We start from the raw sequence: 57,671 nt of genomic DNA, 5'->3' as shown, positions 1-57,671 counted from the left end.
CAGACGAGCATCGTAGCGAGCATCGGCAGTGGTCGCGCCGCCAGCCGCACCGACTTCACGCGTGCTGTTGATCTGTTGCCACGCATAGGCCAACCCGCCGCGGACTTGCAGCGCATCCCATTGCGTCGCTGCGTACACACCCACGTGGGTGGCATGTACGTGCGCATCATCACCGCGTTCCGCCGTGCGCGTGGATTCCACGCCGGTACCCGCGAAAGCACCGAGTCTCGCCTGGCCACCCACGGGAATGTCGGCGCCGACCAGCAAGCCGCTGCTGTCCACATTCGAGCGTGCGGCATTGCCATCGCCGTCGATCTGCCCGACGTGGCCCCATGCGGAAGTCCAGGCCGTGACGTCGCCGCGCGTTGCCGATCGCGCGCCGGCATCAGTTTCATCCTGGCCCTGCAGATGGCGATTGACGGCATCGCGCACGTAATAGCTGTCGTCCAGCAAGGCGGCCCGCGTGCTCGCGTGCAGTTCGCCGGACAGCGGGTCGTAGCTGGCGGGTACCTGGGCGGCATCCATGCTCATCAAGGTGTCGTAGATTGCGTGGCCGTAACCCATGCGTTCGATACCAGTGGCCACTGCGCGCTGGTTGCGTGTGGTGGCGAAGTTGGTCAGCGCGACATCGTTGCGCTCGAGGAACAGGTTCACCGCATTGGCGCTGTAGCTCAGCATCGGCGTCAGGAAGGCAAGATTGCTGCTGATGCCATCGAACTGGCCGCTCACTCCCTGATTGGCGGTGAGCAAGGTGTAATGGGTACCGGGGCCCCAATGGCCAGCCTGCGCCAGTACGGCGACGTTGCCACCCAGAATGGTTGCTTTGCCGTTCACTGCGATCTGGTCGCTGCTGCCATCCGGTCGCACTTCGAGCTGATAGCTGGAGCCTTTCTCGAACACGGCATTGCCCGCTACGTGCAGCGTGCCGATGGAGTTTCCAGGCGCAATGGCGCCGGCAAGGTCAAGGCTGCCGATGGTGCCCATGCCACGCAATGCAGCGTCTGCATTCACCAACACCATGCCATCCAGCGTCGCACCCACATGAGCATCGTCGCCGACCACCAGCGTGCTTCCGCTCACCGCGGTGTTGCCGCTAAACGGATTGGTGCCATTGACGACCAGCGTCCCGCCACCCAGCAGATTGAGCTGACCGTTGCCGGAGAGCGAGCCGTTGAACACGCCGTTGCTTTGGGTGAATGCCAGCGTAGCGTTATCGATGATGCTGCCCTGCAGGCTCTGCGTATTGCCCTGCAGTGTGCCGGCACTGATGGTGGTGCCACCGGTGTAAGTGTTGGTGCCGCTCAGCGCCAGTATGCCGGCGCCCTGCTGCACGACACGACCGCTGCCGGAAATCGCATTACCGAAAGTCGCATTGTCGCTGCGATTGAAAACCAGTGCGCCGTTGTCGGTCACGTTACCCGAGATGGAGCCGGTGGCGCCGCCATTGCCGAGTTGAAGCGTGCCCGCATTGATCGTGGTGCCGCCGGTGTAGGTATTGGTACCGGAGATGATCAGCGTACCGGTGCCGGTCTTGGTCAGCGCACCGCCACCGGTGATCGCGCTAGACACGGTGAGGTTCGCATCGGTCTGCAAGGTGCCATTGCCTGCAAGGTTCATCGCGCGCGCCGTCGTGAACGCCGCAGTATTCTCCAGTGTGCCGCCGTTGAGGGTCATGCCGCCCGACGTTGCACCGAGGTTGGCGTCACTGGTCACAGACACGGTGCCGCCATTGATCGTGGTACCGCCGGTGTACGTGTTATTGCCAGCCAGCACCAAGGTGCCCGCATCGGTCTTGGTCAGCCCTGCACTGCCGGTCAGTACGTTATTGATCGTTGCAGTCATGCCGGCCCCGGCACCGCTACCGTCGCCCACGCGAATCACCGGCGTGCCGGCATGGCTGCTCACCAACTGCAATGCGCCGCCACTCATCACATAGCCGTTTGCCGCGAACTGCATTCCGTTGGCTTGCACCGCACCTGCGCCGTCATCCACCGTCACCGTGCCCGCGGTGCCGCCGAACACAGCGAAACCCGGCTGCGGCTGCAACATAAAGTTCAGCGCGCTGCCGGTTGCGTCGGTCCATTGCGGCGAAGTGTTGGACCAGGTCCCGCTGCCGCCGCCCATCCGCGTGGAGGACGCCAGACCGTTGGCATTCCAGAAGTTCAGCGTGAGGCCGGTGATATCGATCAGGTTGATCTGCTTCTGCGCCGTCAGGGTTTGCAATTGCAAGGTCTGGCCGGCTGGCGTGGTGCCCAGCGTCAGGCCACCGTTCGTTTCACTTAGCGCGCCGCCGTAGGTGAGCACGCTATACAAACCCGGCCCCATGCCGCCGACGTCGCTGACGTTGAGCGTGGCGCCGTTGAGCGAGAGGTTGCCGCCCACGTGCACGCTGTCGCCGGTACCGGTCGTCTGGAAATTCGCACCCGGCGTGCCGAAGTCGTAGTTCAGCACGCTGCCTTGTGCCAGGTTGAGATCGCCATTAATGGTGAGCGTGCCGATGGAATGGCCTGGCGCCAGATACCCGCCATTCAACACATTGACGCTACCGCCGATGGTGCCGTGACCGCGCAGTGTCGCGCCGCTGTCCACCGTGACGTTGCCGCCCAGCGTTGCACCGTTGCCGGCCGCGCTGCCAACGACCAGCGTGCCGTTCGCCACCGTCGTGCTGCCGTTGAAGGCACTGCTGTTGCCATCGAACATCAGCGCTCCGCTGCCGCTGTAGCTCAACGAACCGTTGCCGCCGATCGATCCGGAAAACACGCTCGCACTGTTATCCGTGATGTTGAGCGCGGTGCCGCTGAGCTGGAGCGCGCCGGCGCCGTTGAGCGATGCGATCTGCTGCGATGCGTTGGCGAAATCGACTTCGGCGCCGCTGGCAATGACCACTGCGCCCGTGCCGAGGCTGCCGGTGGAGGCCACCGACAATCTCCCGCCATTCACCCAGGTGCCGCCGGTATAGGCGTTGGTCTGGTTCAAGGTCAGGGTGCCGGTGCCTTCCTGGATCAGCGCGCCACTGCCGTTGATCGACCATCCTGGATTGGCCTGGTCGGAGTGATTCCACGCCAGCGTGCCATTGTCGTTCATGCCACCGAACGGACCGCCGAACGGGGACAGATTGATGGCATCGGACGTACCGCCGCTACCGACCTGCAACGTCGCGCCGCGGTTGATCGTCATGCCCATGATGTTGCTGGAAGCACCATTGTCGAGCAGCGTGCCGCTGCCGGCCACGGTGAGGAAGCCTTCTCCGTAGAAGCCTTGTTGAAGATTCAACGTTGCGCCGGAGCCGACCGAAATGGTTCCGCCGCCATTGACTCCCACCTGGGCGCCGATCGCCGTGCTCGCGGCCACGTCGAGTTCGCCGTTGACGGAGAAGGTGGACGTCGGGGCGGCGTTGATCGCGCCGTTCACCGCCAGCACCGCCCTGTGGGACACGCTCAGTTCGGTGGCCCCATTGATGTTGAGGTCGCCGACCGACACGCTGGCCGCGTTTCTGCCATCGCCGATCTGCACGATGCCATTGTCGGCGGTAAGGGTTCCCACCGATTGCGTGCCGCCGCTGCCACTGAGCAGGACCAAGCCGTTCGAGCTCGCCGGATCGGCGTTGATCACCAACTGTCCGCTGCCCGAGATCGCACCGGTGAGCGCGACTTGGTTGCTGGCGAAGTTCATCGGATTGCCGCCGTCGGCGTTGAGTGTGCCGCCGTTGCTGCCGACCACGATGTTGCCGACGTAAGCCGCCGCACTGCTATTGGTGAAATTGAGCGTGCCGCCGTTGAACGTCACGGATGGACCAAGCTCGGCGCCGTTGGTCGATGACACCGACAGCACGCCTGAATTGAGCACCCAGCCTGCCCCGCTGCTGTTGGTGCCGGTCACTGTCCAGGTGGACGAACCGGTCTTTTGCAACGTGCCGAACCCGATGTACTGGGTGCCGCTGAGCGTTCCGGACTGCGTCGAAACCACGTTGGTGAGGTCAAAGCTGCCGCTCGCTGTACCGCCCAGCGCCAACGTATCGCCACCGGCGCTGACGGCATTGCCGTTCAAGGTGGAACCCGCTTGCAGCGCCAAGGTATTGCCGCCGCCGGTGAAATTCACGGCAGCCGCCTGCGCGCCGGCTCCGCTATTTCCGAATCCACCCGAAATGGTGCCGGCGTTGATGATGGTCGAAAGGCCCGACGCAGCGACACCCGCGCCTCCTGCTCCTGCCACACCACCCACGCCACTACCGGCGGCACCGCCATTACCACCATTGCCGCCGGTGATGGCGCCGGTATTCATCACGGTCATCGCCGATCCCGCAACGCCGGCGCCGCCCGTACCGCCGTTGCCGCCGGTTGCCCCGCCTGGGCCACCTGCTGCGCCGCCATTACCACCATTGCCGCCGGTGATGGTGGCCTGGCTCGTCAACGTGAAACCGGAGCCGCCAACGCCATCGCCACCCGTACCGCCGAGCCCACCGACTCCACCGATGGCTCCCACCGCACCTGCGCCGCCGCTCGATCCGCCGTTGCCACCGTTGCCGCCCGTGGCGCTGGTACCGGATTGCACGGTGAGGTTGAAACCGCTGCCAGCCAGTCCGTCGCCGCCAGAGCCACCGCCACCGCCTGATGCCGTCGAGTTGCCACTGCTGGCGCTGCCGCCCGCACCACCCGCACCGCCGACGTATGAATCGGCGATTGAGACGGGCGAGGACGATGCCGTCCCAAGGTAAGCACCGGCATAACCGCCGCCACCACCACCTCCTCCGCCGCCACCGGCGCCGCCAGTACCACCCGCACCGCCGGCTGCCCAACCTTGGTAAGCGGCGCCACCGGCACCACCGGCATACAGGGTGTAAGGGGTATACGAACCGCCACCGCCGCCGCCACCGCTGCCGGCGGTACCTTGGCCGCCGCCGTTATACATATCTCCGCCGGAAGCCCCCGCCGCGGGCGAAGTTCCGCCTTGCGCTGCCGCATTACCGCCGGAGCCACCGACGCCCCAGTTGCCTGGCGGCTCATTGCGCGCGGTGCCCGCCGAACCGACAAGCCCAGCCGCGCCGGTGAACGTCGTCGCCCATGCCGCGCCCGGCATACCGGTCGTCATTGCAAACGCCGCCGCGATCGCGATCGCGATGCGCGCCGGTCGGTGCACACGGCCACTGCTCGCGTGACGGGCGTCACCACCAGCCTGCGTGCTGCAACCCAATTCCGAGACGACCTGCGGTATGCCAAGATTGCGATTGAAAACGATTCGATAGACGCGGTTCATTGGATTTCCCTGTTTTTGCGGCGCGGATTGTCAAAGCAGGGCGTCACAGAGGCGTCACAGGGATTAAGAAGGAAGGCGGGGAACAGGGGCCCCGCGGATATGCAAGAGACAAAGCCTCAGGCACGGATGTGGGTATTGGGCGGATGGCGAATGGAGATCGACGGCGTGCCGGCCGGCGGTCCTTCCTATCGCAAAGGACGGGGGCTGCTGGCCTACCTCGCCCTGGAAAACGGCTGGCACACTCGGGAAAAGCTCGGCGAGCTGTTCACGGCCAGATCGGCGGGTTACCTGCGTCAGCTCGTTTCGAACCTGCGGTCCAGCCTGGAACAGGCCGGCCATGCGACTGCCTTGATCGCCGAGCGCAATCTGCTACGGCTCAATCCGCACTACAGCCTATGGCTGGACACCGAAGTGTTCCTGTCGGCGGCCAACGAACGGGCTGTGCCGCACGACTCGGGATACGAATCGGCCATTGCGCGCATGGAGCACGGTGCCGCGCTGTATCAAGGCGAGTTCCTCGACGGCTTGTCCCTCCCTGATAGTCCTGAGTTCGAGGAATGGCTGGAGGTTCGGCGCCAGCACATGCTGCAGCAGGCGCTGGCGCTGCTGGACCGGTTGCGCCACCACTCCGAGACGGCAGGCCAGCTCGATCGGGCGCTGATGCACGCCCGGCGCATCCTGGCATTGGATGCCTGGAACGAATCCGCCCATCGCCATGTCATGCGACTGCTGGCGCTGAGCGGCCGCACCGCAGCGGCGCTAGCCCATTACGAGACCTGCCGCTGGACGTTGGAGCGGGAATTGGGGCTGACGCCGGAACCCGAGACGCAGCACCTGCACGCATTGATACAAAGCGGATCGCTCGCCGCGCTGACAGCTCCCGCCCACGAACTGCCAGTCAAGGCCATTGCAGAGCGACGGCTGGTAACGATCCTGTGCTGCGAATTGGAGGTTCCCGGCGAAGAAGATGTCGATGCCATCGCAGATGCATTGGCGCAACCTCGCTTGCGCTGCCAGGCCATGTTGGCGTCAGGGTCAGGCCATCGGGTGATGTCGCACGGCAATCGTCTACTCGCCTATTTCGGGCTACCGCTTGCGCGAGAGAACGCCGCACTGGCAGCAGTGCACACCGCTTTATCCATCTGCCGCCAGATCGAAGGTTCGGTCGCGGCGCGGATCGGCATTCATACCGGCATCGTCATCACGCACGCGCAGTCCGATGAACCCGACGCAGCCGGCATCGCTTCCGGTCACGCGATAAGGCTGACGGAGAAGGCTCTGCCCGGGCAGGTGGTCGTCAGCGAACCCACCCAGCACTTGGTGCGCGGCTACTTTCATCTTCAATCGCAAGGATCACTAGGCCGCGCGGACACCGAAAAGTCGATGGCGGTATTCCGCATAGAAGGAGAAACCGGCGCCGACAATCGCCTGGATTCGGCAATCAGCCTCAGTCCCTTGGTAGGCCGCGAAGCGGAATTGGCGACGCTGTTGGGCCTGTGGCAAGAAGCCAGGCAAGGCCATCGTTCCAACCTGCTGATCCGTGGCGATGCGGGTATCGGCAAGTCGCGCCTGGTACGCAGCCTGCGCGATCAATTGGCCGATGAATCTTTGGCCATCTTCGAGCTGCGCTGCCTGCCCGAGTTCAGCAGCACACCCTTCCATCCCCTGCTGGCGCTGTTCACGACGCTCGCAGGTTTCGTCGAAGCCGATACACTGGAGCAAAAGCGCGACAAGATGGCGGATGCCCTTCGCACGTTCCCGACGATGCACAACGCTGTGCCGGTGCGCGAAGCGTTATCGCTGCTGACCGACGTGCTGCATCTGGGCGAAGGTGATGCCGGCTGCGAACTCACCCTGACCCCACTCAAGCAACGCGAGAAGACGTTCCAACTGCTGCTTGCCTTGCTGGAGACACTGGGGAACGGCAAACCAGCGCTGCTGATCGTGGAAGATTTGCACTGGTGCGACCCCTCCACGCTCGACGTACTGGCTTCGCATGTTCTGCAGCCCACCGCCGCCCCCATGCTGACGTTGCTGACCAGCCGACCGGACTGCGAATGGCAGCACGCCAGGGCGACGCTTGACTTGCCGCCCTTGTCGAACGCACAAGCGATGGATCTCGTGCGCCGGCTCGAAGCCGATTTGCCGTCCAAGACCATCGAGCAGATCGTGGCGTGGTCCGACGGCATCCCCCTTTACGTGGAAGAAATGGCGCGCATGAATGCGCAAGCGGAAGCGCATGCGCAGGCCCCTCATGCATCGCTGACCTTGCAGGAATTGCTCGCGGCTCGCCTGGATAGCAAAGGCCCTGACGCCAAGGCCACAGCCCAGCTGGCCGCTACCTTGGGGCGGGATTTCAGCCTGAATCTGCTGCAATGGCTGTCTCCGCTCAAAGGCCCAAGCCTGCAGCATGCATTGAATGCGTTACAGCACGCCGGACTGATCCTGGCCACGGGCAACGGCACGTATCAGTTCAAGCATGCACTGATCCAGGATGCCGCCTATCAGTCGCTGACACGTAACGGCCGAGTAGCCAATCACAAGCGCATTGCCCAGGGGCTTCGCGCAGGGTTTTCCGCGTTGGTGGAAAATCAACCCGAAATTCTTGCGCAGCACCTTGCACTGGCGGGGGAAGCGGCCGAAGCGATCGAGTTGTGGCTCAAGGCCGGGCGCTGGGCCGCGCGCCGCTCGGCCGACCGCGAAGCTGCACATCATTTCGAGGCCGGTCTGGCGTTGCTTCCGCAATTGCGCAGCGAGCGCGAACGCGCGCGGCTGGAGCTTGCGTTGCAGGTCGGTCTCGGTAGCGTTTATGTAGCCATGCAGGGTTACGGTTCGCAGGAGGCGAAACAGGTGTTCACGCGAGCCGTGGCACTGATCCGCGACGTCGAGGACGATGCGACAACCTTCCCGGTGATATTTGGCCTGTGGCAAGGCGGCATTACCGATCGCGTCACCTCGGCGCCAGTGGAACTGGCCGAACGGCTGGAGCGCATCGCACGTGCGTCGGGCGATCCATTCCATCAGGTGATCGCGGACTACGCATACGGCAACAACCTGTTCTGGCTGGGGCGCCATGACGATGCAGCCCGTCATCTGGAGCGTGCGATTGCGGCGCCGAGTAGCGTGCAGGGCGAGCAGCTTGTCGCCTGGTACGGCGAAGACTGCCGCAACTTCAGCCGCTGCTTCCTGGCCTGGACCCTCTGCTTTCGAGGGCGGCCCGACGAGGCCCGCAGGCAGATGGGGCAAGCCGTGGCCGATGCCCGCCAGCTTGGTCACGCGCACTCGCTTGCGTTCGCACTGACGTTCGCCGCTCAACTGCAACGTCACATCGGCGATGCCGACGAAGCCGAACTCCTTCTGCTGGAATCGGTGCAACTGGCCAATGAGCATGGTATGGCGTTATGGTCCGCCGTCGCGACCGGCACGCTGGGCTGGGCACGCGCCGTACGCGGTGACGAGCAGGCCCTGGACGATATTCGCGGCAGCATTCAGGCTGCGATGATTGCCATGCCGTTGGTGGTGGTCACCTTCCGCTCCTTCTTGACCGACGCCCTGCTCCGCCTCGGTCACTTCACCGAAGCGCTAGCCTGCATCGAAGAAACGATCGCCCGCGCCGAAGCGTACGAAGACCTCCACATGCTGCCGGAATTCCTGCGCCAGCAAGCTGCCTGCATCATGGCGCTGGATACCGCGCGCGAAGACGATGCAAAAGCGTTACTGGTTCGCGCGCTGAAGTTGGCACAACAGCAAAATGCCCTGATCCTCGAACTGCGCGTGGCTGCCGATCTGGCCCTATTGCCATGTGAACGGAATGATGTGTCGCTGGAGTTGCTTCAACGCGTCTACGACCGCTGCCGTGAAGGTTTCGATACGCCGGATGTCATGCGCGTTGCCGGCTTGCTGAAAGTACTGAAGGGCGGCAATGCCAAATCAGCAGCGAATACGGAAGCCGATCGAGGGCTCCGCGACAAGGTGGCGTAGCGACGAACTTTTTATAGTGAGGCATGGAAACAAGAGGTCAGAGACTGAGGTATCTCCACGTTTCACACTGGTAAAACAAGCTCTTGGAGTAGATCGGCCTCTGGATATCGCAGCCGCCGGATGAGTTCTCGTACGCTAGGGAACGGCCACGACATGACAAGGGCTTCTCGTCCTAGCCGCATCACTGAGTACAGTCGCCGCTCGCTTGGCCGCGGCGACAGCCACTGCTGAAGGCCGATCGATTCGCATGCGGTGCCGACAATCCATGCGGCGAGGGCAGCCATAGCGCTGAGCAGAAGAAGGATCTCGATTCGGTGTCCTTTGCGCGTGAGGCTGTCTCCGAAGGCTTCACCGTAACGATACGATGCAACGCTTGCGAACGTAACGCGTGCATCGAACTGAGTGCGTCGTGCAGGCGGCTTTGCAAAACTTCGGTGGCACGCATGGCGGGCGCTTCCTTTTGGCTTAGTCGCCTTGCGAAGCATCTCGTCATGCGTGCGCCTTCTATACGAATTGCCTGAAATTCCTGGCAACTTTGCAGCGGAAACGTGGGGATACCTCAGTCTCTGACCCCTTTATCCTTCTGCATCAGTGATTGGCTACCAGACCTCTCATCGCGGCCCGGATGGAGGCGTGAACGGCAACGCGCGGCGTCACTTCACCGCGACCGCCGCCATCCCCGTCACCAGCGCCATCGGCCGCTGCTCCGCATCGGCAAAGCTCCCTACCTCAAGGTCGCGCAGAGTGATTTCAAAGTTGCGCCCGGCGATACCGACCTTAATCGTGGGAGGGGTGTAGAGCGTGAACGATCTTCCGCGCAGATAATCGGACGCCACCTTGCCGGTGGCCACACCGAACGCCAGCATCACGTCGGGGTACACCTCGCCGTCGGCGCTCCAATCGAACACAATGGCGTCGATCGATTCCACCACAACGTCGATCGTTTTATCGTCCTTGACGGTAAGGCGGGCGCTGCAATTGACGTAGCCGTCACTCCAGACCCGCGGGCTGAAGTCGTGGCGGATTTCGAAGACACCGTCGCCGCGCAGATCGATGCGCAACTGGCACTGGTTGCCGGATGACGGAAAGATGGTGAAGCGCGGATTACCGAGGTGGATCCGATAATAGACGAGCAAGTTGAAGCTGCGACCGGGATCCTTATACGTCCACGAGTCGTAGACGTCGATGCCTGCCAGCACTTCGCCCAGCACCGTATCCAGCGTCGACGTACCGATTCCCGTCAGCGCCCTGCCAAACGGCCATGCGGTGGGACGGGGTGCAATGGTCGCATGAGGCGCCTTGGCGAAGGCTGCCGTCACGCAGGGAGGCTGCACGGTCACCACCGGCGCGCTGAACTGATTGCCCGGCAGTCCGATCACGGGTATGCGCAAGGGAGCAAAAATCTGCAGATTGAAGTGCGCGATCAACCAGGGCACGAGCAGCTCGTTGAGGCGTGCCTCGGCCTCCGGATGCCGTTCCACCCGCAGCAAGCCTTGCCGCAGTTCCAGGGTCATCATATAGACCGGCGGCGACCCATAGGTATGGAAACGGACTCTCGCCAGCATCTCCAGGGAAGCCGTGGCTGTCCACGCCCCACCCGCCCCTTCGACCGTAAGCTCGATGCCGTCGAACGCCACCATGAAAGCCGCCAGGGATGAAGGATCCGCTGGGTCGACGGGGATATCGGAAGACGGGACGCGGACCATGGGAGCGTAGGCCAAATCGAAGGCGATCCTGCCGATGTCGGTCGACTGGAACGTCAACTCGCCCTTGAAAAGGTCGGGGTAACAACTGCGATAGATGGCGCGCAGGATGTCGCTAGGGGCAACGGCGTCGGTGCCGCCGATGAGATCGCAGCCGAGTTTCCTTGGCTGCCACAACTCGTTCGCCGCCGCGCGCGACCAGGGATGGACGATCAAGGCGTTACCCTGATCGGCATAAGGCGGGTCGCCGCGCATGTTGAGCTTGAGTTCGAGCTCGGTCTTCGAACGGATCGCGTTCCACGCGCCCGGGACAGTGTCGTCGAGCCAGACGCAGCGGTCGTTCGTATCGATTTCCGACACGTGCTTGAGCACCGCCTCCGGGCCCGGGCCGCGCGCGATGCACATGCTCGGCCGCGCCCGATTGATCAGCGCATACCCCTCCGCACCCCGTACCGGGCGGCGGTCCCACGTTTGCAGATCGCTGCCGTCCAGCGCCGAGACCGCCACACCCGTGCTGCGGGGCGATGCCGAGGCCGTGATCGCCAGCGGCTTGCCGTTGCGTGAGGCCGCCTTGGACGCCAGCGCCCCGAAGTCCGGCCTGCGTGGCATGATCCTGATCGCCAGACCGCCGATATGGCGCCCCTGTCCGCGCAGGCCGCAATACTCGCCGTTGGCCAGCCACCCGATGTCGCCGCCGCCGCTGATGTTCGCCATGTAGAGCACGTCGTAGTCGGCCAGACATTCGCCGCTCAGCTCGATGCGGAAACCTTCGAGCGCCCGGCCTTGTCCGCGGGTACCGACGAACATGCCGTCCGTCACCCAGCCGGTATCGCCCTGCCCGCGGATATCCGCCCGATAGCGCAGGCCCAGGCCGCGCGTCCATGGCTCCAGCGTGATGGCGAAACCTTCTAGGCGCAGGCCGGTGCCGCGCGTCCCGACGTACTCGCCGGGTCCCGCATGCACGTCCCCCACATTCTGGATGTGAGCAAGCACATCGAAGCGCACCGTCATCCTTGCCGTCCCCCTGATTGCCATCGTTAGCGTAGCCGCGCCAGGCGGTTGCTCGAACTTCCCGATTCCGTGTTGCCGTTCGCTAGGCCTGTTGCTAGGTGCCCGCGAACCGCCGAAAGCGGTAAATGAACTCCCAGATCCGAGCCTCCACATCACGAAAGGTAGCTTCCCTGGTCATCCGCATATTATGAAAGCCATCGGCTCGCTGGAATTGACCGGCCCTGATTTCGCTACTCGCGTATTCGGATAGGTGCGGAAGAGGTTCAGGATAGAACAGAAGGTAGCCACCATTCGCGACACGGTGATCGCCAGCACGGTGACATACGAGGCAGATAGTCTCTACCCCATCACCTGTGTATTCCATTTCCACCAATCGCCTAAAATTGAATTCATAGAAGGTGCGGTCTATCGCTGGTCGCAAAAGGTTGTCACGGTAATATGGCCAAGTGACTATTTCTTGGTGTGAGGATTCGGCTATCAGCTGACTCTCCGTAGGGCGGTTCGCTCGGAATTGCATGATGAGGTCTTGGATATACTGATCATCGTTATCTGCCATGGCGTTTCTCCTATGTTGTCAGCGCTGCAGGCGGTGGCGAGGGCTAGAGAAATAAGTGGTCATAGACATTTGTCCACCTTATTTTTTCAAAAAAAATATCTCTTAACCATTATTTCTATACCTGAAACTGAGCCATGGCGTCCGCGGCCCAATTTGTACAAGTCGCTGCGCACGAACTTACCCGTCGCCGATATGCCAGCTCATCAAATTGAGGACAGCGCTATCTACTACCAGGTCATGTCCGATCAATTCAAGGACGATTCGGGGAATGAGTCGCTTCACCACGATTTCGCGGGGAAGATCCACCGCGCAATAGTTGTCCGGACCGAACTGCAGTTCTCGCATACTTTGGATTTTGAGGTGCTCGATAAGCTCACTCAACTCCGCACTGGCGAGGTAAATCGGCGCACTAAGCTTGGGTTTGGCGGTGCGCCACACATCGATCTTGTGACCCATCGGTTGGTAGGGGCGTATGGAAGCCTCCTCCATTAATTCAGTCATGGCCGCCTGCCAATCCGCAACCGTGCTCAGGTAATGGCTCCACCAGCGATGCACTTCGGGCGACGCGAGGATGTCCAAACATTGTTTTAGGATATCTGCTCGCTCCTGCCTCGCCTTCTCGTACCTGGGGCGCCACAACGGATCGGCGGGTTCGGTTTTCAGAATGGTCGGCTGGAGGCGCACGACGAACTCGACCCTTCGCCCGTCGATGGCGTGAATCGCACAGCGTGTGGCTAAGTTCTGCAGATCGGCGACATCGTTGCTAAAGACATTGTTGTCGCCGAGCTCAATCACCTCGCGAGCCGAGCCATCGGCCTCGTCTACCGGGTTCTCGTGGACGTGGCCGCTCGCTGGACGCTCGGCGATGTCTCTCAGTGCACGCTGTTCGGCCGAATCCTTCCATTGGATCAACGCCTCGGCCGTGTATCGTTGCGCATCGTTATCGACGAGTTTGTGGCAGTTCTGACAAAGCCATATGGCGTTGTTGATTCCGCGTCGCTCTTTCGCGCTCATGTGGGCATGGAAGCGAGGGCCGCCTTGCGCAGCCGCATGAATGTGGGCGGCCACGCCGATGGTTACAGACTTCCGACTGTCGAGCTGAGGCCCGCTGGTTGCGGCCCGGCAAGCGGGGTTCGAACAGCGCTCGCCAGCTCGCTTGCGGAGATCACCGATGACGGTACGGTCGAAGTTGTCGCGCATGTTGCCTTCCAGGTGGAGTTCGACACGCGCTTCCGAGCGGTCGAGCGATTGTGGGCGCTTTAGTAAATAAGGGGTCTAGCAAATAAGGGCTCAGAGACATTTGTTGCACCTTATTTTTTCCAAGAAAATATCTCTGCCCCCTTATTGTCAATCCCCTTTATTGACCACAACCACGCACTTCACGCCGCCGCAGCGATAACGATATACATCGAGCACAAGACCGCTCGCAGGGGGCGACGGTCACTGCCACCCTGCCCGAACGGGCACGCGCTGAACCGGCGAGTTCTTCGTCCAGCCGGGCCCCAATGCGCGCAGCGGGAACCTACATGGGCCAACCTTCTAAGGCTAGCGAACGCCATCTGCTGCAGTTCGATGCCACCTCTTCGCTCCAGCGCGACCACACGCTCACCTACTACGCAGGCCTTACTCCGCACCGCGTCCACGCCCACACCAAGGCCACGCGCGCCGATGCCCGCGTCGGCAATCCGCTGCTGCAGCGGATGCCCGATGCTCGCCTGAGCCACTATCTCGAGGTGGACCTGCCAACCGACTCGATCATGGTCACCTACCTGGCGCGCGCCACAGAGGTCGGCGGCGCACCCACCGAGGACTTCCTCTCGCTGGCCGTGCACGTGCCGCGCGAAGGCCGGCGCCACCTGCGCGAAAACCGACTGCTGCGTGGCGTGCCGCAGGAACTGCATCCCAAGCTCGCCTGGCTGCTGGAAGACGACGAAGTAAGGCAAGGACTGGGCTCTCTGCTGCGCAGCGACGCGGCGCTGCTCGAAACCGAACTGCTACACAATCTGATCGACCCGTTTGAAACCGCCTCCACGTTGCTGTTTCAGCACCCTTCGCTGATCAACCTCAACACGGAACACGGCGGCGCCATTCCCGCCCTGATCCTGCGCGATTGCGTCGGCCGCGCGTTGCGTAAGCGCAGCCGCCTGCCCGACGAAATCCGCCGCCTCGGCGAGCAATGGTCACGCCGCGTGCCCATGCTTGACGCGGACGGCAAGGTGGTGACGGATGCCGAGGGCACGATATTCACTATCGAAGTGCACGAGGGTGTGCGCCGTCACATGGGCGCCCCGATGGGCCTGGCGCTGAAGTACTCGCAGCAGATGGAGGAACTGCAAGGCCAGACATGGCGCATGCAGTACGGCCAGACCGTGGAGGAACACCGCCCCGTGCGCGCGACGCAGCAGGGCAAGCGCCCTCTGCTGCAGGCCGACCAGACGCGCTGGACCCTGAAGGCGCTGAGCACCATGAACGGCGTGAGCACCGGCGCCGTCAGTTTCGATCCGCCTCGCGAAGGCGGCCTGGAGATCAACGAGGGCTGGTCGTCGAGCGATCCCACGCCCATGTCCAAAGACATGGTCGGCGCGCTGATCGAAGGCCGCATGTTTGTCTGTGTGGAGACGGCGGACGACGCCAATGCCTGGAAAGCGGGCTTCGCCGCGCAGCCGCCCAAGCAGGAAGGGGAAACCGTGTTCGAGGCCGCCTACCGCAGCGGCAGCGCGGGCGCGGACGCCTTCAAGGTGGACTTGCGGCTCGACGAGCTCCAGGTGGACTTGTACCTCCACGTGCGCATGCATTCGGCCTGTAAAAAGGTACTCAGAACCGCCCATCTGTACGTGCGCGAGCCCAATGGCGTGGAACGGAGGGTGTGGAGCGCCGCGCCGACCACCAAGGGCAAGTACGGCCAGCTGCGCGTGGACATGAAGAACGATTGGTTGCGCCACCTGGTCGCCTACGCCGAGTTCTTCGACGCCGCCGGTCGCGTGATCAAGCCCGAAAACTTCCCTGGGAACCTGCCGTCCCCGCTAGTGCCGTATTTCGACCATCACGACACCAAGCGTTACATCGATCTGATCAACCCTGTGACCACCGTCTTCGGCGTGCCGATCCCGGCCGATACGCAGACGCTAGAGATCGACGTCCCCGAATCGGCTTCGTCGGTCAAGCTCTACTGGGGCGGATTGGGTACCGGCGAGTTCGACGAAACGGTATGCGTGCTGGGAATCCTCTGCACGGCGGTGCTTGAGATGGTCCTGCCCATCTACCTGCTGGTCAAGGGCACCTCAGAGAAGAACACCGGCATCATCAACTACTTGATGAAGGATCCGAGGGTCCGCGCGGGGATCTATTCTCTCGGTATCGGCCTCACCGCCGGCTATGCGTTCGGCGGTTCGCAAGACCCCGCCAAGGCCATCGGTAGGGTGGCCGCGATGGTGCTGCCCAAGCTGGCGAAGCTGGAGGCCAAGAAATTCTCCCTCTACCTCGCGCAGAAGGCCGGCGAAGCCGTGGCCAAGCGCGCCGTGCCGCTGATCAACCTGGCCTTCCTCGCGCTGGATACCACCATCACGCTGATGCAGCTGGCGCAGACCACGGCTGCCGTACTGCAGTCTCCCTTCTACTACACCACCGAACTCACCCGCACCTTCGACCTGCGCGGCCGTGTGCTGCCGGATCCGGCGTTCAACAAGTTTCCCGACCACCACGACCGGATGGTCGTGCGCGTACTCTACGACTCAGGCAATACCTTGCCGGTGCAGGAGATTCGCCTGCCGGGCGAAACGCTGTCCAAGCCACTACCGTTCGAGTTCAACGGCATCGCCGCCGGCGGTCGCGTGAAAGTAATGGTGTTCTTCTACGCCGCCAACGGCTGGCAGTCGGCGATGGGCGCCTCGGGCTGGGTGGATGCCAAGGGTGCGCAAGGCAGCTCAGTGCTGGAGCTGGACGTGGTGGTGAAGAACGCACTCATTCCGCTATCGCGCCAGTCGGTCTACCAGCACCGGCAATCGATCGTGTTCGAAGGCGGACGCCATCGCTGGAAGCAGCGCCCCGCCCCCACCGCCACTATCACCACGGCGCCGACAGACGACGGCCACCGCCTGTTGTCGATGGGCGGCATCACCGTGGCGCAGCGCCCGGGCATGCTTGGCTACTCCTGGCAGGCCAACGGCTTGAACAGGCCGCGCGACCGCCCAGGACCGCCCACCGACGGCGCGATGCACACGATGCAGAACCTCTCGCTGCTGGAAGATCCCGAGGCCTCCTACGCCAGCTCTCCACTGGGCTTCTCCCTGCCCTGCGGCGTGGCCTACGACCTCGGCTCAGCGGAGGACGGCAGCGGAGCCAGCTTCTATCTCGATCCCAGCGGCGGCGACTACGACGACATCGGCAATCCCGCCGGCGGCTATCACCTGCGCCGCATCGCGCTGTCGCTGCATGAGAAGCCGCGCTTCGAACCGGGCAACGGGGAGAGCTGGGGCCGATTCTCCGCACCGGTGGACCGTTTCGTGGTGCACCCGCAGGGTTACGCGGCCGGCGTCAGCGCCGACACGTCCAAACTCTACTTGCTGAAGCTGGCCGCTCCGAAAAAAAACAAGGAGGCCACCGTCGCCAGTCCCTACAGCGGCGAAGGCGAACGTGTGGGCCTGCTGCTGCAGCCATGCGCGATCGCCGTGGCGCTGGATGGGCGACTGCTGGTACTGGAGCAAGGCAACAAACGCATCCAGAGCTTCGACATTTCCGGCAACCCCGTGCCGTACTTCAAACCCAAGGACCAGACGGAGAAGTCCGCGGTACTCCCGCTGCGCCAGACGGGCGCGACGGGCACTACCTATCTGGACCTATCGGTGGAGGCCAAGGGCTATCTGTTCGTACTGGCCTACGACGGTAACGGCAGCCAGCCGGAGCACTACCGCATCGATATCTACGAACCGGACGGCAGCTTCCTGGTCAGCACGCCGCGCGTGGCCGCGGCGCGCATCGCGGTAGACCTGGCGCGCAGCCTCTACACGCTCAACTGGGAAACCCTGAGCGGTCCGGATCGCCGCACCGAACCGTCACTCAGCATGTGGCTACCACCGCCGCCGACGACGCTCAGCAAAAGGAAAAAGTGATGTTTATTTTCGAAGGCAAGTTCAGCGTGTTCCTCGCCGACGTGCACCTGCGCTTCATGTTCCATGTGGACAAAGACGCCAAGCGGTTGCGGATTCAGGTGGATGAGCGCGAACCGGACACCCGATCCTTCGAAGAATGGGCCACCTTCTTCAAGAGCATCGTTCCCATCCCCTTCCCGGCCCCGCGTGGACTGCTGTCGGCGCTGGCCGGAGCGCAGGACGAGCTAGAGCCGGAGCGGGTCGCCCTGCTGGCGCAGCTGGCGGGCGTCAAGCTGCAGCAGCGCGACAGGTATTACACGGACACAGTTGCGCCCGGCGTGTCGGACATCCGCGAGTCCAAGCGTTGCGAGAAGGCCGACTTCGGCCCCCAGGGCAGGACGGTGATCGATCTCAGCAACACCGATTTCACGGGCGTGCACTTCATCGACACCAATTTCTCCAAGGCCATCCTGACCGGCGTCGACTTCACGGATTGCACCTTCGAGCGCTGCACCTTCGGCTCCAGGCAGCTGCCCTCCGCGCGCATGATAAGAGCCAATTTCACCAAGCAAAGCCTGGTGGACATGGACCTGAGTGGCATCAAGCTGGAGGGCGCCAAGCTCAACGGTGCCAACATCCGGGGTTGCAACCTGTCGGGCGCCTCGCTCAAGCAAGCCAGCATCGACCGGGCCTGGCTCTCCGGCTTGAACCTGACGTATGCCGAGCTCGACGGCATGGAAGGCACAGCAACTGTTTTCCATGATTGCAATTTCGCCTTCGCCACCTTGAAGAACGCGAAGCTGACACGGCCGGCATTCGGCGGCTCGCAGCTCGTCAGCATCAACGCCCAGAACGCAAGCCTCGTCAACGCGCGCTTCGCAGCGCTGACCTTGGAAGAAATATTCCAGGTCATCGACCTGCAGTCGAGCGCGAACGGTGGACCCTACGAGCCGGCGACCATTCACCTGGCCGATTTCAGCGGGGCCACGCTCACGGATGCACGCTTCGACGGCGTGCGCATCTCGGAGAGCACGTTCGCGGCCGCGAAGTTGGGCAAAGCCATCTTCGGGGGAACGGCGCTGAGGCTCGTGTCGTTCAAGGACACCGAACTGGCCGGCGCGGATTTCAGCGCCAGGGAAGCCGAATACGAGAAGGGCCAGCGAATGCGCGAACCGGTGCCGGTGGCCAGCTTCGAGCAAGTGGACTTCGACAACGCCAACCTGCAGGGCACCAACTTCCGCAACGCGGTGCTGGCCGGCAAGGTGAGGCATGCGCGCACACCCCGTCGGGACACCTCCAAGAAAGAGCGCATGCACCTGGCCGGCGCAAAGTTCACCTCCAGCCTATTGGGCACCGACTGGTCTTATGTCGATGCCAGCGGTGCGACCATTGCGCTGGACCGGCCAGGCGATGGCACTTTCAAGAACTTCAAAGCCAAGGAAGCGATCCTGCCCATCGTGGATTTCGCGGGCCTAGCGCTGATCGACGCCGATTTCGAATCTGCGGATCTACGCAGCATGCGCTTCGGCAATTGCAATCTGGAGAACGCTAAGTTCGGCAGGGCGATCCTCGAAGCCGCGGATTTCACCGGCGCCCATCTGCAAAGCGCGAATTTCGCCAATGCCATACTGATGAACGCGAACTTCTCCCACGCGTGGATGTGGGACGCCACATTCAATGGCGCCGTGCTCACGGAGGCCAATTTTTCGTCCGCCATGTTGGCCGAGGTGGATTTCAAGGGCATCAGCGACGGCAAGCTGAGCAATGTGAACTTCTCGGGCGCATGCCTGGTGTCGGCGACGTTCACCAACATCAAGGCGCCCCGCTCCGGCAATAAGCAGACGAACTTCTCCTCGGCCTGTCTGGCCGGCGCCGATTTCGTCGGGGCGTCCTTGATGGACGTCGTACTGACTAGAGCGCAGCTTTCCTCCAAGAAAGGAAGCATCGAGGCCGTGCACCGCCTGTACCCCGACGGCAAAACGTTCGACTACGACCCGACCAAACTCGACGCCCGCAGCACTGGGCCTCAAACCACCTGCCCTGATGGCAGGGGCGGCACGTGCACTACGGAACAACTGCACGCCATTCCAGTACTGGCGCGATGGCCGTCCAGCTCTACTTGAAGGTCTATGGGAGGCGGACATTTATCCATGAATGACGATCTCTTGGATCAAAGGGCGTGCGGGAAGTGACACGGGATGGCTTCCATCAGCGACTGGCAACGGCAATAGGGGCGGCGCTTCAGGCCAAAAGAAAATGGCCCTTTGGCAATTGAGCCCGAAAACGCGCACGCTCATTGAATACAGCAATGGCTATGAATACGGCCCCTGAAAGGAGGCATGGTCATAGCGCACCTTCTGATCTTCCCGAGCTTCACTGAGGCGCAGCTACACAACAGCTACACGGCACCTACACAACACCTCGACTCTCCATCGCGTACTTTGGGCCTCCTATCGGTGACCTATAAGCCAATCTTGCGCCGCATTTTCTGTATTGAAATATAAATACACTTCCGTGGTCGCGATTCTGCTGACCATGATCCAGTTTGCATATCCACTCACCTCATAAGCAACATCGCTATCCAGCAGCGCTCTTCGCGAAATTCAAGTGTTTCCGCTGTCAAATCCAACATGGGGGATTTTTCATGCTGACGCCGACGACCGTTCCGCAAGGTGGCTTCAATCAAGAATATCGGCAACAAACGAATGTTCCTGGCGGATATATTTATAGCCATACAGGCGATAACTACGACGCCTACATGAATTCGATCTACCCACTGCTGCCAGAGCGGGTGGCATTTTCGGACCACGACCTGCCCAGCGATCTCCAAAAGGATAGTCCAGGCACGAACTCGGTGCCCCAGACGGCGATCATTTTCCCCTATCCAGGTGTACCACCCACCGAGATGCCGTGGCGTTTTACCTTGTTGGCCGGGAAACATACGGTCGATTGCATGCTGATCGCCCGCATTATCTTCGTAAAACCGATCACGCAAGCGCAAGGTTCATCGCAGACGACAACCGCCTGGTCCAAGGGGCTGATCGAGCGGCACACCGAAACCACCCTGCTTGCCGGTGAGGGTACGACGCTCACTGAACTGGTCGGGGATGACGGCGACCGTTATGCGTTAGTCGCTTCCTTCCCCTCAAATGAAGGCGCAGAACTACCGCCTCCTCCTCCCGGTTATCACTACGAGACCCGACCGTTGACCGAGAACTTCACTCTGGTGTGCCATCAACTCGCCCACATCCTGATTGCCAGTGGCTATAACTTCCAGCGTTACGAGCGCGGCAACGTCGCCGATTGAGAAGCATTGCGCATGGCGCCAGTTGCGCATGAAGCGCGTTGGAATTCCCCTCCACGAGAACGCTCATTGCGCCTTCGCCGCTGAAAATGCAAGTGCAAGTGCGAGTGCAGGAAATTGCGATTACGCCGACCAGCTGATTTTCAACAACTTCAACCCTTACGGCGATTCGAATTTTAGTTGACCTATTGGAGTGAAAATACCCTCCGTGAGCCGTCTGGCGGCAGAAACCCGTAATTCCCGTGCCCGATTCCATCGCGAGCATACCGGGATTCTTTCTTTGACGGTAAGTAGACAAAGAGCACGATATGTTCGTCGGCGCGTCACCAGTTTGTGTTGTTGGTTAGTCGTATTCAACGTTGGTTGCATGCACCCCACCAGATTGGAGATCAGCACATGTCAAAAGCGCCTTTCGGCATTCTCATCGAAGCCAAGCTGAAGCCCGGCACGACGATCGCGGCCCGCGACGCGGTAACCAAGATCGTCAAGGCCATCAAGGGACAAGCTTCCGCCAGCAAGTATTGGGGCTATTCCACTGGAACCGGACAGGCGGAGCACTTCATCGTGTTCTGTCCGTTCCAGAAGTTTGCTGATCTCGACCGTCCGACTACTGGAGAGATCGCGGCCAAGAGCAAAATGAATGAAGATATCGACAAGCTGCTCACCTCACTGGAGAGCAACCTGGAGTCGGTACACCGCTCGATTGTCGAGTATGTCCCGGACCTCAGCAATCCGCCCACAAAGGATGCTGCAGCCCCCGGCCCCAACGTTTATCACGTCAAAGCCAAGCTGAAGCCCGGCCACACGCTTAAGGCCGGTCAGATCGCAGCGAAGATCGCTGAAGCCCATCGTAAAGCGCCGAACGGCGTCAAGTATTGGGGTTATACGACGGCGCAAGGAACGGGGGATACCTATCACGCATTCATTCCGTTTGATAAATACGCCGAACTTGACGGCTGGCCCACCACCGGTGAGGTGCTGGCGAAGACGAGCGGAGCTTCGGCAGATGCGTTGCTCACCGAAATCGACGGCATGATCGAATCCTCAGAGCGTTCGATTCTTTCCTACGTGCCCGGACTGAGCGACCCCGCGTAAAGCGGTAACGCGGGGTCCGCGGTGCAATCGCGGATCCTGCGCGCGACATTGTGAAAACAACGTGGAGTCTGCTTGCAACGGCAGGCTCCACTTTATGTGCGCGTTCCTCTCTTTCGCCTGTTCACCTCACCGATGCGATTATGGATTGCCCCATTTTCGATTCCATCACCGGATTGCGTCACTGGGCCGCTGTGGCTCCTGAAAGAGCTGCTTTCATCGCTCTAAACAGCCGTATTGAAGAGAGTGGAGAACTCAGCTACGGCAAACTCGACCTTCGTGCACGCGCACTCGCTGCCATTCTGCAAGACCGCGTTGCCCGGGGAGATCGTGCGCTGCTGGTTTATCCGCCTGGGCTGGATTTCATCGTTGCGCTGTTCGCCTGTTTCTATGCCGGCGTAGTCGCCGTGCCTGCGCCAGCTCCGCATACATCGCAAAGCCATCGACCGACGCGGGAACGCTTGAGCGCTATCGCAGTAGCGTGCGAGCCAACACTGCTGCTGACCACCGCAGCGTTGGCCGAGTCGCTGACATCGATAGAGGCGGCGCTCCCCTGCCTCGCTACCGATGGCATTTCCGAAGCCTTCGCGGCGGGCTGGACGGAAGGCCGGCATACCGCAGAGGAACTGGCTTTTTTGCAGTTCACTTCCGGATCGACTGGCGCACCCAAGGGCGTGATGATCAGGCACAGCAATGTGTCCGCCAATCTCGAGGTGCTCAACCGGGTGGTAAAGCTGGGGCCTGATCAACGCATGTTGACGTGGTTGCCCCACTATCACGACATGGGCCTGATCGGGACGATTCTCTATCCAGCCGCGATGGGTAGCACATGCTGGCTGATGGCTCCGGCCACCTTTCTCCAACGCCCTGTTCGCTGGCTGCAGGCCATCTCACGCTATCGGATCGATACCAGTGGTGGCCCGAATTTCGCGTACGAGTACTGCGTGCGGCGAACCACGCCGGAAGAACGCACGGCATTGGACCTGTCTTGCTGGGAGCTGGCATTCAATGGTGCAGAGTCGGTTCGGTCGGGTTCCTTGGACCGCTTCGCCGAGGTATTCGCGCCGCACGGTTTCCGGCACGAAGCTTTTTTCCCCTGCTACGGATTGGCCGAATCGACCTTGATGGCGGCCGCTGGACAGCGCCTCCATGGCCCTCGCCAACGCACAGCCGATTCGACGGCTTTCGCCCATGGCCTGCTCCGCGATGCGCCGGCAGGTGATCTCGGCGTGCCCCTGGTTTCATCGGGATCGCCCCAACCCAAGCACCAGATCGTCATCGCCGATCCGGAGAGCGGACGCCCATTGCCGCCAGGCCATATTGGCGAAGTCTGGCTTTCGGGTCCCAGCGTCACGGAAGGCTACTGGGGTATTGCCGAGCATGGCGCGCACTTCGCGACGTTGCCGGTGGGCGAGACAATCCAACGCTTTCTGCGAACTGGCGATCTGGGCGCCCTGTGGGACGGCGAACTGTATCTGGCCGGCCGGCTCAAGGATCTGATCATCGTCGATGGGCGCAACCATCATCCGGAAGATATCGAGCGCACGCTGGAACAAGCGCACTCCTCATTTCGCCCCGGCGCTTGCGCGGCTTTCTCAGTCGAACTCGATGGCGCCGAACGGCTGATAGTAGCCATCGAATGCGAGCGCAAAGCGGTGCGAACCGAGAGTGTGGTGATCGCCGCACGCGAGGCTATCGCGGTCAATCACGAACTGCCATTGCGTGATCTTGTGTTTCTGCGCTTCGGCGAACTGCCGCGCACCACCAGCGGCAAGGTGCGTCGCCACGCGTGTCGCGAACGGTATATGTCCGGGGCCTTCAATGCCGTCGCGAGATAAGCGCATTCAGGAGCCCTCTTTCGCCCCCCTCCCCGGCGACCGCCGCAACCTTCTCGACTGGATTCTCGCGCGCATCGCGGAGCTGACCGGCCATCCGCTGCATGAGCTGGACGCCGAAGCGCCTTTCGCCTCGCTGGGACTCGGCTCGCTCCACGCATTGGAGCTCAGCGGTCGCCTGGAGGACCGGCTGGGCATCGAGGTCTCTCCGCTGCTGATCTACGAACATCCCACGCCTGCCGCACTTGCTTCGGCCCTGACGGGAGCCGCGGCGCCGGCAACATCCAGCGGATCGAGCCAGACGCGCGTCGTGCCTGCGCAGGAGCCTGTGGCCGTTGTCGGCATGGCCTGTCGTTTTCCGGGCGCGCCGGACCTGAGCGGCTTCGCCGAACTGCTGCACGAGGGGAAGCTGGCTATCCGGCCGGCTCCTTCCAGCCGGCTCGGCGAAGGATGGATGGACACCGATCCCCCGGCCGGCTTTCTCGACGAGATTGACGGATTCGACGAAGGCTTCTTCGGCATCTCGGCACGCGAAGCGGCGGATATGGACCCGCAACAGCGGTTGGCCCTTGAAGTGGCGTGGGAGGCTTTGGAAAACGCCGGCATCGCACCGGCCTCTCTTGCGGGCAGCCGCAGCGGTGTGTGGTTTGGCATCAGCGGCATCGACTATGCCTTGTTGCGCGTCACAAGCGGCGTGCCGGCCGGCGCCTACGTCGCCACCGGCAATGCCCATAGCATCGCCGCCAATCGCCTCTCCTACCTGCTCAACTTGCACGGGCCGAGCGTAGCGGTGGACACGGCCTGCTCGTCCTCGCTGGTGGCGACACATCTGGCGTGTTGCAGCCTGCGGGCGGGCGAGTGCGACCTGGCGCTGGCAGGCGGCGTCAACCTGCTGATGCTGCCCTATATCACCCGCAGCCTGCGCGCCGCCGGGATGATGGCCCCGGACGGTCGCTGCAAAGCGTTCGATGCCGCGGCTGATGGCTATGGTCGCGGCGAGGGCTGCGGCGTGATTGTGCTCAAACGCTTGAGCGATGCCCGCCGCGATGGCGATACGGTGCTGGCACTCTTGCTCGGCTCGGCTGTGATCCAGGACGGCGCGACCAACGGCCTGTCGGCGCCCAGCGGCGAGGCCCAGCGGCGCACGCTTCGCGCCGCACTGGCCGCAGCGGGCGTGCTGCCGGCCGATGTGTCCTATATCGAGGCCCATGGCACCGGTACGCCGCTGGGCGACCCCATCGAATTCAACGCCTTCGCGGATGTGCTCGGCGAGGGACGCAGCGCCGCACAACCCTGTGCGATGGGTGCGGTCAAGGCCAATATTGGGCATCTGGAGGCCGCGGCCGGCATCGCCGGCTTGATCAAGACCCTGCTTGCCCTGACACGCAAGACCCTTCCGCCACAGCCGTTGCTGCAAAACCTCAATCCGGCTTTGCGGCTGGACGAACGGCCATTTGAACGGCCATTTCGCTTCACCGCCGCCGCGGAGCCCTGGACATCGGCGAAGCCCCGGATCGCTGGCGTCAGCTCCTTTGGCTTCGGCGGTACCAATGCGCATGTCGTCGTCGGCGAGCCGGCGGAAGCCTCCTTGCCGGCCAAGGTGCCCCGCCCTCCGCTCCATCTGCTTTGCCTGTCCGCACGTAGCAATCAAGCGCTGAGGGCACAGGCCGAACGCTTCGCTTCCCATTTTATGGCCCATCCGGATCTCGACCCGGCCGAGGTCTGCTTCACCGCCGGCGTCGGGCGCAATCCGTTCGAGCACCGCCTGACGGTCGTGGCGCCCAGCCTTGCCGCGTTCGCCGAGCGGCTCCGCGCATTCGCCGCTGGAACGCTGGCCGAGGGCGTGCGCAGTGGGCACGCCCCGCGCAAGGGCGATCTGGCCATAGAGCAGTGCACCGTGCTGCCCGCCCTGGAGGCCGACACAGACAGCTGGAAAGCGGCGCTCGCCCAGCTTGCGGAGCACGTCCTGCTTGGCGGCATGCCGGATTGGCAAAGCCTTTATCCGCAGTGTCGGCGCGTTCCGTTGCCGACCTATCCCTTCGAACGGCGCAGGCATTGGATCACCATGAACCCGACTGAGACGTCTTCCAGCCTCATCGCGCCCGCTGGCAACAACCGCGCCGCCGCCATCACGGAGCGCCTTCGTTCGGCCCTGGCCAAATGGCTGGGGACGACGTCGGATCGCTTCGATCCCTCGACGCCGTTCCTCGAGCTGGGCGCGGACTCCATCGTCCTGATGGAAGCGATCAACCTCATTCGCGATCTCTACGGCGTCCAACTGTCCATCCGCGAAATCTTCGAGGACTACGGCAATTTGAACGCGATCGTGGCGCATATCGATCGCATTCTCCCAACGGAGCATCCGCCAGCACCCGCGAACCTCGCAGCCCCGGCTCCTGCGTCCGCTTCCATGACGATCCCCGCTGGCGAAAACTCCGCACCGTTGGCGCAGTTATTCCAGCGGCAACTGGACGTGATGGCGGAACAGCTTGCCGTGCTGCGCGGCGCGGCGGCGACACATGCCTCGCCACCACCGGCGATACACGCCACGGCACCATCGGCGTCTGTTGCCCAACCCTCTGCGATCGCGGCGATCGACACCAGTGCGCGCCCCGCTTCGGCCTTGCCGGCGTTTCGTGTGAAAGACCGCAGCCTCGGTCACTTCACCACGGAACAGCGCGCGTGGATCGCCGATTTCACGGCCCGCTACAACGCCCGCACCGCCGGATCGAAGGCGCTCGCCCAGCGCTTTCGCCCATCTCTCGCCGACAATCGCGTGGTGGCCGGACTCAGGCTGGCTACCAAGGAACTGCTCTACCCGATTGCCGCAGAGCGTTCGGCAGGTTCGCGTTTCTGGGACGTAGACGGCCATGAATACGTCGATCTGACGATGGGATTTGGCGTCAATCTGTTCGGCCACAATCCGGCATTCATCCGTCGTGCCATCGAAGCGCAGATCGCCGAAGGGACGCAAATCGGGCCGCAGTCGCCACTCGCCGGACGCGTCGCCGAGGCGCTTTGCGCCCTTACCGGCAAGGAGCGGGCCTGCTTCGTCAATTCCGGCACCGAGGCGGTGATGACCGCTCTGCGCATCGTGCGCGCCGCCACCGGGCGTTCCAGGATCGTGCTGTTCTCAGGGTCTTACCACGGCACCTTCGATGGCGTGCTTGCGCGTGCGTCCGCGCTGGGCGGCGACGCGCCGGTGCCGCTCTCTCCCGGTGTGCTGGCGGGCATGATCGGCGATGTGATCGTTCTCGATTATGGCGACCCCAAAGCGCTGACCTGGGTCGCCGAACACCTGGACGAATTGGCGGGTGTTCTGGTGGAACCCGTGCAGAGTCGTTCGCCGGAATTGCAACCCCGCGAGTTTGTCCGCGAGCTGCATCGGCTGACCCGCGGCAGCGGTGTCGTGCTGATTTTCGACGAGGTTCTCACCGGCTTTCGCAATCATCCGCGCGGCGCGCAAGCCTGGTTTGGCGTGGACGCCGACATCGCCACCTACGGCAAGATCCTCGGCGGCGGCCTGCCGATCGGTGTGGTCGCGGGACGCGCCGACATCATGGATTTCGTCGACGGCGGCCAATGGTCCTTTGGCGACGACAGCCTTCCGCGCGACATCGAGACCGCATTTTTCAGCGGCACGTTCTGCAAGCATCCACTGTCCATGGCGGCCGCCGTGGCCGTGTTGGATGAAATGAAGCGGCAAGGCCCCGCGTTGCAGGAAAACCTCAATCGCAAAACCGATCTGCTGGCCACGCGATTGAACAGCCTCTTCGACAGCTATCAATTGCCGATCCGTATGGTGCATTTCGGATCGCTGTTCCGCTTCCGATACCCCGGCGATCTGGATCTGCTTTATTTCCAGCTCATTTATCGCGGCATCTATATCTGGGAAGCGCGCAATTGCTTTCTTTCGGTTGCGCACACGGATGAAGACCTCGATCGGATCCACGATGCGTTCCGCGACTCCATCGATGAGTTGCGCAGCGTAGGACTGATCGGTGCCACCGCTACCACGGTGCCCGCCAGTCTGCCGCGGCCCGCCATGGCCGCTGCGGCGTCCGGCGACGCATTTCCGACCACGGAAAGCCAGCGGCAACTCTGGCTGCTCGCGCAGATGGGAGACGAAGCCTCGGTCGCGTACAACGAGGGCCTGGTCATTGAACTCAAGGGCCGGCTGCGCATCCCCCAGCTGGAAACGGCGCTGCAACAGCTATTCGCGCGCCATGAGGCCCTGCGTACGGCGCTGTCGCCCGATGGCCTGACTCAAACCACTGCGGGTGACATGGCGAGTTTTGCGCTGTCGTCCGTCGACCTGCGCAGCCACGGCGGCGAAGCGGAAGCGCGTGCACGCACCTGGGTGGCGCAAGCGCAACGCGAGCGCTTCGATCTTGCGTGCGCACCCTTGCTTCGTGTCACCGTCCTGACGCTGGAAGACGAGGTTCACTGGCTGGTGCTGATGGTCCATCACATCATGGTGGATGGCTGGTCCCTGGGCGTGATGGTGAGCGAGATCGCGGTCTTGTACACCGCCGCCTGCGGTGCGGCGGCAGCAGCGCTACAGCCCGCTGCCTCTTATCGCGACTACCTGCGCGACGAAGTCGATTACCTGGCTGGCCCATCCTTCGCCAGCGCAGAAAACTATTGGCGACATGTCTTCGCTGATGGCGCTCCCGAGCCCGTACTGCTCACGGTGAGCAAGGGCGAGGATGCCGCCGCGCCTGCACCCTCCGGCCGATGCAGCTTGTGGATCGACAAGGAACTGCACGAAGCCGTTGCACATCTCGGTCGGCAGCAAGGATGCAGCTTGTTCATGCTGCTTTATGCCGCCTACGCGCTGTTGCTGCACCGGCTCTCCGGGCAGGCGGATCTGACGGTGGGGGTTCCCGTCTCGGTACGCTCCGGTCCCGATGCCCAGCGACTGGTCGGGCATTGCACCAACATGCTCCCGGTGCGTAGCCGCTATGCCGCTGCCCTGCGCCTGACCGATTTTCTGAAAGCGGCGCGGCGACAGTTGCTCGACGGTTTCGAGCATGCGCGCTTTCCGTTCGCGGCGATCGTGCGTGCGGTGAATCCGCCGCGCCGGCAAGGTCGGCAGCCCCTGGTCAACGTGTCGTTCAACCTGGAAAGGCGCATCGATCCGCCAGTGATGGACGGCCTGGTTCTGACACCGCTCACCACGCCAGTCAGCGTTGCCAAGCTCGATTTGCATCTGAACGTCACCGACATCGACGGCGCCTTGCGTCTCGATCTCGACTACGACGCGCTGCTCTTCGATGACTGCTTGGCACAGCACCTGCTGCGTTCATACCAAGCGTTGCTGCATGGAATCGTCGCGGCACCTGATACGAGCCTGGCAGCGCTTCCACTGCTCGACAGCACGACGTGGCAGCGGCAAGTCGTTGCATTGAATCGCACCGAGGCAACGTTTCCCGCGGATGAACCGCTGCATCGTTTGATCGAGCGGCAAGCCGCATCGACGCCCGCGGCAGACGCGGTGCTGTCATCGAACGAAACGCTGTCTTTCCAATGCCTGGATCGCCGCGCCAATCACCTCGCCGGCAAGCTGGTGGCGATGGGTGTAGGGCCTGAATGCCGCGTCGCTGTCTGCCTGGGCCGCCAGCCTGATCTCATCGTGGCATTGCTCGCCGTGCTCAAGGCCGGCGGCGCCTTCGTGCCGCTCGACCCGCTCGATCCGCCAGCGCGCCGCGCCGAACTCGTGAGCGACGCCGGTGCACTGGTCGTCGTCACCACACGGCCGCTCGCTGCCGCCTTCACCGCCGTGCCGGTGAGACTGCTGTGTCTGCAAGACGAAAAGCAGGAAGCGGAGGCGCCGCCGCTGGTGGCGGTTTCGCCGGACAACCTCGCCTACGTCATCTACACCTCCGGTTCCACGGGACGGCCCAAGGGCGTGATGGTGCCGCACCGCGGGCTGGTCAATTACCTGCATTGGGCAGCGGATTATTACCGTGTCGATCAGGGACACGGCGCGGCATTGCACTCCTCGGTCGCGTTCGACCTCACGGTGACGACGCTTTTCGTCCCCTTGCTCGCCGGTCGATCCATCGCACTGACACCGGCCGAACAGCAGGGCGTGGAGGCTCTCTACGGCAGCTTCGAACTCGGCGGCGGTTTCAGTTTCCTCAAACTGACCCCCGCGCATCTGGAGCTATTGGCTGCGGAACCGCCTGCATCGGGCCTGGCAGGGCAAACCCATGCCTTGATTGTCGGCGGCGATCAGTTGTTGAACCGCGCCGTGGCGCGCTGGCGCAGCGGCGCTCCCGGCACCCGCATCATCAACGAGTACGGCCCCACCGAAACGGTGGTCGGATGCAGCGTCTACGAAATCGCTGGGGATGATCCTTTCGATGGTGCGGTTCCCATCGGCAAGCCCATTGCCAATATGCAGCTCTACGTCCTCGATCAGGCCATGCAGCCCGTGCCGCCTGGCGTGGTCGGCGAGCTGTACGTCGGCGGGATCGGTGTGGCGCGCGGCTATCTCAACCGTCCGGCGGCCACGGCGGAACGCTTCGTTCCCGATCCATTTTCTTGTCGACCAGGCAGCCGCCTGTACCGCACCGGCGATCGGGTGCGGCAAAGGGCGGACGACTCATGGGTGTACGTGGGGCGCGTCGACCACCAGGTCAAAGTACGCGGACATCGGATCGAACCCGCCGAAGTCGAGGCGGCGCTGGTTGCCCATGCCGAGGTGGCACAAGCGGTGGTCACCGTCCGCGGCGAAGACAGCGCACGCGAATTGGTCGCCTACGTGGTGCCGGCGAATCCCGCAGGTGTCGACGTAGACGTGCTGCGCCGGCATCTGGAACAACGCCTGCCGCCGGCATGGATACCCGCTGCCGTGGTCTTGCTGGCCGCGCTGCCGCTGACGCGCAACGGCAAAGTAGACCGCGCGCTGTTGCCGCTTCCCGGGCCGGGCAAGGACGCGCTCGCGGCGGGCGCAGACGAGCAGGCCATGCCGTTCGATACCGTCGAACGCGTAAGCGAGGCATGGCGCAAGGTTCTGGGCAGAACGGCGGCACCGAATGACAATTTCTTCGACGTGGGCGGCCACTCGCTGCAACTGCCCGCCTTGCGCAATCAGCTGTCGGCGGCATTCGACTGCCCTGTCTCGCTGCTCGACCTGTTTCGGCATCCGACGATTGCGGCGCAGGCACGCCATTTCGCCGCGGCGCGTCCGGCCCGGCCGCCAGCGCCCACGGCTGCGTCCCGTCCGGGCGGACAGGACATCGCCATCATCGGCATGGCCTGCCGCGTGCCGGGTGCCGCGAACCTGGATGCATTCCGCAGCAATCTCGAAAGCGGGCGGGTCAGCGTCACTGAGTTGGATCCGGTCCGTTTGCGTGCAGGGGGTGTGGATGAGGATCGGCTGCGCGATCCGCACTATGTGAAGCGGGTGGGTCTGCTCGACGGCGTGGAAGGGTTCGATGCGGAGTTTTTCGGTTTCACCCCGAGCGATGCGGCGCTGACCGATCCGCAACACCGTCTGCTGCTCGAATGCGCGTGGGAGTCCTTGGAAAACGCCGGTATCGATCCGGACCGCTGCGGGCGGCCGGTCGGTGTTTTCGCCGGGAGCGCCTTGAACACCTATCTGCTGTTCAACGTGCTCAAGAGCCGGCAAACCCTCGCCGATGCCGACGCACGTTCCGTGGCTCTCGCCAATGACAAGGATTTCCTCGCGACACGAGTGTCGTACAAGCTCAATCTGCACGGCCCCAGTTTGACCGTGCAGACCGCTTGTTCGACCTCGCTGGTAGCCGTGCACATGGCCTCCCGCAGCCTGCGCGATGGCGAATGCGATATGGCCCTGGCCGGTGGCGTGGCCCTGCGCCTGCCACAGGAAGCCGGAACGCTGTGGCAGGAGGGCGGCATCGAATCACCGGACGGCCACTGCCGCGCCTTTGACGCCGAGGCCGCGGGCACCGTGTTCGGCAACGGCGTCGGGGTCGTGGTGCTGAAGCGGCTGGCCGACGCGCTCGCCGACGGTGACACCGTTTATGCGGTGATCAAGGGGTCTGCGATCAACAACGACGGCGCGGCCAAGCTCGGCTTTACCGCGCCAGCGGTCGAAGGCCAGGCGGCCGTGATCGAGGCCGCCTTGCGCGATAGCGGTCTCGCCGGCAGCGACATTGGCTATGTCGAAGCCCATGGCACGGGCACCCAGCTCGGCGATCGCGTAGAGCTGGAGGCCCTGCGGACCGCCCTCGGCGAAAGCGGCACGCCCTGTGCCATTGGCTCGGTGAAAGCCAATATCGGCCATCTCGATACGGCTGCGGGCGTGGTCGGCCTGATCAAGACGGCGCTGATCCTGTCCAGTGGCCGCCTGCCGCCGCAACCGGAATTCCGCACGCCGCATCCGGACAGCGGACTGAACCGTGGGCGCTTCTTCATCTGCCCCCAGGCGCAGACATGGAACAGCGAGACAACGCGCCGCGCCGCGGTCAGCTCCTTTGGCATCGGCGGCACCAATGCTCATGTGGTACTGGAAGAGCCCCCGGCGGTGTCGGCCGCACGGGACGAGCGTCCCGCTCACCTGCTGCTGCTCTCCGCCCGTTCCGCGGAGGCGCTCGACACCGCCTCCGGCCGACTGGCCCAGTACCTGGAACAGCGCGCCGATACGCAGCCGGCGGATGTCGCCTACACGCTGCTGTCCGGCCGGCGCCGGTTCGCCCACCGACAGGCGCTGGTTTGTACCGGCACAGCGGATGCTGTAGCGGCCTTGCGCAACCGGGATCGCCAATGGCATCGGACCGATGACTGCGCCGAGCGCCGAGTGGCCTTTCTGTTCCCGGGTCAGGGTTCGCAACTGCCGGGCATGGGACGCGCGCTGTATGCCGCCGAGCCGGTCTTCCGCGACACCTTCGCCGCCTGCGCCGAGGCGTTGCGGCCTGAGTGGGGGCAGGATCTGCGCGATGTGCTGTTCCAGGGCGAGCGGGACGATGCGGCGGCGATGAGCCGCTTGAGCGATACCGCCATCGCCCAACCCGCGCTATTCGCTTTCGAGTATTCGTTGGCCCGCCTCTGGATGAGCTGGGGGCTCGCCCCCGCCGCCATGATCGGCCACAGCATCGGTGAATACGTGGCGGCCTGCCTGGCTGGCGTCTTTTCGCTCGAAGACGGCTTGAAGCTGGTCGCCGCACGCGGCCGGCTGATGGCGACCGCGCCGGCCGGCGCCATGTTGGCCGTAGCGATGGAAGAAGCCGCCCTGCGCGCACGCCTGTCGCCAGGGGTGGATGTCGCGGCGGTCAACGGGCCGGGCCAATGCGTCGTCGCCGGTACTCGCGAGGCCATCCGGAAGCTGGCCGAGGTGCTGACCGCGGATGGCGTCATCACCAAGCACCTGGCTACCTCGCACGCCTTCCATTGCGCACTGATGGATCCCATCCTGGCGCCCTTCCGCGCCGTGGTCGCATCGATCCCGTTGCACGCACCGAGCTTGCGCTACCTCTCCAACCTGAGCGGGGACTGGATCAGTGCCAGCGCAGCGACCTCAGTCGACTATTGGGTGGAGCATGTACGGCAGACCGTTCGCTTCGACGCCGGTCTGACCCGGCTCCAGCAAGACGTCCGTTCGACCGCCCTGCTGGAGGTCGGCCCGGGAACCGCCCTGTCCGCACTGGCACGGCGCCGCCTGGGTGCCGACGCCGTTGTGGTCAGCAGCCTTGAGCGGCCCGGAACCGACGAGCCGGCGCAAGTGCTGGGCGCCTGCGGCAGGCTGTGGGTGGCCGGCGTCACGCTCGACGCGGCCGGCATTAACGGCGGACGCGGGCGCCGCATCGCGCTACCCACCTACCCCTTCCAGCGGCGGCGCCATTGGATCGACCCGGATGAGCCGGCTATGCCAGTCCAGCGCGCTGCCTGGCAACCGATGCAACCGGTGTGGCGGGCGCTTTCGCTGCCGGCGGCGGCGCCAGCAAAAACGCAGCGCTGGCTGATCCTGGGCGAGGATGCCCTGGCCCGCGCACTGGCCAGCCACATCGCCGACCTGCCCGGGCAGACTGCGATCGAGGCCCAAACCGGCGTCGAGGTGGCCGGCGCCGAAGTGGATCGCGTGGTGGATCTGCGCGGGGACGCTGCCGCCTTGCTGGTCACGATGAGAGAGCTGGCCGGCAGGCAGGGACCCGTCCATCTCGACGTGGTTACCCGCGGCGCGGAAAAACTGCTTCCGACGGATCGGCCGGAACCGGCAGCGGCGGCGGTCGCCGGCATGGCCCTGGTCTTGCCGCAAGAGCTGCCGTGGCTGTCGCGCCGCCATATCGACCTGCCCGCCACGGAGGCGTCCACCGCCGAGGCGGGCGCGTTGCCGCCGTGGTTCCACCGCCTGGTGGCCGTGCTGCTCGCAGAGACCGCGTCGACGGAACTCGCGCTGCGCCCGGATGGATGCCATGAACTGGCCTTCCAGCCCTGGACCGCCACCGAAGAGGAATCGCTGCTGCGTACCGGCGGGGTTTATCTGATCACCGGTGGCTTCGGGCGGATCGGCTTGCGTCTGGCCGAAGAGCTGGCGGATGGCGTGCAGGCACGCCTGATCCTGCTCGGCCGCCAGCCGCCACAGAACGAGGCGCGAGCAAGGCTCGCCGCCTTGACGGCCCGTGGTGTCCAGGTGGAATGCGTGATCGGCGATGCCGCCGAAAGTGCGGTGATACAGGAAGCATTCCACCGCGCCGAACGGTGCTTCGGCCCCGTGGACGGGGTTTTCCACTGCGCCGGCATCACGGGCACGGCGTCCCTCACCCTGCTTGCCGACACCGACAGCGAGGTCATGGACCGGCATGCCCGTCCGAAGCTGGAGGGGCTGCGCGCCGTCGCGGACGCGGGCCGGGCGCCCCGCTTCGTGCTGGTGTTCTCTTCCTTGGCGAGCACCCTCGGCGGCGCCGGATTCGCCGCCTACGCAGCCGCCAACCGGGCCGCCGGCGCACTGGCGCAAGCACTGGACCAGACGGCGGGCACGCGCTGGATCACGCTGGACTGGGATGCCTGGGCATTCCCCGGCGAACCGCTAACGGGCGGCGGCAAGGGACTCTCTACCGCAACGGGCATGGTCGCCTTGCGTTCTGTTCTGCGGCGCGGGGCCCCCAGTCGTCTCGCCATCGTGTCCGGCACGGCGGAAGACTTCGAGTCCCGCCGAAGGCAGTGGGCCGCGCCACGCCTGGGCGACATCCATCCCTACGCGTCCAGCCCCGCCATTTCCCGTCGCGAAAGCACCCTGGATGCCGTGATCGAGGTGTGGCGCCGGGTGCTGGGTATCGAAGCCGTCCATCCCGACTCCCATTTCATCGAACTCGGCGGTGACTCGCTCGCTGCGTTGCGCGTGGCCGCCTTGCTGCGCGAGAGCCTGGGCGTGCATCTTCCGCTGGCGCAATTGCTGACCAGCCCGAGCCCTGCGGCGCTGGCGCAGATGCTGGAAGCCGAACGGTCCAAGCCATCGGCGCCGGCCTTTGCGCCCGTGCCGCGCGACCAGCCCTTGCCGCTCTCGTTTGCCCAGCTTCGCCTCTGGGCGCTGGAGCAGATCGAGCCGCTCAGCACCGCCTTCGTCCTGGTGAACGCTCTGGACTTGCACGGACCGCTCGACACCGGTGCGCTGAATGCTGCGTTCGCCGCGATCTCGCAACGTCACGAAGTCCTGCGCACGGTGATCGAGGTGACGAACGGAACGCCGTCCCAGCGCGCCGTCATCACCGATCCGCCATCCCTTCCGCTGTTTGATCTCCGCGCCGTGCCACCGGCGAAGCGTGCAGAGCGTGCGCGCGGCCTTGCCCTGGAGCTGGCCGGCCGCCCCTTCGATCTCGAACACGATGCCCCGTGGCGGACAAGCTTGCTCCACCTCGACGACGATCATCATTGGCTGATCATCACGATGCACCACATCGTCGCCGACGGCTGGTCCACGGCCATTTTCACCCGCGAGTTGGGCGAGCTCTACGCCGCCGCCCTCACCGGACAGACAGCCACCCTGCCCGCTTTGCCTCTGCAATACGCCGACCTCGCCGTTCATCAGCGCCGCCTGCTGGACCAACAGGCGGGGCAGACGCTCGCCGCCTATTGGCGTGAACGACTGCAAGGAGCGCCGCCGGAACTGGACCTGGCGCCAGCTCGGCCGCGCACTCGACCGGCGACCAGCTCGGCGGTGCTACCACTCGCGCAGCCCCTGAATGCGCGGATCGCGGCATGCGCGCAACGGGAAGGCGTCACCCCCTTCATCGTCCTGTTGGCCGGGTTTGCTTTGCTGCTGCGGGAACTCAGCGGCGCCAGCGATCTGGTCATCGGTACGGATGTGGCGGGGCGCGAGCTGCCGGAAAGCAAGGACCTGATCGGTTTCTTCATCAATTCGCTGCCGCTGCGCTGCGATCTCTCGGGCGAGCCCGATGTCCACGCGCTGCTGCAACGGATCGCGGCTGCGATCCGACAGGATCTCGCCCATCAGCAACTGCCCTTCGAACAACTGGTCGCGGCCGTGAAACCTCCGCGCCATGCCTACCGGCCGCCGCTCTTCCAGGTGAAGCTGGTGCTGCAAAACGTGCCGCCGCCCGTGCTTGAGCTTCCCGGCCTGGAGGTGCGGCCGGTTGCCCTCGATCGCGGCACCGACCATCTCGATCTGGTGCTCAATCTGAACTTGAGCGATGCCGGCCTGGACGGCCTGTGGGAATACGACCCCAGCCGCTTCGAGCAAGGCCAGATCCGCACCTGGCAAGACCGCTATGCCGCCTTGCTGGAAACGCTGGTCACCGGCCCCGGCGGTGGCATGTCGGCGATCTCCGTGCCCGCGAATCGTCCTCTTTCCGTGGTCGACACCCCCGATTGCTGCGGCGCAGGATCGGTGCCGGACCTGCCGCTGCACGCCCTGGTCGAGCGGCACGCGTTGGCGCGGCCCGCGAGCCTGGCCGTGATCTGCCGCGAGCGCCACCTCGATTACGCCACGCTCGACCAGCTTGCCGGCCGTGTGGCCGCCCGGCTGCGCGCCATGGGCATGGCGACCGGGGACGTGGTGGGGGTCTGCTCCGATGACGGCGTGGACATGGTGGTGGCCATCCTCGGGGTGCTGAAGGCGGGCGCGGCGTACCTGCCGCTCGACCCCGCCTACCCGGCCGCCCGCCTCGCCTTGATGGTGGAAGACAGCGGTGCCCGCATCGTGATCGGTGCGCGGTACATGCTGGACGACCTGCTCGCCCATCTCGGCGTGACCGCGCTGGCGCTGGAAGACGCTTGTCTTTGCGCGGACGCTGTAGTCCTGGCGCCGCTCAACCTCGATACGCCGGCCTATGTACTTTTCACCTCGGGTTCGAGCGGACGCCCCAAGGGCGTAGCCATCACCCACCGCAACGCCGTCCACTCCACCCAAGCGAGGCTCGCGGTGTATGGCGAAGAGCCGCCCGTTTTCCTCCTGCTCTCGCCCTTTTCCTTCGATAGTTCGGTGGCCGGGCTGTTCTGGACTTTGTCCACCGGCGGCACCCTGGTGATCGCCGATGCCGTCGCGCGGACGGATATCGCCAGCCTCTCGGCACTGATGGACCACCATGGCGTAACGCACCTGCTGGCGCTTCCGTCGCTTTACGCGCTGTTGCTGGAGCATGCGTCGCGCTCGGCCCTGGCACGATTGCGGGTTGCGGTGGTTGCCGGGGAAACCTGCCCATCCGAGTTGCCGGCACACCATCGAGCCGCCGCGGGCGGCAGGCTTTTCAACGAATACGGCCCGACCGAAGCGACCGTCTGGTGCAGCGTGCACGACGCCACAGCGCACCAGGGTCCCGCGCCTACACCCATCGGCCGCCCGATTCCCGGTGCCGCCCTGCATGTGCTGGACCGGCATCTGCGGCCGGTTGCGCCGGGAGCCGAGGGCGAGCTGTACGTCGGCGGGCCCGGCGTCGGGCGCGGTTATGTGGGGCAGCCCGCGCAAACGGCGGCCTCTTTCTTGCCGGACCCTTTCAGCGCCGTGCCCGGAGCCCGGCTATACCGCACGGGCGACCGGGCCAAGCATGCGCCGGACGGCACGCTCGTCTTCCTCGGCCGCATCGATGCCATGGTGAAGATTCGCGGCCATCGCGTCGAGCCGGGCGAGATCGAGGCGATGCTGGCTGGCCATCCGGCGATCGCCGCCTGCGCCGTGGTGACGCGCGGCGCGACGGACGCCGAACGGCGTCTCGTCGCATTCGCCGTGCCCAGGGCCGGCATGACCGTCGATCCGGCCGAGGTCCAGGCGTACCTGGGTGAGCGCTTGCCCGCGGCGTTGATCCCTGCCTCGTTCCGCGTGCTCCCTGTTCTGCCCCAGTTGCCGAACGGGAAGGTGGATCGCCTCGCACTGGCGGAACCGCCGGAAGCCGGCGCGGCAACGCCGGACTCGCACGCAGTCATTCGCTCGGCCGCCGAGCAAACATTGGCAGCTATCTGGGCCGAGGTGCTGCGCATCGATCCGCCCGGCAGCCAGGCCAACTTTTTCGAATCGGGCGGCGATTCCATCCTAGCCATCCAGATCGCTGCACGCGCCCAGCGGGCCGGGCTATCGATCCGCGCACGGACCTTGCTCGATCACCCCGTGTTGGCCGATCTTGCCGCCATCGCCGGGACCCCGCGTCCCTCCGTCCCGGCGGAAGCGGGGCGGGTCGTGGGGGCGGCGCCGCTCACGCCGATCCAGCACTGGTTCCTCGATGACGATCCGGTCGATCCCGGCCACTTCCTCCAGGCAGTGCTGCTGACGCTCGACACACCGGTGGACAGCGCGGTGCTGCATGCCGCGACGGCCCGCCTGCTCGAACATCACGACGCCTTGCGCCATCGCTTCCGCAAGGGCGCGCAAGGCTGGGAACAGATCGCCCTGGAGCAGGTCGCCCTGGATCTGGATGATGAAGCACCCTCGTTCCGAGACATCGATCTGGCGGCCATCCCGCATCACGAACAGGCGGAGGCCCTGCGTCGCGCGATCGACGAGGCGATCGCCCTCGACCCTCTCGCGGGGCCGGTGCTGATCGCGCGGCGCTACCGGCTGGGCGGAGCGGAACCCGACCGTTTGCTGCTGGCTGCACACCATCTGGTCGTCGATGGCGTGTCCTGGCGCATCCTGCTGGAGGACCTGGCCACCCTGCTGGACGGACTCAGCGCCGGACGATCTGTCGCCTTGCCGGCCAAGACAGTGGCATTTCGCGACTGGGCCCGCCTGACCGCCGCCCGCAGCGACTCGACCGTACTCGCCAAGGAGGCGGAATGGTGGCTGAGCCGCGCCTGGCAGCGCGCGATCCGGCTGGCCTCCCCGCCTGCCGGGGAGACCCTGGCGGACCTCGGCATGCTCACCGTGGAGTTGTCACGCGACGAATCCGCCGTCCTGCTGAACACCCTGCCCTGGACTCATCGTGCAAGCGTCGAGGAAATCCTGCTGGCCGTGCTGGCCCGCGCGGTGGCCCAGCAGGCCGAGGGCGAAGCTTTGGTGGTGGAGCTGGAGCACCACGGCCGCGATGGCGCGGACGACGAGCTGGATGTCAGCCGCACGGTCGGCTGGTTCACCTGCCAGTTTCCCGTGCTGCTGGAACTGCCGCGCGAAGGCGATCCGGAACGCTGGGTGGCTGCCGTCAAAGGGCTGCGGCGCAGCGTGCCGCGCAACGGTTTTGGCTTTCTATCGCTGTGCCAGGGCGCGGCCGGGCCGGCCATCCGCGAGGCTTTGCGGGACATCCCGATTGCCGACGTCCTGTTCAACTACCTCGGCCGTTTCGATGCGCCGCCTTCCACTCTCGGCATCCGGGCAGCGAAGGAAGCACCGCCGCCCGAGCGTAGCCCCCGCGCCCCGCTGCGCTGGCCGCTGGAGATCACCGTGCAAGTGGTCGACGGTCGTGTCCAGATGGACTGGCGGCATGCCGCGCAGCGCTTGCCGCCAGGCGCGGTGGAAGGATTGGCGGAGCGTTTCACGGCCGTGCTGCGCAGCATGATCGCCCCGCTCACCGGGCGGCACGCTGCAACGGTTGGGTCTCCCGTCGTGGCGACGTACCCGCTGGCACCGATGCAGTACGGCATCCTGGTCGAATCACTGCGCAGGCGCGATGCCACCGCCTACGTGCAGCAGGTGACGGGACGGCTGGACGGCCCGCTCGATGTGGATGGGTTTGTCGCCGCCTGGCGCATTGTGGTCGCTCGCCATGAGGCCCTGCGCTCGCGCTTCAGCTGGGAAGGCCCCGCCGGACCGCTGCAGCTGGTGATGCCCGAGGCCGATTTGCCAGTCATCACACGGGACTTGAGCGATCTCGTCGACGAGGAGCGGCAGCTGGAGGCGGCTACCGTGCTGGCGGAGGACCGCACCAGCGGCTTTGATCTGCGGAACGGGCCACTGCTGCGTTTGACACTGCTGCGCATGGATCGCGAGACCTGGCGCTTCGCGGTCTCCCATCACCATCTGATACTGGACGGCTGGTCGCTGGCGATCGCCGTGCGCGAAGTGTTGGCGATCTATCAGGCCGGCCTCGAAGGCCATGAGGCGCGCCTGGACCCGCCGCCCTTGCTGCGCAGCTATGTCGAGTGGCTGGAACAGCAGGACGCAGCACGCTCCGAGACCTACTGGCGCCACGCCCTGGCTGGTTATGAGGTCGATAGCCCACTGCTGGGCGACGAAGGCGATGGCACCGGTTTTCACGATGCCGAGGCCCAGCTTTCGACCACGGCAACCGCAGCGCTGGATGCGCTGGCCCGCGCGCTGGGCGTCACCCCCAACACCCTGGTGCAGGGCGCGTGGGCGCTGAGCCTGGCCGCGCGTACCGGATCCGACGACGTCGTGTTCGGCGCCACCGTGGCCGGACGTCCGGCGGAATTGCCGCACATCGAAGACATGCTCGGGCTCTTTATCAACGTATTGCCGGTGCGCGTCCGGCTGCCGGACGAACTCGCCGTCCGCGACTGGCTGCCCACCCTGCAAACCGCCTTCAACGAAGCACGCAGTCACGAAACCACGCCACTGGCCCATATCCAGGCCTGGGCCGGCGGATCGCTGTTCGACAGCGTGCTGGTCTACGAGAACTACCCGGTGCCGGGGTCACTGGAAACACCGCCGGGCGGCTTGAGGATCAGTGAACTGGACACAGTCGAACGCAGCGACCGCGCCATCGTGGTGATGGCGGTGCCGGGGCCGCAACTGCGCCTGCGCCTGACCCACGATCGCAGCCGCATCGGCCGGCAGGCAGCGGAGCAACTGTTGTCGGAATTCATCCGCATGCTCGAAAGCCTGCCATCCCAGATCGACAGCCCGCTTGAAACGCTACTGGTGCCGGAGGGCGGCGCCTTGCCGGCCTTTATGACCGAGCGCTTCAACGAGACCCTGTGAACGCGAGGAGCACTGCTTCCCCATGCCTAACAGCAACGTCCAGACCCTGTTTGCCGAGATGGCCGAGCGTTACGCCGATCAAGTGGCGATTGAGTACGAGGCCGTGCCCGCGGACGGCCGTCACCCAAGCGCCACCTACGGCCACTTGGCACGGCAATCGAACCGGCTTGCGCGATGCCTGGCCAGGATGGGCGTGGGGCCGGGCATGCCGGTCGCCATCCTGGCCGAGGACGTCGCCACCGTCGTCATCGCCATCCTGGGCGTGCTCAAGGCCGGCGCGGCCTTCATGCCGCTCGACCCCCACCTGCCGCCGGCACGGATCGACGCCATGCTGGAGCTGGCGCAGGCGCCGCTGATCCTCGCGGAAAGCGGGACGGCTCCGCTCCTGGCCCGCCTGAATCTGCCGCTTGCCGCGCGGCCGGCGGTGCTGCCGCTCGACGCCGCTGCCGACTTCTCCGCACTGGCGCCCGACTGGCGCGTGTCGATGGAGCCGTGGTGGGATGAAGCCGCCGATCCGTTCGCCGTCGAGATGGCGCCGGATGCGTTCTGTTACCTCTTTTTCACGTCGGGTTCCACCGGCCAGCCCAAGGGCATCGCGGGAAGGCTAAAAGCCATCGACCATTTCATTCGCTGGGAAATCGAAAGCTTCGGCGTCGGCCCCGGCACGCGCGTCAGCCAGCTCACTACGCCGTCCTTCGATGCCTTCTTGCGCGACATCTTCACCCCGCTCTGTGCCGGCGGAACCGTCTGCGTGCCGGACAACCGGACGCAGTTGCTTACGCCCGAGCGATTGGCGGCGTGGATCGAGGCGCGTCGAATCCAGCTGGTGCATTGCGTACCGACGGTGTTCCGCCTGCTGTCCGATGGGGTGAGCAGCCCCGAATCGCTGCCTGATCTGCGCTGGGTGCTGCTTGCCGGCGAACCGGTGACTCCCGCTGACGTCAACCGCTGGACCCAGATGTTCGGCGAGCGCATCCGCCTGGCCAATCTGTATGGCCCGTCGGAAACCACCATGACCAAATTCTGCCACCTGATCAGCGCGGCGGACGGTCATCGCCTGACGGTTCCCATCGGCCAGCCGATACCGGGCGCGCGCGCCTTGGTGGTGGACGCCCGCAACCGGCCCTGCCCACCCGGCACGATCGGCGAGATCCTCATCCGCACTCCCTATCGGACGCTCGGCTACTACCGGCGCCCCGATCTGACGGCGGAAGTATTCGTTCCCAATCCCTTCGCGAACGGCGATACGGAAGACGTGGTTTATCGCACCGGCGATCTTGGCCGGGTGCTCCAGGACGGCATGCTCCAGGACGGCACCTTCGAACTCATCGGCCGCAAGGACAACCAGGTCAAGATCCGCGGCGTGCGTATCGAACTGGCCGAGATCGAAGACCGCCTGCGCGGCATGCCCGAAGTCGTCGATGCCGTGGTGGTGGCGCGCAAGGATGCGGCAGGCGCGCTGGCTTTGTTCGCCTATGTGGTTCAACGCGCCGAACTGTCGGCGGCCGAACTGCGCACGCGGCTGAGCGAATCACTCACGGAGGTGATGATTCCGGCCGCCTTCGTCACGCTTTCCGAGCTGCCCCGGACCATCACCGGCAAGGTCGACCGCAAGGCCTTGCCGGCACCCGAGCAAGCGCGGCGGCTTGGACGGCCGCCCTATGAAGCCCCACGCACGGCCAGCGAGCAAATCCTGGCCGATATCTGGTCGCAGCTTTTGGGGCTGGAACAGATCGGCGTGAACGACCATTTCTTCGACCTGGGCGGCCATTCGATTTTGGCCATGCAAATGCTTGCCCGATTGAAAGGCGCGTTCGAGGTGGATATTCCAGTCGCCGCTTTGTTCGACAGCCGCAACCTGGCTGCCCTGGCGGCGTGGATCGACACCGCTCGCTTCGACCCAAACGCCTCGTCGCATGCGCGCGAGCGGCTTGAAGTGGTGGCGCGTGACCGCCGGTGGCCTTTGTCGTTCACCCAGCAAAGGCTGTGGTTTCTTGAGCAGCTGACACCCGGCACCACCGCTTACCACACGCCCGCGGCCGTCCGTATCGAGGGGCGGCTGAATGCCGACAGCCTGGAAGCCGGCCTCAATCTCATGCTCCACCGCCAGGAAGGGCTGCGCACCGGCTTCCGGATGGACGATCTGCAGGCTTACCAGCTGATCCAGCCAGCCGCGAGCCTGGCCTTGCAGCGCATCGACCTGGCGGACCGGCCGGCGGACACGGTGCAGGCGGAACTGGCCGCGTTGATCGCCACGGAATGCGCCAAGCCTTTCGATCTGGCCAGTCCGCCGCTGATGCGCGCCACCCTGGTGCGTCTGTCGGAAACCGAACACGTCGCCGTGCTGGTGATGCACCACCTCGTTTCGGATGCGTGGTCCGTCGGCGTGCTGTGCCGCGACCTGGTGGCCGGCTACCGCGCGGCGGAAACCGGCGGCGCCGCGGCCAGCCTTCCGCCGCTGGCCTTCCACTACCTGGATTTCGCCGCCTGGCAACGACGCGAACTCCAAAGTGTCTTGCCGAACCTGCTGGACTTCTGGCGCACGCGGCTGGCCGGCATCGAACCGCTGCAAATCCCCACCGATCGGCCTCGACCGGCGATGCCCAGCTTCCGCGGCGCGCGCCAGCCCTTCTCTCTCGACGCGCCAACCTGCGTCGCATTGAACGATCTGGCGCGTCGCCACAAGGTGACGCTGTACATGGTGCTGCTGGCGGCCTTCAAGGCCTTGCTTCACCGCTATACCGGGCAAAACGACATAGCGATCGGCACGCCTGTAGCGAACCGGCCGTTGACCGAGATGGAAGACGCGGTCGGCTTTTTTGCCAATACCCTCGTCCTGCGCAGTGATCTATCCGCGGACCCCAGCTTTGCCGAACTGCTGGCGCGCGTGCGGCAGACCGCCCTGGACGCCTACGCCCACCAGGACCTTCCCTTCGACGAAGTGGTGCGCCTGCTACAACCGGAGCGTGATCTCAGCAGGCAGCCGTTGTTTCAGGTCATGTTTGTGCTGCAAAACGCGCCGATGGCGCCGCTGCTCTTGCCCGGGCTGGTTTTCTCCGATTACCCCCTCGATCCGAACGCGGCACGCTTCGACCTCACGGTCGAACTGCATGAGTGCGAAGGCGGTTTGGCCGGCCACGTGGATTACGCCACCGACCTGTTCGACGCGCAGACCATAGAACGCCTGCTGCGCCACTACCGCGTGTTGCTGGTGGCCGCGAGCGCCGATCCGCTGCGCCGCCTGTCGGCCTTACCCATGCTTGCGCCGGACGAGCGCGCGGCCTTGCTGCCGTCGCCGCAGCCGCCGTTGGAGGACAGTGGGCGCCTGGGCGGTTGTCTGCACGAGCTGTTCGCGCAACGCGCCGCCGAAACGCCCGACGCCATCGCCCTGAGTTTCCGCAGCCAGCGGATCAGCTATCTCGAACTGGAGCTGCGGGCCAACCGGCTGGCCAACTATCTGCGTAGCCAGGGCGTCGGTCCGGAAGTCCGTGTCGCGCTTTTCTTCGATCGTTCGCCCGAAGTCGTGGTGGCCATCCTCGGCGTGCTGAAGGCCGGTGGCGTCTACGTGCCCATGGAAACCGCCTATCCGGCCGAACGGCTCGGCTTCATGCTGGACGACACCGGCGCCCGGCTCGTTGTGACCCAGCATGATCTGCTGGGCCGCCTGCCGGCCGCGCACCCGCCGTCGGTGTGCCTGGATGCCGATGCGGTCGCCATCGCGGCACAGCCCCAAACCTGCCCGCAAAGTGGTGTAGGCCCCGGCCACGCCGCTTACGTGATCTACACCTCCGGCTCCACCGGACGCCCCAAAGGCGTCCCGGTGGAACACCGGAACGTGGTGCGCCTGTTCCAGGCCACGGAACAGGCTTTCACGCCTGCACCGGGTGACGTGTGGACCTTGTTCCATTCCTATGCCTTCGATTTCTCGGTCTGGGAAATCTGGGGCGCGCTGCTGCATGGCGGGCGACTGATCGTGGTGCCGTTCTGGCAGACCCGCTCGCCCGAGGCGCTGCTGGAACTGCTGGTCACCGAGGAAGTGACGGTGCTGAACCAGACGCCTTCGGCTTTCTGGCAACTGGTGCGTGCCTGCGAGACCGCCGACGCCCCCTGCCCGCCCGCGCTGCGGCTGGTCATCTTCGGCGGCGAGGCCCTGGATTTTCGCCGGCTGCGCGGCTGGTTTCGCCGCTACGGCGACAGCAAACCCAGGCTGGTCAACATGTACGGCATCACTGAGACCACCGTCCATGTCACCTGCCGGCCGGTCACGCAGGCCGACGCCGAGACCGACCCCGGCAGCCTGATCGGCGCGCCCCTGCGCGATCTGTGCCTGTACGTGCTCGACCCTCATGGCGAGCCGGTGCCGCCGGGCGTGATCGGCGAAATGTACGTCGGCGGCGCCGGTGTGGCTCGCGGCTATCTAAATCGTCCAGCGCTGACCGCCGCGCGCTTTGTGCCTGATCCGTTCTCCGGCGCAGCGGGAGCGCGTCTCTATCGATCCGGCGACTTGGCGCGGCGCCGCGCCGACGGCGAAATCGAATATCTCGGCCGCATCGACCATCAGGTGAAAATTCGCGGCTTCCGCATCGAATTGGCGGAAATCGAAGCGGTGATGTCGGAATACCCCACTCTGCGCGAAGCCGTCGTGCTGCTGCGCGAGGACGTGCCGGGCGAACCGCGCCTGGTCGCCTACGTCACCCGCCGGCCGGATGGCATCGTGTTGCTGGACGACCTGCGGCGCTTCCTGACCGAACGCCTGCCCGACTACATGATTCCCGCCGCCGTGGTCACGCTCGAAGCGCTGCCCCTGACCCGCAACGGCAAGATCGATCGTGCGGCGCTGCCGCCTCCGCCCGCCGAGCGGCCGGAGATGACCACCGATTTCGTGGCGCCGCGAACCGAGCACGAGCGTGAGCTGGCTGCCATCTGGTGCGATGTGCTGGGGCTGGAAAAGGTGGGTACGCGCGACAATTTCTTCGTGCTAGGCGGCGACAGCATCCGCAGCATCCAGGTCTGCGGGCGGGCCCAGCAATGCGGGCTGTCCATTTCCGTGCAGCAGCTCTTCCGCTTGCAGACCATCGACGGCTTGCTGCGAGAACTCGCCAACGGCAGCGATCCGGCGATCGCGACGGCCTTGGACAGTGCGGCGTTCTCCCTGATTGGCTCCGCTGATCTCGCACGCATGCCGGCGGATGTCGAAGACGCCTTTCCGCTGGCCACGCTGCAGTTGGGCATGCTCTATCACTCCGACCTGAGCGACGGTGGGGCCACCTATCACGACGTCTTCAGCTATCGGCTGCGCGCCCCTTTCGATGCCGGTTTTCTGCGGGATGCGCTCGACGCCATCGCACGGCGGCACGGCATGTTGCGCACTTCATTCGACCTGTCGAACTTCAGCGAGCCGCTGCAACTCGTCCACCGTCGAGCGCCCATTCCCGTTTCGATCGAAGACCTTTCGACGCTTTCGCCCGCAGCCTGCGATGCCGCGGTGGCGCGCCTGGTCGAGGCGAAGCAGCAGCACGTCCGCGACTGGCGTCGAGCGCCGCTGCTGGACGTCCATATCCAGCGCCTGGACCCGGCACGCTTCCAGTTCACCCTCAGCTTCCATCACGCCATCCTGGACGGCTGGAGCGTGGCGAGCTTCCTGACCGAACTGTTTCAGGAATACTTCGCCCGCATCGAGGGTACGGCGTTGCCGGCCTTGGCCGCTCCCACCCTGTCTTACCGGCAGTTCATCGCCCTTGAACGGCAGACCCTTGCGCAGCGCACGAGCCGGGATTTCTGGCGCCACCGCCTGTTCGGTTGCGAATTCTTGAAGCTACCGCGCGCTCCGTTCGCCGAAGAAACATCCGGCGGCGTCGTGGAACGGGAGGTCGCGATCCCCCCCGAGGTCTCTGAAGGTCTGAAGCGGGCCGCGCGCAGCATGGGCATACCGGTCAAGAGTGTGCTGCTGGCCGCACACGCCTGCGTGCTGGGCCTGTTGGGCAATGCCACGGATATCGTCACTGGCTTGGTGGCGCATACGCGCCTGGAGGAGGCCGATGGGGAGCGGTTGCTCGGCCTGTTTCTCAACACGTTGCCCCTGCGGCTGCGCCTGGACGCAGAGAGCTGGACCGATCTGGCGACGCGCGCCTTCGAGGCGGAAGTGGAGTTGCTGCCGCATCGCCGCTATCCGCTGGCCTTGATCCAGCGCGATCACGGCGGCGCCGCGCTGTTCGAAGCCGTATTCAACTTCACCCATTACCACGTCTACCGCGACTTGCGAGACACCGCCGACGCCGAAGTGCTGGATGGCCACATTTTCGAGGAGACCAATTTCCCGCTGACCGCCAATTTCAGCCTGGATGCGCGAACGGGCGCCGTGCGGCTCGTCCTGCTCTGCGATCGCGGCCTCTTCGCCGACGCAGAGCAGCTCGACCGGCTGAGCCACTATTACGCCGCCGCGCTGGCCGATCTGGCGGGAAATCCTCAGGGCCGCTACGCGGACACCCGCTTGATGGCCGCGGATGAACGCGCGCAGCAGCTGGCCGCCGGTCGCGGGGACTCGACGCCGCCGATCCTGGAACCCATACACGAGCAGGTGGCGAAACAAGCCCGGCTCCACCCCGATGCCATCGCGGTGAGCGATGGGACGGCATCGCTCAGCTATGCCGAGCTGGAACGGCGCGCCGACCACCTTGCGTGGCACCTGCGCAGCAGATGTCCGCGGGGGGATCTGCTGGTGGCGCTGTGCCTGCCCCGCTCCGTGGATCTGGTGGTCGGCATGCTTGCCGTGTTCAAGGCCGGCGGTGCTTATCTGCCGCTCGATCCGCATCATCCGGCGGAGCGCCTGCGCTACATGCTCGAGGATGCGGGGCTGCCGCTGCTGCTGACGCACGGAAGCCTGCGCGGGTTGGAAGCGACCACCCTGGTTCCCGCAGACCGCGTTCTGTGGATGGATGCGCTGGAGGACGAGCCTGCGCCGAATCCGGAAGGTCTCCCATCCACGGCGCCGGATGCCGCGGCCTATGTGATTTACACGTCCGGTTCCACCGGGCGGCCGAAAGGCGTGGTGGTGACCCATCGCGCCTTGTCCAACTTCGTGGCGGCCATGACCGAACGTCTCGGGCTGAGCGCGTCGGACCGGTTGCTCGCCACCACGGCGGTGACCTTCGACATCGCCGCCCTGGAATTGCTGCTGCCGCTCGCCCTGGGGGCGATGGTGATCGTGGCCGATCGCACCACCGTGCAGGATCCGGGCCTGCTGGCGGCGCGGATCGCCGACGCGGGCACTACGGTCTTGCAAGCGACGCCGTCGCTGTGGCGCGGACTGGTGGACAGCGGCTGGCAGGCCTACCCCCACCTCACGCTGCTGTGTGGCGGCGAAGCACTGGACCGGGCCTTGGCCGATCACCTGATCGCCGCGGGAGCGCGGCTGTTCAACATGTACGGGCCGACGGAAACCACCATCTGGTCGTCCACGCACGAGATCGACGCGGCACAGGGGCCGGTGCCGCTGGGGCGTCCCATCCTCAATACCGAGCTTTACGTGCTTGATCGGCACATGCAGCCGGTGCCGCTGCTGGTGCCGGGTGAATTGCACATCGGCGGCACCGGTGTCGCCCGTGGCTATCTGGGACGTCCTGCGCTCACGGCGGAGCGGTTCCTGCCTGATCCCTTTTCCGATCGGTCGGGGGCGCGCCTCTACAAGACCGGCGACCTGGTGCGCTGGTTGCCCGGCCATCAACTGGAGTTTCTGGGACGCATCGACCATCAGGTCAAGATCCGTGGCCACCGCGTCGAACTGGGCGAGATCGAGGCCGTTCTGGCCTCACACCCATCCGTAGGGCGTTGTGTGGTGGCGATGAAGCAAGGGGCCGGCGAGCCCACCCTGGTCGCCTACCTCACCAGCCCCTATGACACCCGGCCGGCACCATCGGCCTTGCGCCGCTGGCTGTTGGAGCGTCTTCCGGAACACATGGTGCCGGCCGAGTTGGTCCTGCTGAACGTCTTCCCCATGACACCCAACGGCAAGATCGACCGCCAGATGCTGCCCAGCCTGGCTGCCGCACTGACACCTGCCGCGCGCGCCGACGCGACCCAGCCACGGGACCGGCTGGAGCTGGCGCTTGCTCAACTTTGGGAAGAAGTGCTGGAGCAGCAGGCGATCGGTGTTCATGACCACTATTCCCACGACCTGGGCGGGCATTCGATCCAGGCGGTGCGCCTGGCGGCGCGAATCCGCGAAACACTCGATCCCACGTTCCGATTGACCACCCTGCTGCAAGGCGGCACCGTCGCGCGCGTCGCCGGCCACATCCGTCATCGCCACGTCCAGGCGCGCACGCCCGTGGTGCCGCTGCAGCCCAAGGGCGGTCGACGGCCGCTGTTCTGCGTGCACCCGGCGGTCGGCAACGTGTTGTGCTACCTGAGCCTGGCCCACCATATCGGCCCCCGTCAGCCCCTGTTCGGCTTACAGGCACCGGAAGTGGACGGCCTCAGCCCGAGCGCGAAAACGGTGGAGGAGCTGGCCGCGCGCCACATCGCGGCTATCCGTGGCGTGCAAGCGACGGGGCCCTACTTGCTGGCCGGCCATTCCTTCGGCGGCCTGGTGGCTTTCGAGATGTCGCGGCAATTGCACGCGGCCGGGGAGCGCGTGGATCGCCTGGTGCTGATCGACGCCATCCTGCCCGATACGGCCGTCGCCGAAGCCGTGCCGACGACGGTGCCGGCACCTGCCGACGATGCCGAGTGGCTGGCCGCGACGGCGCGCACGTTGGAACGCTATTTTGGCCGCGCGCTCGGCGAAATGACCGCGGTGCTGGATGGCTGTCCCGCGGCAGAAGGCATGGAGCGACTGCTGCAGCGCATGGCGCAATTGGAAGTGGTGCCCGCCGAAGCGGGCCGCTCCCTGCTTGCCGCCATGCTCGCGGCGCAAAAAGCCAGCGAACAACTGGCGGCGCATTACCGGCCTCGGTCGCATGACGGCCCGGTGACCCTGATTCGCGCGCGCGACCTCCATGCCGAAGATGCCAGGCGCATCTCGCCGACCCTGCTGATGGACAACGCGCTGGGCTGGGGTGCTTTCGTCACCGGTCCGCTGGACGTGCAAAACATCTCAGGCGATCACCTCAGCATGCTGACCGAACCTCACGTGCAGGAATTGGTGGATGCGCTGCTGACCGCGCTGGATGTTCCGGGCAGTTCGCCCTTGGATTCCACCGTCACGACGGGAACGGGGGCGGTATGACGACGATAGCGCTGTGCGGATGGCCGCTGCCGGGTGCGATCAATGGGGTAGTGATGCTGGCCCGTCGCCTGCGCGAACGCGGGCATCAAGTCTGGATCATCAGTATTCCGGATGCCGCGCCGGTCGTCGCGGAAGCGGGCCTGATGTTTGAGCCGGTGCTCGCGGAGATGTTTCCGACCGGATTCCTGGTGAATTTGCGCAAGCAATTCGCCGAATTGGGTCCGTTTGCCTTGTTGCGCGAACGACGCCGTTGGACCAGCCGATACGAAAAGCTGATCGGGGATGTGCTGGCCGGCCGCAATCGTGAGGTCGATGAAGCGCTGGACCGCATCGCCCCCCAACTGGTGCTGCTCAGCCCCGACGTCCCCCATCTCGCCCTGATCGGGCTACTCGCGCGGCGGCGCGGCATTCCCATGGCCTATGCCACCTCGCTGTTTTCCCATTACCCGCATCCGGTCAATCCGCCGCTATCGAGCCTCCATGTTCCCACTCACAGCCCGCTAGGGGCATGGCACGTCCGCCTTATCTGGGCCCGCCACCACATCGTGGGGCGTATACGGCACGCAGCCATCACCTGGCTCGGCCTGGACATCAACATGCTGCGCTTTCTATCGCCCTTGGCTCGTCTCACCGGTCAGCGACGTCTGAGCTGGCGCAGTTTTCTGGCGCCGCTGGCGGTGGCTCCGGAATTCTTCCTGAGCGCAGAGGAGTTGGACTTCCCGGCACCGCTTCCTCCCCGCAGGCATCGCATCGGTTTCGCGATCAATCCCGACCGCACCGAAAGCGACTTTCCATGGGACCGCATTGATCCGACGCGCAAGCTGCTCTATTGCTCCCTGGGCACCTTGCTCTATCTGCCCCTGCAAAGACATCGTGAATTGCTGCAGGCCATGATCGATGCGGCGGCCGAGTTGCCGGGATGGCAATTGGTGATGGCCACCGGAAGCTATGTCCATCCCGACGAACTCACCGGCTATCCCGCTGGCGCCATCGTGATGTCGCGCGTTCCGCAGTTGCAGATCCTGCAGCGAGCCGCGCTGATGATCACCCACGCCGGCGCGAATTCCGTGCACGAATGCGTCTACTTCGGCGTGCCGAGCGTGTTGCTGCCGATCGCCTTCGACCAGCCCGGCTGCGCCGCGCGCATGGTCTATCACGGGCTAGGTGTACTCGGTGATCCGCGGCGAGCGACCGCTGCCGATATCCGGCGCTTGATCGAGACCGCCGCCGCGCCGGAATTCGCGCTTCGCTGCACCGAGATGTCGGCGCGTATCCGCCAGCCGACGTATACAGAAGCGGGATTTGCAGCGCTCGAAGCGCTTGCCGGGGAATGACGGGCCATGTGCGGCATAGCCGGTTATCTGGATCTGGATGGGCAGCGTCCCGCCGTCGCCCCTATTCTCGACGCGATGTGCGCGGCGCTGGCCCATCGTGGACCGGACGACGACGGCCAGTTCCTGGACGGCGCGCTGGGGCTGGGCTTTCGCCGCCTGTCCATCGTCGACTTGCGCAGCGGTCAACAGCCGATGACCAACGAGGACGGCAGTGTCGTCCTGGTCTGCAATGGAGAAATCTATAACGCGCCCGAACTGCGCGCCGATTTGCGCAAGCGCGGCCACTGTTTCCGCAGCCAGTGTGACGTGGAAGTTCTGCTGCACTTGTACGAGGAAGAAGGCGTCGACTTCGTTCATCGCCTCAATGGCCAGTTCGCCGCCGCGATCTACGACCGCCGCCAACGTCGGTTGGTGCTGGCACGCGATCCCTTCGGCATCTGTCCGCTCTACTACACGGTGGTCGATCGCACCCTGGTATTCGCCTCGGAAATCAAGGCGATTCTTCGACATCCGGCTATCGAGCGACGGGTCGACCCGACCGGGCTCGATCAGATATTGACCTTCCCCGGCCTGATTTCGCCAACCAGCATGTTCGACGGCATCCGCAGTTTGCCGAACGGTCATCGTGCCATCGTCGCGGACGGGACGGTTCGCGTGGAGGAATACTGGGATCTGATCTACCCCCATGCCGATACGCCGACACCGCACGTATCCGAATCCGAGTGGATCGAACAGCTGGACGCATTGCTGGATGCATCGGTGCGACGGCGGCTCCAATCCGACGTGCCCGTCGGTCTCTATCTGAGCGGTGGCCTCGACTCTTCCCTGATCGCCGCACTCGTCGCGAGAGCAAGTCCGGGCACGCAGCGCCGGGCGTTTTCCATCACTTTTCCACGGCGCGAGATGGACGAAAGCGTGCATCAGGCCATCGTCGCGCAGCACGTCGGCGTCGAGCACCACGGCATCCACTTCGATTGGCCGGAAATTGTCCAGCGATTTTCGACCATGATCCGTCACGCGGAATGCCCGCTGAAGGAAAGCTACAACACCTGCTCGCTGGCCTTGTCGGAGGCCGCGCGCGCGGCCGGTGTGCCGGTGGTGTTGAGTGGAGAAGGCGCCGATGAATTGTTCGCCGGCTACATCGGTTACCGGTTCGATCGCTTCGGCCATCCGGTTGCCGCGATGGAGGATTTCCTCGAAGCGGAAATGGAGGCCGAATTGCGCGAGCGTTTGTGGGGTTCGCCGCTCATGGTTTACGAAACCAACCATCTCGCATTCCGCGACATCAAGGCCGCGCTCTATGCGCCGGCATTGTCCGCGCAATACGAGGCGTTCGACTGCCTCGAACGGCCGATCGTCAACCGCGATCGCCTGACCGGCCGGCACCCCATTCACCAGCGCTCGTACTTGGACTTCAAATTACGCCTGGTCGATCATCTCGTATCGGATCACGGCGACCGCATGGCCATGGCCAATTCGGTGGAAGCACGCTTTCCCTTCCTCGATCTGGACTTGGTCAAATTCGCCGTCACGGTGCCGCCGGACCTCAAGTTGAATGGCTGGCAGGAAAAATACCTGATCAAACGCGTCGCCGACGGAAAGGTGCCGGACGCCATCGTCAAACGCGAGAAATTCGGCTTCCACGGCCCAGGCAGCCCCTATCTGCTGCGGCACGCGCGGGAATGGGTGGAGGACATCCTGTCGTTCTCACGCATTTCCCGCCAGGGATACTTCAACCCGCACTCGATTGAAGCCCTCAAGAAACGTTATTTGGAGGACGGCTTTCATCTGAACCTGCCGTTCGAGACGGATGTGTTGTTCACGGTGTTGAGTTTTGGCGTGTTCCTGGACGAATTCGGCATGCCCGATTTCAGCTGAGCAACGGACCCGTGCCGGACTCGCCGGCTCGGAGATCATCAAGAGGATCGTTTTTCGAGGTTCCCTACAGAAAGGAGCATCCCGTGACAGATTCCCTGATTGAAGAAAACGAGCATTACCTTGTCGTCGTCAACCACGAGGGCTTTTATTCCATCTGGTTTACCGAGCGAGCCCTGCCGCCGGGCTGGACGCCTGCGGGAAAACAGGGGACGCGCCAGGAATGTCTGGACCACATCGAAAAGGTGTGGACCGATATGCGTCCCCTCTCGCTGGTGACGCCAGGCTGAAGTCATACCTCGCACCACCGTTCTTGCGAATAGCGCAGGGTGTACACATGACAGCACACAAGGCGAAGCGGCACCTCCCGCCCAAGACGCATCCATGGCAATTCGACGATCATGAAGCCGCACGGCGTGCTGCCATGGACGCCGAAAAAGCCCTGTTGACCGCCGCCGCGACACAATCACTGCTTGGCAGGCATAGCAAAGATCAGTCTTTCGCGGACGAAGTCTTCGTACTGTCGCCGCATCGTGTCAGCGCGCCACCGCTGCTGCTCATTGGCGGCATGGGGCCGCAAGTCGGCCTGCGCGGCTTCGCGGCGGCTTGTGACTGCTTCGGTTCCAGCAGGAAGATCGTCCTGGTGCAAGCCTGCTCCGTTCCCGATCGCAGCGTTGCCGTGCGCGTCGAACTGGCGGGAGAGCCACATGCCGCGGCCACGCGCCGGCAAGTGGTGACCGCATTGAACGCCGCGGTGGATCTCGCCTGGCAGGTCGCCGGCGAACCGGAGACGGCCACGCTGGTGGTCCTGTGCAACACCGCGCACCACTTTCTCAAGGACATCCGCATTCCGGCGCAGACGCGACTGGTCAATCTGGTCGACACAGCGGCACGTCATTGCCGTGACATGTCCGACGTCATCGTGCTCTCGACCTTCGGAACACGCGCCACCGGCCTCTATAGCCACAGCCTGGCGCGCTGGAATGTGCGCTGCCTGACGCCCTCCGAAGACGCGGAAGCCCTGCTGATGGACATCGTCTATCGCGGAGTCAAGGCGGGGAACCTGGACTATGCCGCCACCCAGTTACCCTCACTGCTGAAAGCGCTGGCGCAGTGGGCGCCGCAGGCGGACGGAATGATTTGCGGCTGCACGGAGATTCCGCTGCTTCTGCAGCACGCGCCGGGCATCACGCCGCCATGGCCCCTGATCGATCCGCTGAGCTGCGCGATGCGCGAGCTGCAGCAAGCCCGTTTCAGGACCGATTTACAGTCTTGACCAACTTCCCCTCTTCCATCATCAGGACCTTGTCCGCGACGTGGAAGTACTTGTCATCATGGGTGACGACGACCACCGCTTTATCGCGCCGTTTCAGTTCCAACAGAATTTCCTTGTAGAACACTTCCTTGAAGCCAGGGTCCTGATCGGCCGCCCATTCGTCGAAGACATAGACGTCGCGATCTTCGACAAAAGCCACCAGCAGCGCCAGGCGCCTTCTCTGCCCGTCCGACAGGGAGAGCGTGGAAAACTTTCCCTGCTCGACATCGGCCTTGCCGGCAATGCCCAATCTCGTCAGATAGCCATTGATCATGGCCTGATCGACAAACCCTGCGTTGCTGAGCAACCGGTCAAACAGGTAATAGTCGGTAAATATGGCCGAGATATGCTGCCGCGCCCGGTTGAGCGTAACGGGACCGATCTTGAGATCGCCGAAATGCACATCCCCGCTGAGCGGCTGGTAATGCAGGGAAATGATCTTGGCCAAGGTGGATTTCCCCGAACCGTTGCCACCGGTGATAAAGGTGATCTTCCCGCGTTCGACCTCGAAGTCCAGCGGCCCCAGATGAAACAGGTGGCCCGCGTCTTCATACCGGTAGGTAATGTCGGAGTACCGCAACTGCCGCCAGGACGGGAGCAGCGTAAACGTCTGCTCCGCCAGTTCGACCGGCATCGCTTCGAACAAATGATTGACGTTACGCAATGACACATTGGCATTGGCGACGATAGGCATCGCATTGAGAACCAGGCCGATCGGACCGGAAATGTAGAGCAAGGCCATGATGCAGCCAATCAGCTGCTCATTGCCCACGGCGTGATGGCTCATCAGCACATAGGCGATCACGCCGATGACAAGAAAGCTGAGAAGATCGCCGTAATTGGCCGCGGAAAGAACGATCGTGTTCGCGCGTTTCGTATTGCGCAACACGGCTTGCTCGAAGGCCAGCAGGATCTCCCCGAAATAGCGTTCCGATCTCACCCTGTTGAGCTTCAGCTCCTTGGTTCCGGAGATCAGGCCCCGTATGGCCTCCTGCAGACCCGTCGAATCGTCGCGGGCCTTCTCGAAATACTTCTTCCCTATCAGCATGGGAACTTGATACGTGACCACGCCGAACACGATGGCCTTCACCACGAACCAGAAGACGACCTGGCTCAGCAAATAGACGTAGGCAAGCATTCCGCCCACCGTCACCAGCGCCACCAGGATGGTGGGAATCAGCGCGGCACCGGCCACAATCCGATTTACATCGGTCGTAATCGCCACCAGCAACTTGGACGGGCCTATGCGTTCGAGCTCCGCAATGGGGGCGCTCAAAATCCGGCGATACGTCTTTACGCGCAGGCTCGCCGTCGCATCCAGTGCCACCCCGCTGAGCATGATTTGCGACAAGGACCGGAACACCAGGATGACCACGCAGGCACCCGTGAACAGGGCTTCCAGCGTGTAGCTGGAGGTCCCGATGGACCAAGTGTGACCCACCAGGACGAACTCATGGGCATGGCCCAGGCTGATCATGATGATGGGTATCAGCAGTGCGAAGACGCCCCCCGCCAACGCGCCGAGCACCAGAGATAGGCACACCTTGCTCGGGGCGCAACTGGCGAACAATCTGAGCAGATCCACGGCGCTACTTCTAGTGAGTGCACAAGATCGGGTTCAGTGCATTTGCCGCCGTTCTCTCACACCGGTGGATTCACGCATATAGTCTTTTTGGCATCGGCCGGTACCTGGCCGGCCCTGAATATCACGGGTCAACCGGTAATCGCCCCACTTTCAGCCGATGTCAAAAGTTGGGGGACGGCCTGCCATGAATCAGGCGCGTCATGTGCCTGATTCGTGGCGCCGGGTCCGGACATGCCCCAGACTCGGGAGAGTTGAGAAGGGGCAGAACAGTCCTTTCTCAACTCCCTGATAGGAGCCCCAGGTTTCCACGAGCTGCGCCAATACTCAGGGCGCCGGCAATCGCGCATCCAGGAAAGCGCAGATGTCGGCGTCTTCGGTTGCCCAGGCCCCGAGCGATACCTGAAAGCCTTGTCCTCCATCGGCGTTGGTACGAATCCAGACTTGTCAGATCGGAGCCGTCCGCCTCGCGCACTATCAGGATGCCCCTGCCCTATGCCGTCTGGCGGATGAAGGACAACCTCTCGCTGACGTAGCGCTGCGCAGCGAATCACGGTGGTATCACTGGTCTTTCGCAGAGCCTGCTACCAGGCCTTCAACGTGCGCAGCGCGTCGACCTTGGGCGCCGGGTCGTTCCATTCGAAACACCGTGCGCAAAAATGGAGGGTGTCACATCCGCCCCCCTGGGGAATGGGCAACCGTCCAAGGCGGTGCGTTGCCAAATCGCGTCACATAGTGGCCAAAAAAACAGAGAATTAGCCTAAGAAATGTACGCTATCCAGTTGATTATATTAGGTGCGAGTGACAGGCCTACTTGTTGCTTTACCTAGGTAGGTTGAGGTTACCGGCCATACTATCGAGCGCTTCACGCTCAATGATCATGGGGGCTAAGACTTGAAAGCTTTGCTGATCGGTTCCTTCCCGATGACCTTCTGCTACACAGCCACTACACAGCTGCCCATCTATTAGCAGTACAGAAACGCTGGATATCAAAGTGATCCGGGCAGAACCTGGTCGAGGTATCAGGGTTATGGCAACACCGTTTGTCGCTACGACTCCGCGGGTACGTCGGGCACATATCAGACGTACGGAAATGTCAGGTATCGAAATGACAGCGATAGCTATAGCTCAAGACCTCGGCGTTACGGCAATACAACATCCACGGACGGCAATGCTGGCAACACGATCACTTCTCGGCGGTACGGC

17 protein-coding genes (1 of these 17 cut by a window edge) are annotated in these 57,671 nt (G+C 64.2%); 12 read left to right on the top strand and 5 right to left on the bottom strand.

Annotation, left to right across the window (positions count from 1 at the left end; translation table 11 throughout):
• A protein-coding gene (locus OUZ45_RS05290) for an autotransporter-associated beta strand repeat-containing protein (protein ID WP_266168891.1) crosses the window boundary here: on the bottom strand, positions 1–5,253 show its 5' portion. The gene continues 465 nt to the left of window position 1, outside the view; only the first 5,253 of its 5,718 coding nucleotides appear in the window; its start codon is at positions 5,251–5,253; its stop codon lies beyond the left edge, outside the window.
• Between the two features lie 150 nt (positions 5,254–5,403).
• Between OUZ45_RS05290 and OUZ45_RS05285 the strand changes: the two genes are divergently transcribed.
• Positions 5,404–9,234, top strand: a complete 3,831-nt coding sequence (locus tag OUZ45_RS05285; RefSeq protein ID WP_266168890.1) for an ATP-binding protein — start codon at positions 5,404–5,406, stop codon at positions 9,232–9,234.
• 653 nt (positions 9,235–9,887) lie between these two features.
• Here OUZ45_RS05285 and OUZ45_RS05280 read toward each other — a convergent pair.
• From OUZ45_RS05280 to OUZ45_RS05270, 3 genes are all read right to left on the bottom strand, one after another.
• Positions 9,888–11,948 carry a hypothetical protein gene (locus OUZ45_RS05280; protein ID WP_266168889.1) on the bottom strand — a complete coding sequence of 687 codons (2,061 nt, stop codon included), beginning with the start codon at positions 11,946–11,948 and terminating at the stop codon, positions 9,888–9,890.
• Positions 11,949–12,042: 94 nt separating this feature from the next.
• On the bottom strand, positions 12,043–12,504 hold the full coding sequence (locus tag OUZ45_RS05275) for a hypothetical protein (RefSeq protein WP_266168888.1): 462 nt from the start codon (positions 12,502–12,504) through the stop codon (positions 12,043–12,045).
• A 177-nt stretch (positions 12,505–12,681) separates the two neighbouring features.
• A complete protein-coding gene (locus OUZ45_RS05270; protein WP_266168887.1) occupies positions 12,682–13,704 on the bottom strand; it encodes a hypothetical protein in 1,023 nt (340 codons plus the stop codon).
• Positions 13,705–14,030: 326 nt separating this feature from the next.
• Between OUZ45_RS05270 and OUZ45_RS05265 the strand changes: the two genes are divergently transcribed.
• From OUZ45_RS05265 to OUZ45_RS05215, 11 genes are all read left to right on the top strand, one after another.
• Positions 14,031–17,612, top strand: a complete 3,582-nt coding sequence (locus tag OUZ45_RS05265; protein WP_266168886.1) for an NHL repeat-containing protein — start codon at positions 14,031–14,033, stop codon at positions 17,610–17,612.
• Positions 17,612–19,714, top strand: coding sequence for a pentapeptide repeat-containing protein (locus OUZ45_RS05260; RefSeq protein ID WP_266168885.1), 2,103 nt, complete (start codon positions 17,612–17,614; stop codon positions 19,712–19,714). The genes OUZ45_RS05265 and OUZ45_RS05260 overlap by 1 nt, the downstream gene beginning before the upstream one ends.
• Positions 19,715–20,235: 521 nt before the next feature.
• A complete protein-coding gene (locus OUZ45_RS05255; RefSeq protein WP_266168884.1) occupies positions 20,236–20,898 on the top strand; it encodes a hypothetical protein in 663 nt (220 codons plus the stop codon).
• A 393-nt stretch (positions 20,899–21,291) separates the two neighbouring features.
• A complete protein-coding gene (locus OUZ45_RS05250; protein WP_266168883.1) occupies positions 21,292–21,990 on the top strand; it encodes a hypothetical protein in 699 nt (232 codons plus the stop codon).
• 140 nt (positions 21,991–22,130) lie between these two features.
• Positions 22,131–23,825: a fatty acyl-AMP ligase gene (locus OUZ45_RS05245; RefSeq protein ID WP_266168882.1), complete on the top strand. Its 1,695-nt coding sequence runs from the start codon at positions 22,131–22,133 to the stop codon at positions 23,823–23,825.
• On the top strand, positions 23,809–41,133 hold the full coding sequence (locus OUZ45_RS05240) for a non-ribosomal peptide synthetase/type I polyketide synthase (protein ID WP_266168881.1): 17,325 nt from the start codon (positions 23,809–23,811) through the stop codon (positions 41,131–41,133). The genes OUZ45_RS05245 and OUZ45_RS05240 overlap by 17 nt, the downstream gene beginning before the upstream one ends.
• A 22-nt stretch (positions 41,134–41,155) precedes the next feature.
• A complete protein-coding gene (locus tag OUZ45_RS05235; RefSeq protein ID WP_266168880.1) occupies positions 41,156–50,359 on the top strand; it encodes a non-ribosomal peptide synthetase in 9,204 nt (3,067 codons plus the stop codon).
• The gene (locus tag OUZ45_RS05230) at positions 50,356–51,693 is read left to right on the top strand and encodes a nucleotide disphospho-sugar-binding domain-containing protein (RefSeq protein ID WP_266168879.1); all 1,338 of its coding nucleotides are present in this window, start codon (positions 50,356–50,358) and stop codon (positions 51,691–51,693) included. Before OUZ45_RS05235 ends, OUZ45_RS05230 begins: the two co-directional genes overlap by 4 nt.
• A gap of 6 nt (positions 51,694–51,699) precedes the next feature.
• Entirely contained in the window at positions 51,700–53,571 is a 1,872-nt protein-coding gene (asnB, locus tag OUZ45_RS05225; protein WP_266168878.1) for an asparagine synthase (glutamine-hydrolyzing), read from the top strand.
• An 83-nt stretch (positions 53,572–53,654) separates the two neighbouring features.
• Positions 53,655–53,858, top strand: coding sequence for an MbtH family protein (locus OUZ45_RS05220; protein WP_266168877.1), 204 nt, complete (start codon positions 53,655–53,657; stop codon positions 53,856–53,858).
• A 47-nt stretch (positions 53,859–53,905) separates the two neighbouring features.
• Positions 53,906–54,844 (top strand): aspartate/glutamate racemase family protein, encoded by a 939-nt coding sequence (locus tag OUZ45_RS05215; RefSeq protein WP_266168876.1) that lies wholly within the window; start codon positions 53,906–53,908, stop codon positions 54,842–54,844.
• Here the strand turns inward: OUZ45_RS05215 and OUZ45_RS05210 are convergent.
• A complete protein-coding gene (locus OUZ45_RS05210; protein WP_266168875.1) occupies positions 54,822–56,468 on the bottom strand; it encodes a cyclic peptide export ABC transporter in 1,647 nt (548 codons plus the stop codon). The two genes, OUZ45_RS05215 and OUZ45_RS05210, sit on opposite strands and share 23 nt — an antisense overlap.
• Positions 56,469–57,671: the final 1,203 nt, after the last annotated feature.

The sequence above is a fragment of the Dyella subtropica genome (genome assembly GCF_026283965.1).
GTDB lineage: Bacteria > Pseudomonadota > Gammaproteobacteria > Xanthomonadales > Rhodanobacteraceae > Dyella_D > Dyella_D subtropica.
Note: the sequence above shows the minus strand (reverse complement) of the source record. Positions and strands in the feature narration are given on the sequence as shown.

Bases quoted from the DNA above. Each gene is read 5' to 3' on its own strand.
- OUZ45_RS05285 (WP_266168890.1), top strand. From the start codon at position 5,404: ATGGAGATCGACGGCGTGCCGGCCGGCGGTCCTTCCTATCGCAAAGGA.
- OUZ45_RS05280 (WP_266168889.1), bottom strand. From the start codon at position 11,948: ATGACGGTGCGCTTCGATGTGCTTGCTCACATCCAGAATGTGGGGGAC.
- OUZ45_RS05275 (WP_266168888.1), bottom strand. From the start codon at position 12,504: ATGGCAGATAACGATGATCAGTATATCCAAGACCTCATCATGCAATTC.
- OUZ45_RS05270 (WP_266168887.1), bottom strand. From the start codon at position 13,704: ATGCGCGACAACTTCGACCGTACCGTCATCGGTGATCTCCGCAAGCGA.
- OUZ45_RS05265 (WP_266168886.1), top strand. From the start codon at position 14,031: ATGGGCCAACCTTCTAAGGCTAGCGAACGCCATCTGCTGCAGTTCGAT.
- OUZ45_RS05260 (WP_266168885.1), top strand. From the start codon at position 17,612: ATGTTTATTTTCGAAGGCAAGTTCAGCGTGTTCCTCGCCGACGTGCAC.
- OUZ45_RS05255 (WP_266168884.1), top strand. From the start codon at position 20,236: ATGCTGACGCCGACGACCGTTCCGCAAGGTGGCTTCAATCAAGAATAT.
- OUZ45_RS05250 (WP_266168883.1), top strand. From the start codon at position 21,292: ATGTCAAAAGCGCCTTTCGGCATTCTCATCGAAGCCAAGCTGAAGCCC.
- OUZ45_RS05245 (WP_266168882.1), top strand. From the start codon at position 22,131: ATGGATTGCCCCATTTTCGATTCCATCACCGGATTGCGTCACTGGGCC.
- OUZ45_RS05240 (WP_266168881.1), top strand. From the start codon at position 23,809: ATGCCGTCGCGAGATAAGCGCATTCAGGAGCCCTCTTTCGCCCCCCTC.
- OUZ45_RS05235 (WP_266168880.1), top strand. From the start codon at position 41,156: ATGCCTAACAGCAACGTCCAGACCCTGTTTGCCGAGATGGCCGAGCGT.
- OUZ45_RS05230 (WP_266168879.1), top strand. From the start codon at position 50,356: ATGACGACGATAGCGCTGTGCGGATGGCCGCTGCCGGGTGCGATCAAT.
- asnB (WP_266168878.1), top strand. From the start codon at position 51,700: ATGTGCGGCATAGCCGGTTATCTGGATCTGGATGGGCAGCGTCCCGCC.
- OUZ45_RS05215 (WP_266168876.1), top strand. From the start codon at position 53,906: ATGACAGCACACAAGGCGAAGCGGCACCTCCCGCCCAAGACGCATCCA.